Annotated in this window: 58 protein-coding genes and 1 tRNA gene (1 of these 59 running past the window's edge); 30 read left to right on the top strand and 29 right to left on the bottom strand. The window is 68.5% G+C overall.

Annotated features, from left to right (window positions below; genetic code table 11):
* The 3 genes in view from glgC to HCX50_RS13590 are tightly spaced (at most 49 nt apart) and all read left to right on the top strand, a layout consistent with a single transcriptional unit that may run on beyond the window.
* A protein-coding gene (gene glgC / locus HCX50_RS13580) for a glucose-1-phosphate adenylyltransferase (protein ID WP_091036818.1) crosses the window boundary here: on the top strand, positions 1-692 show its 3' portion. The gene continues 550 nt to the left of window position 1, outside the view; only the last 692 of its 1242 coding nucleotides appear in the window; its start codon lies off the left edge, out of view; its stop codon occupies positions 690-692.
* Positions 693-741: 49 nt separating this feature from the next.
* Positions 742-1377, top strand: coding sequence for a phosphoserine phosphatase SerB (gene serB, locus HCX50_RS13585; protein WP_167634749.1), 636 nt, complete (start codon positions 742-744; stop codon positions 1375-1377).
* A 45-nt stretch (positions 1378-1422) separates the two neighbouring features.
* Entirely contained in the window at positions 1423-2118 is a 696-nt protein-coding gene (locus HCX50_RS13590; RefSeq protein ID WP_167634750.1) for an alpha/beta fold hydrolase, read from the top strand.
* A 15-nt stretch (positions 2119-2133) separates the two neighbouring features.
* On the opposite strand, the gene HCX50_RS13595 is transcribed toward HCX50_RS13590, so the two are convergent.
* Positions 2134-2844, bottom strand: coding sequence for a beta-ketoacyl-ACP reductase (locus HCX50_RS13595; RefSeq protein ID WP_029261772.1), 711 nt, complete (start codon positions 2842-2844; stop codon positions 2134-2136).
* A 163-nt stretch (positions 2845-3007) separates the two neighbouring features.
* Between HCX50_RS13595 and HCX50_RS13600 the strand changes: the two genes are divergently transcribed.
* Genes HCX50_RS13600 through HCX50_RS13615 form a run of 4 tightly spaced genes read left to right on the top strand, consistent with a single transcriptional unit; the run spans position 3008 to position 4994 of the window.
* The gene (locus HCX50_RS13600; RefSeq protein WP_167634751.1) at positions 3008-3595 is read left to right on the top strand and encodes a DUF4190 domain-containing protein; all 588 of its coding nucleotides are present in this window, start codon (positions 3008-3010) and stop codon (positions 3593-3595) included.
* 51 nt (positions 3596-3646) lie between these two features.
* Complete coding sequence (locus tag HCX50_RS13605) at positions 3647-3994, top strand: DUF3099 domain-containing protein (protein ID WP_167634752.1); 348 nt, start codon at positions 3647-3649, stop codon at positions 3992-3994.
* Positions 3991-4185, top strand: coding sequence for a hypothetical protein (locus HCX50_RS13610; protein WP_091036832.1), 195 nt, complete (start codon positions 3991-3993; stop codon positions 4183-4185). The genes HCX50_RS13605 and HCX50_RS13610 overlap by 4 nt, the downstream gene beginning before the upstream one ends.
* Positions 4182-4994 (top strand): SURF1 family cytochrome oxidase biogenesis protein, encoded by an 813-nt coding sequence (locus HCX50_RS13615; protein ID WP_167634753.1) that lies wholly within the window; start codon positions 4182-4184, stop codon positions 4992-4994. The genes HCX50_RS13610 and HCX50_RS13615 overlap by 4 nt, the downstream gene beginning before the upstream one ends.
* A 15-nt stretch (positions 4995-5009) precedes the next feature.
* Here the strand turns inward: HCX50_RS13615 and HCX50_RS13620 are convergent, their stop codons facing one another.
* Genes HCX50_RS13620 through abc-f form a run of 3 tightly spaced genes read right to left on the bottom strand, consistent with a single transcriptional unit; the run spans position 5010 to position 7952 of the window.
* Positions 5010-5597 carry a pyridoxine/pyridoxamine 5'-phosphate oxidase gene (locus HCX50_RS13620; RefSeq protein ID WP_167634754.1) on the bottom strand — a complete coding sequence of 196 codons (588 nt, stop codon included), beginning with the start codon at positions 5595-5597 and terminating at the stop codon, positions 5010-5012.
* 44 nt (positions 5598-5641) lie between these two features.
* Positions 5642-6310 carry an HAD family hydrolase gene (locus HCX50_RS13625; protein WP_167634755.1) on the bottom strand — a complete coding sequence of 223 codons (669 nt, stop codon included), beginning with the start codon at positions 6308-6310 and terminating at the stop codon, positions 5642-5644.
* A 43-nt stretch (positions 6311-6353) separates the two neighbouring features.
* Positions 6354-7952, bottom strand: a complete 1599-nt coding sequence (gene abc-f, locus HCX50_RS13630) for a ribosomal protection-like ABC-F family protein (protein WP_091036843.1) — start codon at positions 7950-7952, stop codon at positions 6354-6356.
* A gap of 163 nt (positions 7953-8115) precedes the next feature.
* Here abc-f and HCX50_RS13635 point away from each other — a divergent pair, with 163 nt between their 5' ends.
* The 4 genes from HCX50_RS13635 to HCX50_RS13650 all read left to right on the top strand — a co-directional run bounded on the left by HCX50_RS13635 (position 8116) and on the right by HCX50_RS13650 (position 12072).
* Positions 8116-8733 carry a VTT domain-containing protein gene (locus HCX50_RS13635; protein WP_167634756.1) on the top strand — a complete coding sequence of 206 codons (618 nt, stop codon included), beginning with the start codon at positions 8116-8118 and terminating at the stop codon, positions 8731-8733.
* A gap of 5 nt (positions 8734-8738) precedes the next feature.
* Positions 8739-9995, top strand: coding sequence for a sensor histidine kinase (locus HCX50_RS13640; protein ID WP_167634757.1), 1257 nt, complete (start codon positions 8739-8741; stop codon positions 9993-9995).
* On the top strand, positions 9992-10663 hold the full coding sequence (locus HCX50_RS13645; RefSeq protein WP_091036850.1) for a response regulator: 672 nt from the start codon (positions 9992-9994) through the stop codon (positions 10661-10663). The genes HCX50_RS13640 and HCX50_RS13645 overlap by 4 nt, the downstream gene beginning before the upstream one ends.
* A gap of 98 nt (positions 10664-10761) precedes the next feature.
* Positions 10762-12072, top strand: a complete 1311-nt coding sequence (locus HCX50_RS13650) for an acyltransferase family protein (protein ID WP_167634758.1) — start codon at positions 10762-10764, stop codon at positions 12070-12072.
* Between the two features lie 8 nt (positions 12073-12080).
* Here HCX50_RS13650 and HCX50_RS13655 read toward each other — a convergent pair whose 3' ends face one another.
* Complete coding sequence (locus HCX50_RS13655) at positions 12081-12674, bottom strand: energy-coupling factor transporter transmembrane component T family protein (RefSeq protein WP_167634759.1); 594 nt, start codon at positions 12672-12674, stop codon at positions 12081-12083.
* Complete coding sequence (locus HCX50_RS13660; protein WP_167634760.1) at positions 12671-13369, bottom strand: energy-coupling factor ABC transporter ATP-binding protein; 699 nt, start codon at positions 13367-13369, stop codon at positions 12671-12673. The genes HCX50_RS13655 and HCX50_RS13660 overlap by 4 nt, the downstream gene beginning before the upstream one ends.
* A 68-nt stretch (positions 13370-13437) precedes the next feature.
* Here HCX50_RS13660 and HCX50_RS13665 point away from each other — a divergent pair, with 68 nt between their 5' ends.
* On the top strand, positions 13438-14022 hold the full coding sequence (locus HCX50_RS13665) for a TetR family transcriptional regulator (RefSeq protein ID WP_167634761.1): 585 nt from the start codon (positions 13438-13440) through the stop codon (positions 14020-14022).
* Here the strand turns inward: HCX50_RS13665 and HCX50_RS13670 are convergent.
* From HCX50_RS13670 to sufB, 7 genes are all read right to left on the bottom strand, one after another.
* Positions 13985-15355, bottom strand: coding sequence for an MFS transporter (locus HCX50_RS13670; protein ID WP_167634762.1), 1371 nt, complete (start codon positions 15353-15355; stop codon positions 13985-13987). The two genes, HCX50_RS13665 and HCX50_RS13670, sit on opposite strands and share 38 nt — an antisense overlap.
* Complete coding sequence (locus HCX50_RS13675) at positions 15352-16506, bottom strand: MalY/PatB family protein (protein ID WP_091036865.1); 1155 nt, start codon at positions 16504-16506, stop codon at positions 15352-15354. The genes HCX50_RS13670 and HCX50_RS13675 overlap by 4 nt, the downstream gene beginning before the upstream one ends.
* A gap of 95 nt (positions 16507-16601) precedes the next feature.
* A complete protein-coding gene (locus HCX50_RS13680) occupies positions 16602-16931 on the bottom strand; it encodes a metal-sulfur cluster assembly factor (protein ID WP_028501690.1) in 330 nt (109 codons plus the stop codon).
* Between the two features lie 9 nt (positions 16932-16940).
* A complete protein-coding gene (gene sufC, locus HCX50_RS13685; protein WP_091036867.1) occupies positions 16941-17711 on the bottom strand; it encodes a Fe-S cluster assembly ATPase SufC in 771 nt (256 codons plus the stop codon).
* Between the two features lie 3 nt (positions 17712-17714).
* Positions 17715-18041, bottom strand: coding sequence for a non-heme iron oxygenase ferredoxin subunit (locus HCX50_RS13690; RefSeq protein ID WP_017830403.1), 327 nt, complete (start codon positions 18039-18041; stop codon positions 17715-17717).
* The gene (sufD, locus tag HCX50_RS13695; RefSeq protein ID WP_167634763.1) at positions 18038-19243 is read right to left on the bottom strand and encodes a Fe-S cluster assembly protein SufD; all 1206 of its coding nucleotides are present in this window, start codon (positions 19241-19243) and stop codon (positions 18038-18040) included. Before sufD ends, HCX50_RS13690 begins: the two co-directional genes overlap by 4 nt.
* Complete coding sequence (gene sufB, locus HCX50_RS13700; RefSeq protein ID WP_091036873.1) at positions 19243-20661, bottom strand: Fe-S cluster assembly protein SufB; 1419 nt, start codon at positions 20659-20661, stop codon at positions 19243-19245. The genes sufD and sufB overlap by 1 nt, the downstream gene beginning before the upstream one ends.
* A 233-nt stretch (positions 20662-20894) precedes the next feature.
* On the opposite strand from sufB, the gene HCX50_RS13705 reads away from it, so the two are divergent.
* The gene (locus tag HCX50_RS13705) at positions 20895-22001 is read left to right on the top strand and encodes a COX15/CtaA family protein (RefSeq protein WP_167634764.1); all 1107 of its coding nucleotides are present in this window, start codon (positions 20895-20897) and stop codon (positions 21999-22001) included.
* A 66-nt stretch (positions 22002-22067) separates the two neighbouring features.
* Complete coding sequence (locus HCX50_RS13710) at positions 22068-22544, top strand: hypothetical protein (protein WP_167634765.1); 477 nt, start codon at positions 22068-22070, stop codon at positions 22542-22544.
* Positions 22545-22616: 72 nt separating this feature from the next.
* Here HCX50_RS13710 and HCX50_RS13715 read toward each other — a convergent pair whose 3' ends face one another.
* Positions 22617-23522 carry a heme o synthase gene (locus HCX50_RS13715; RefSeq protein ID WP_029261751.1) on the bottom strand — a complete coding sequence of 302 codons (906 nt, stop codon included), beginning with the start codon at positions 23520-23522 and terminating at the stop codon, positions 22617-22619.
* Positions 23523-23773: 251 nt separating this feature from the next.
* Here HCX50_RS13715 and tkt point away from each other — a divergent pair, with 251 nt between their 5' ends.
* The 6 genes from tkt to pgl are packed head-to-tail and all read left to right on the top strand — an operon-like array spanning position 23774 to position 31887.
* The gene (gene tkt / locus HCX50_RS13720; RefSeq protein ID WP_091037646.1) at positions 23774-25885 is read left to right on the top strand and encodes a transketolase; all 2112 of its coding nucleotides are present in this window, start codon (positions 23774-23776) and stop codon (positions 25883-25885) included.
* The gene (gene tal, locus HCX50_RS13725) at positions 25882-26994 is read left to right on the top strand and encodes a transaldolase (RefSeq protein ID WP_167634766.1); all 1113 of its coding nucleotides are present in this window, start codon (positions 25882-25884) and stop codon (positions 26992-26994) included. The genes tkt and tal overlap by 4 nt, the downstream gene beginning before the upstream one ends.
* Positions 26991-28598, top strand: coding sequence for a hypothetical protein (locus HCX50_RS13730; RefSeq protein ID WP_091036884.1), 1608 nt, complete (start codon positions 26991-26993; stop codon positions 28596-28598). The genes tal and HCX50_RS13730 overlap by 4 nt, the downstream gene beginning before the upstream one ends.
* 21 nt (positions 28599-28619) lie before the next feature.
* Positions 28620-30170 carry a glucose-6-phosphate dehydrogenase gene (gene zwf / locus HCX50_RS13735; RefSeq protein WP_029261747.1) on the top strand — a complete coding sequence of 517 codons (1551 nt, stop codon included), beginning with the start codon at positions 28620-28622 and terminating at the stop codon, positions 30168-30170.
* On the top strand, positions 30167-31102 hold the full coding sequence (locus tag HCX50_RS13740) for a glucose-6-phosphate dehydrogenase assembly protein OpcA (protein WP_029261746.1): 936 nt from the start codon (positions 30167-30169) through the stop codon (positions 31100-31102). Before zwf ends, HCX50_RS13740 begins: the two co-directional genes overlap by 4 nt.
* A 5-nt stretch (positions 31103-31107) precedes the next feature.
* Positions 31108-31887, top strand: coding sequence for a 6-phosphogluconolactonase (pgl, locus tag HCX50_RS13745; protein WP_205829151.1), 780 nt, complete (start codon positions 31108-31110; stop codon positions 31885-31887).
* Between the two features lie 33 nt (positions 31888-31920).
* Here the strand turns inward: pgl and HCX50_RS13750 are convergent, their stop codons facing one another.
* Positions 31921-33018: a DMT family transporter gene (locus HCX50_RS13750; protein ID WP_167634781.1), complete on the bottom strand. Its 1098-nt coding sequence runs from the start codon at positions 33016-33018 to the stop codon at positions 31921-31923.
* A gap of 61 nt (positions 33019-33079) precedes the next feature.
* Here HCX50_RS13750 and def point away from each other — a divergent pair, with 61 nt between their 5' ends.
* Together def and HCX50_RS13760 are read left to right on the top strand one after the other, a co-directional pair.
* Entirely contained in the window at positions 33080-33646 is a 567-nt protein-coding gene (def, locus tag HCX50_RS13755) for a peptide deformylase (RefSeq protein ID WP_091036889.1), read from the top strand.
* 51 nt (positions 33647-33697) lie between these two features.
* On the top strand, positions 33698-34186 hold the full coding sequence (locus HCX50_RS13760; RefSeq protein ID WP_167634768.1) for a hypothetical protein: 489 nt from the start codon (positions 33698-33700) through the stop codon (positions 34184-34186).
* Between the two features lie 23 nt (positions 34187-34209).
* Here HCX50_RS13760 and HCX50_RS13765 read toward each other — a convergent pair whose 3' ends face one another.
* Entirely contained in the window at positions 34210-35628 is a 1419-nt protein-coding gene (locus HCX50_RS13765) for a PucR family transcriptional regulator (RefSeq protein WP_167634769.1), read from the bottom strand.
* 116 nt (positions 35629-35744) lie between these two features.
* Between HCX50_RS13765 and HCX50_RS13770 the strand changes: the two genes are divergently transcribed.
* Both HCX50_RS13770 and HCX50_RS13775 read left to right on the top strand, forming a co-directional pair.
* Positions 35745-36842: an alcohol dehydrogenase catalytic domain-containing protein gene (locus tag HCX50_RS13770; protein ID WP_091036896.1), complete on the top strand. Its 1098-nt coding sequence runs from the start codon at positions 35745-35747 to the stop codon at positions 36840-36842.
* Positions 36843-36886: 44 nt separating this feature from the next.
* Positions 36887-38323, top strand: coding sequence for an APC family permease (locus tag HCX50_RS13775; protein ID WP_167634770.1), 1437 nt, complete (start codon positions 36887-36889; stop codon positions 38321-38323).
* A gap of 121 nt (positions 38324-38444) precedes the next feature.
* On the opposite strand, the gene HCX50_RS13780 is transcribed toward HCX50_RS13775, so the two are convergent.
* The 5 genes from HCX50_RS13780 to dusB form a co-directional block, all read right to left on the bottom strand.
* Positions 38445-38520: transfer RNA gene (locus HCX50_RS13780), tRNA-Asn, on the bottom strand.
* Positions 38521-38616: 96 nt separating this feature from the next.
* On the bottom strand, positions 38617-39390 hold the full coding sequence (locus HCX50_RS13785) for an ATP-binding cassette domain-containing protein (protein WP_091036901.1): 774 nt from the start codon (positions 39388-39390) through the stop codon (positions 38617-38619).
* A 36-nt stretch (positions 39391-39426) separates the two neighbouring features.
* Complete coding sequence (gene dnaG, locus HCX50_RS13790; protein WP_091036903.1) at positions 39427-41286, bottom strand: DNA primase; 1860 nt, start codon at positions 41284-41286, stop codon at positions 39427-39429.
* Positions 41286-42671, bottom strand: coding sequence for a deoxyguanosinetriphosphate triphosphohydrolase (locus HCX50_RS13795; RefSeq protein WP_167634771.1), 1386 nt, complete (start codon positions 42669-42671; stop codon positions 41286-41288). Before HCX50_RS13795 ends, dnaG begins: the two co-directional genes overlap by 1 nt.
* The gene (dusB, locus tag HCX50_RS13800) at positions 42661-43815 is read right to left on the bottom strand and encodes a tRNA dihydrouridine synthase DusB (protein WP_091036907.1); all 1155 of its coding nucleotides are present in this window, start codon (positions 43813-43815) and stop codon (positions 42661-42663) included. Before dusB ends, HCX50_RS13795 begins: the two co-directional genes overlap by 11 nt.
* Positions 43816-43874: 59 nt before the next feature.
* Between dusB and HCX50_RS13805 the strand changes: the two genes are divergently transcribed.
* A complete protein-coding gene (locus tag HCX50_RS13805; protein WP_091036909.1) occupies positions 43875-44369 on the top strand; it encodes a glutathione peroxidase in 495 nt (164 codons plus the stop codon).
* Positions 44370-44540: 171 nt separating this feature from the next.
* Positions 44541-45737 (top strand): metallophosphoesterase family protein, encoded by a 1197-nt coding sequence (locus HCX50_RS13810; RefSeq protein ID WP_167381657.1) that lies wholly within the window; start codon positions 44541-44543, stop codon positions 45735-45737.
* A 69-nt stretch (positions 45738-45806) separates the two neighbouring features.
* Here the strand turns inward: HCX50_RS13810 and HCX50_RS13815 are convergent, their stop codons facing one another.
* Positions 45807-46481, bottom strand: coding sequence for a DsbA family protein (locus HCX50_RS13815; RefSeq protein WP_167634772.1), 675 nt, complete (start codon positions 46479-46481; stop codon positions 45807-45809).
* Positions 46482-46551: 70 nt separating this feature from the next.
* Between HCX50_RS13815 and HCX50_RS13820 the strand changes: the two genes are divergently transcribed.
* On the top strand, positions 46552-47163 hold the full coding sequence (locus HCX50_RS13820) for an AAA family ATPase (protein WP_091036915.1): 612 nt from the start codon (positions 46552-46554) through the stop codon (positions 47161-47163).
* Here the strand turns inward: HCX50_RS13820 and HCX50_RS13825 are convergent.
* Positions 47103-47906, bottom strand: coding sequence for an isoprenyl transferase (locus HCX50_RS13825; protein ID WP_167634773.1), 804 nt, complete (start codon positions 47904-47906; stop codon positions 47103-47105). The two genes, HCX50_RS13820 and HCX50_RS13825, sit on opposite strands and share 61 nt — an antisense overlap.
* The gene (gene recO / locus HCX50_RS13830) at positions 47903-48646 is read right to left on the bottom strand and encodes a DNA repair protein RecO (RefSeq protein WP_091036917.1); all 744 of its coding nucleotides are present in this window, start codon (positions 48644-48646) and stop codon (positions 47903-47905) included. Before recO ends, HCX50_RS13825 begins: the two co-directional genes overlap by 4 nt.
* Positions 48647-48680: 34 nt before the next feature.
* Between recO and HCX50_RS13835 the strand changes: the two genes are divergently transcribed.
* Positions 48681-49379: a trimeric intracellular cation channel family protein gene (locus HCX50_RS13835; RefSeq protein WP_091036919.1), complete on the top strand. Its 699-nt coding sequence runs from the start codon at positions 48681-48683 to the stop codon at positions 49377-49379.
* 9 nt (positions 49380-49388) lie between these two features.
* Here the strand turns inward: HCX50_RS13835 and HCX50_RS13840 are convergent, their stop codons facing one another.
* Complete coding sequence (locus HCX50_RS13840; protein ID WP_167634774.1) at positions 49389-50123, bottom strand: TetR/AcrR family transcriptional regulator; 735 nt, start codon at positions 50121-50123, stop codon at positions 49389-49391.
* A gap of 67 nt (positions 50124-50190) precedes the next feature.
* Here HCX50_RS13840 and HCX50_RS13845 point away from each other — a divergent pair, with 67 nt between their 5' ends.
* Positions 50191-50565: a VOC family protein gene (locus HCX50_RS13845; protein ID WP_167634775.1), complete on the top strand. Its 375-nt coding sequence runs from the start codon at positions 50191-50193 to the stop codon at positions 50563-50565.
* Positions 50566-50623: 58 nt separating this feature from the next.
* On the opposite strand, the gene leuA is transcribed toward HCX50_RS13845, so the two are convergent.
* On the bottom strand, positions 50624-52378 hold the full coding sequence (leuA, locus tag HCX50_RS13850) for a 2-isopropylmalate synthase (protein WP_167634776.1): 1755 nt from the start codon (positions 52376-52378) through the stop codon (positions 50624-50626).
* A 193-nt stretch (positions 52379-52571) separates the two neighbouring features.
* Here leuA and HCX50_RS13855 point away from each other — a divergent pair, with 193 nt between their 5' ends.
* Positions 52572-53219 carry a hypothetical protein gene (locus tag HCX50_RS13855; protein ID WP_167634777.1) on the top strand — a complete coding sequence of 216 codons (648 nt, stop codon included), beginning with the start codon at positions 52572-52574 and terminating at the stop codon, positions 53217-53219.
* Position 53220: 1 nt separating this feature from the next.
* Here HCX50_RS13855 and HCX50_RS13860 read toward each other — a convergent pair whose 3' ends face one another.
* The 3 genes from HCX50_RS13860 to HCX50_RS13870 form a co-directional block, all read right to left on the bottom strand.
* Entirely contained in the window at positions 53221-54177 is a 957-nt protein-coding gene (locus HCX50_RS13860; RefSeq protein ID WP_167634782.1) for a quinone oxidoreductase family protein, read from the bottom strand.
* A gap of 15 nt (positions 54178-54192) precedes the next feature.
* Positions 54193-54666: a hypothetical protein gene (locus HCX50_RS13865; RefSeq protein WP_167634778.1), complete on the bottom strand. Its 474-nt coding sequence runs from the start codon at positions 54664-54666 to the stop codon at positions 54193-54195.
* The coding region (locus HCX50_RS13870) for a hypothetical protein (RefSeq protein WP_167634779.1) at positions 54663-55476 on the bottom strand (814 nt) is incomplete at its 5' end. The genes HCX50_RS13865 and HCX50_RS13870, both read right to left, overlap by 4 nt.

Consider the following 55476-nt stretch of genomic DNA (forward strand, 5'->3'; position numbering starts at 1 on the left):
ACATCGCCGGCCTCGAGGATTCGCCGCACGAGGTGCTCGCCTCGATGGGCAACTACATCTTCGACGCCGACGCCCTGATCGCCGCTGTCGAGGCGGACGGCGAGTTGCCGACATCCGGGCACGACATGGGCGGCGACATCGTTCCGTACTTCGTCGACCGCGGCGAGGCCGGCTACTACGACATGAAGCAGAACGATGTCCCCGGCTCATCGCCGCGCGATCGCTCCTACTGGCGGGATGTGGGGACGATCGATTCGTTCTTCGACGCGCACCGCGACCTGATCTCGACTCTGCCTATCTTCAACCTCTACAACATGGAGTGGCCGATCCACTCCCAGGCGGTCAACTCGCCGCCCGCCAAGTTCGTGCGGGACTCGGTCGGCCGGATCGGGAATGCGATCGATTCGATCGTCTCGCTCGGGTCGGTCCTGTCCGGGACGCATCTGGAACGCAGCGTGGTCGGCCCCTGGACCCTCGCGGGCGGCGGCTCGACCATCACCGACTCGGTGGTCTTCGACCACGTCCAGGTGGGGCAGGGCGCGCGCATCCACCGGGCAATCCTCGACAAGAACGTAGTGCTGGCGGACGGCGCGACGGTGGGCGTCGACCGCGAACGAGACCTCGCGCGGGGTTTCACCGTGACAGAGTCCGGCATCACCGTCGTCGGCAAGGGCGTGTTCATCGAGCGTTGACGTCGTCACGCGGCGTATCAGCAGGTCGGGTGATCGATAGGCTCGACGGGTGACCTCCGCGCGCTTCCTCGTCGTCCTCGATGCCGATTCCACTCTGATCCGCAACGAGGTGATCGAACTGCTCGCCGACGAGGCCGGACGCCGCGCGGAGGTGCAGGCGGCCACCGAGGCGGCCATGCGTGGCGAGGTCGACTTCGCGGAGAGCCTTCGCTCCCGCGTCGCCGCCCTTCAGGGCGTGCCGGTCTCGGCATTCGAACGCGTGCGTGCGCGGATCGAGCCGACGCCGGGAGTGCGCGAGCTCACCGCCGCCGTCCACGATCGCGGCGGTGTCGTCGGAGTCGTGTCCGGGGGCTTCCACGAGATCCTCGACCACATCGCGCCGGGACTCGGCGTCGACCGGTGGCGGGCCAATCGTCTGGAGCTCGCCGACGGCGAACTCACCGGTCGCGTCGACGGCGGGATCGTCGACGGCGCGGCCAAGGCCACCTCGCTCCAGGAATGGGCGGCGGAACTCGGCGTGCCCTCGCACGCGACGATCGCGATCGGCGACGGCGCGAACGACCTGCAGATGATGGCGGTCGCCGGACTCGGCCTCGCCTTCAACGCCAAGCCCGCTGTTCGCGAGGCCGCGAGTCTCGTCATCGGACCGCAGGACCTGTCCGAGGTCATCGCACTCCTGCCGTAGTCCGGATCTCTGGTGAATGTCCGCCCTCGCCGCTAGCGTCGGCACATGGACATCATCCTCATCCCCGGCCTCTGGCTCGACGCCTCGAGCTGGGACGACGTGATCCCCGCTCTCGAACGGGCAGGGCACCGCGTTCACGCCCTCACCATGCCGGGGCTCGGCGAGCCTGCGGCTGTCACCTCCGACATCGGCATCGCCGACTGGGTCGACGCCGCCGTCGCCGCGGTCGATGCGGTCGACGGAGATGTCGTGGTCGTCGGACACAGCGGAGGCGGCAACGTCGCCTGGGGTGTCGCCGATGCGCGCCCCGACCGCGTGAGCCGAGTGATCTTCGTCGACACCGTCCCTCCTCCGCCCGGAAACGGGATAAGCGAGTTTCCGATCGTCGACGGGGTCGTGCCGTTCCCCGGCTGGGACTTCTTCGAGGACGAAGACGTGCACGACCTCGACGAGGCCACACGCGCACGCACAACGCCGCTCACCTCCAGCGTCCCCGCACGCGTGCCGACCGACGGCATCTCCCTCACCGATCCCGCGCGCTACCGCGTGCCGGTGACGCTGCTCATGGGCGACCTGGACCAGGCGACGTTCGACGGGCTGATCGACCAGTGGGGCCCATTCGGCGAGGAGTACCGCGCGATCGAGGATGCCGAGGTCATCCGGATCGGCTCCGCCCACTGGCCCCAGTTCACCGTGCCCGATCGTCTCGCCGAACTGCTCAACGGGGCGATCACCCGCTGACGGCGCAGGGTGGGGTCAGTGCCCCATCCCGAGGCCGCCGTCGACGGGGATGACCGCACCGGAGATGTACCCGGCGTCGTCGCCCGCGAGCCAGGTCACGACACCCGCGACCTCGTCGGGAGTGGCGAACCGTCCGGCCGGGATGTTCGCCTTGTACTGCTTCTGCGTCTCCTCCGGGAGCTCCGCCGTCATGTCGGTCTCGATGAAACCAGGCGCGACGACGTTGGCGGTGATCCCGCGCGCGCCGAGTTCGCGGGTGATGGAGCGCGCGAACCCGACGAGCGCACTCTTCGACGCGGAGTAATTGACCTGACCCGCGGAACCGTAGAGCCCCACGACACTCGAGATCAGGATGATACGGCCGAAACGTGCGCGGAGCATACCCTTCGAGGCGCGCTTGACGACGCGGAACGTGCCGCCGAGGTTCGTCGCGACCACGCTGTCGAAGTCGTCTTCGCTCATGCGGAGGAGCAGCGTGTCCTTCGTGATGCCGGCGTTCGCGACAACGATCTCGACCGGGCCGAGCTGCTGCTCCACCTCGGTGAACGCCGCGTCGAGAGCCGCGGCGTCGGTCACATCCGCACGGACAGTGAGCGTCCCCTCCGGCCCTTCGCCGCTGCGGGCGGTGACGGCGACCCGGTACCCGTCGCGCACGAAGCGCTCTGCGATGGCGCGGCCGATGCCGCGATTGCCGCCGGTGACGAGGACGACGCGCTCAGCACTCATGGGGGACACTCCTGATCTGGCCGGTCGGCCCGCGATCCCGGGCCGTCATCGATCCTATCGACCATGCCGCCGCCGGCTGCTCCCTCTTGTCGGGTCGTCTGCATCATGGCGTTTGACAGACGGGGACGCTGCTGGAACCCTGATCGTGACGAAAGGCTTCATCGTGAGTGACAACCGCATCCCCTCTCCCGGTGGCGAGCCGCCGTTGACACCGCCGCCGCCGCCCGCGGCCGCGCCGGCGCTTCCCGCCGACCCGGTGCAGCCCGCTGCGCAACCGACGCAGAGCTACCCGGGAGCCGCGCCGACCTACGCGCCACCCGGATACCCGCCCTACGGCGCCCAGCCGACCGCGGCACCGCAACCGGGATACGCTCCGCCGCCCGCTCAGCCCGGCTACGCCCCGCCCGCCTCTCAGCCCGGATACGGCGCCTACCCGAGCGCCGGGTATCCCGCCGCTGCGTCCCGGCCCACCAGCCCGCTGGCGGTCGCCTCGCTCATCTGCGGCATCGCCGGGGTCGTCCTGATCTGGGCCATCATCCCGGTACTGGCTTCGATCGCCGCCGTCATCACGGGCCACATGGCGCTCGGACAGATCAAGCGCCAGCCGGGGATCGGCGGGCGAGGACTCGCCATCGCCGGTCTCATCCTCGGCTACGCGGTGGTCGCCATCGGCGCGTTCACGATCGTCAGCACCATCATCAGCTTCCTGTTCGTCGGGGCGTTCAGTCTGCCGTTCCTCTTCTCCAGCTGAGTCACCGAACGGCACGCCTCGAGGGCTGCACCGGCGTAGGCTGGAAGCATCGTGAAGAACGCGCGTCAAGTCCCGGCCGTCACCTCACTGCCGCAGTCTCCGCGGGATGAGGCTGATCATCGTGTGCGCCGTTACGCCTTGACGATGACCATTCGCATCGTGTGCTTCGGACTCATGGTGCTCGTGCAGCCGTACGGCTGGTACACCTGGGTCTTCGGGATCGCGGCCGCTGTCCTGCCCTACATCGCGGTCGTCTTCGCGAACGCCGGAAGCGACAGCACAGAGGCCACCGCCGAGTCGCCGGTGCGCGAAATCGACGCCCCCCGCCCCACTCCGATCGAGCCCGAGGTACCTGCCCCGCAGGTGTTCACGATCCACGAAGGCCCGAAAGACCGATGACAGACTTCGAGTGTTCGCGCGCCGGCTGCCGGAGCGCGGCGACCAGACAAGTGGTGTGGCGCAACCCCCGCATCCATGCCGCCGATCGCGAGAAGGTGTGGTTGGCGTGTGACGAGCACGTGGACTTCCTCCGCGACTACCTGGCTGCGCGCGACTTCCCGGTGACTGTCCGCGACGGTGTTCCCGCATGAGTCGACGTCTCACCCGGTGGGCGGTGTACGTGCTCATCGCGATCGGCTTCGCCGTCGCGTGCGTCGTCCTGTCGAACTGGCAGTTCGAGCGAAACGAGACTCGCGCCGCCCAGATCGAACTCGTCGAGCAGAACTATGACGCGGATCCCGTGCCCCTGTCCGACGTCATCGGCGCTGACGGTGCCCTCGACCCCTCCGACGAGTGGCGCCCGGTGACGCTGCAGGGCGAGTACCTGGCCGACCAGCAGCTGCTCGTGCGCAACCGACCGCACGGCGGTACGAGCGCCTTCGAGGTGCTGGTGCCGTTCCGCAACGCCGATGGTCGCGTGTTCATCGTCGATCGCGGCTGGGTGGCGCCGGGCGAGGGTGCGGAGCCCGACTCGGTGCCGTCCCCGCCGGAGGGCGAGGCCGAAGTGACGGTGCGCCTGCGGCCCGGGGAACAGCTGCCCGCATCGGGCCGCGGCGCACCGGAAGGTCAGGTGCCGACCATCCATCTGCCCTCGATCGCCACGCTGACCGACGGGGATGTGATCACCAGCGCCTATGGCCGCGTCGTGACAGAGGAGCCGGCCGGTGCCGGCGCGCTGGGTGGCTTCGACTCCCCCACGGACGACCCGGGCCCGCATCTCTCCTACGCGATCCAATGGATTCTGTTCGCCCTGATGGGCTTCATCTTCATCGGCTACATCATCCGGACCGAGATCGTGAAGCACCGTGAGGAAGTCGAGGGCGTCCCGACACCCGTGAAGACGCCACGGCGCAAGGATCACGACGCCGACGTCGAAGATGAGCTGCTCGACGTCCGCTGACCGACTCTCCCGGAGTCAGTCCATCCAGGGCGTCATCGTGCATGCCCAGCCGGTCTCCATGCGCTCGTAGACGATCCGAGTGTGGTCTCGTTCCGGCGACCCCTGCCAGAATTCGACTCGTGCGGCGATGATCCGCCAGAGGACCCACTCCCCTGGACTGACGCCCTCACGAGCGGCGGCGGAGCGCGCAGCGAGGTCTGCCGCACTTTCCTCCGCGGAGGCCTCCTGGACCCGCCCGCGAACGCGCACCGCTCGCAGGAGAGGCTGCCACCAGAAGTTCAGTGCCGCCGCAGGATGCGCTCCGATCTGCGCACCCTTTCGAGAGGAGCGCGCTCCGGCGAAGGCCCATCCGCACTCGTCGACGTCCTTGAGGATCAGTGAGCGCGCATCCGGCATGCCGTCGTCGTCGACCGTCGCCAAGGTGGCGACGTGTGGCTCGGGCACGCCTGCGGTGACGGCCTTCCCGATCCAGTCGAGGAAGAGTGACGCCGGATCGTCAGGAAGGTCGACGCGCGCGAGCGGAGGCGCCGCACCGGTGAGCGCGGGCTGAGCACGCAGCCACCGACTGACCTCTGACGAAAGGAGACCCCGCTCTGTCGACATGCTCCCGACTATGCCATGGGCGCAGGGACTGCACGTCGGAAGGCTCAGGCGAGTTCCCTCAGCTCGGGATGATGGGCGATCGGGGGCAGCACGTCGAGCAGTTCGCCGAGCGTCGCGATCCGACGCGTGTCACCGGACCAGTTCTGGTGCCCGCCATCGAAATGGACGAACTCCGCGCCGAGATCGGCCGCGATCTCCCGGTCGTGATTGGTGTCACCGATGACGAGCACAGCGCTCGGACGGAGGCCGGATCTCGACAGCCACCGCGCGATGACGTCGTGCTTCGACGCCCGATACGGGTCGTCGATCGACAGCACATCTTCGAACGCATCGACCAGATCGTGCGGGGCCATCTGCCGCGCGAGCGCATCGGGAAGGGTCGCCGAGGCGAGCACCTGACGGAGGCCGCGCTCGTGGAGCGCGGCGAGCGTCGAACGCGCATCGGGGTGGAGCTGCGCCTCTCCGACGCGCACCGCGAGCAGGTCGAGGTAGGCCGTCGCGGCGGACACGAACCTGTCGTCACCGAGCCCGACGGAGCCGTAGAAGTCTCGGATCGGGAATCGGAAGACCGATCGATACGCGTGCTCATCGACCAGCAGATCGAGCGCGTGCTCCTCGAGCACGGAGTTCATCACCTGACGGCAGATCTCCACGTCGTCGAGCAGCGTGCCGTTCCAGTCCCAGCACACGGCGCGGATGTGAGCGAGATCCATGCGGTCACGCTACAACGGGCCGCCGACATGCGACCTCCGCACATCAGGCGAGCTCGATGAGGTCCTGGTACTCCTGGCTCCAGATGTCTTCGACACCGTCAGGCAGGATGAGCACACGCTCGGGGTTGAGCGACTGCACGGCACCGGGATCGTGGGACACGAGGACCACAGCACCCTCGTAGTGCGCGAGCGCGCCGAGGATCTCCTCACGTGAGGCGGGATCGAGGTTGTTGGTCGGCTCGTCGAGCAGCAGCAGGTTCGCCGAGGAGACGACGAGAGTCGCGAGCGACAGACGCGTCTTCTCTCCACCGGAGAGGACTCCCGCCGGCTTCAGCACGTCGTCGCCGGTGAACAGGAACGAGCCCAGCACCTTGCGCGCCTCGGTCTCGGTGATGTGCGGTGCGGCCGAGACCATGTTCTCGAGCACCGAACGGTTCACGTCGAGGTTCTCGTGCTCCTGCGCGTAGTAGCCGACCTTGAGGCCGTGCCCCGGCTCTAGCTGCCCGGTATCGGGCTGGTCGACGCCCGCAAGCATCCGCAGCAGCGTGGTCTTGCCCGCACCGTTGAGTCCGAGGATGACGACCTTGGAGCCGCGATCGATCGCGAGATCGACATCGGTGAAGATCTCGAGCGACCCGTACGACTTCGAGAGCCCGCTCGCCATCATCGGAGTCTTGCCGCAGGGCGCCGGCTTCGGGAAGCGCAGCTTCGCGACCCGGTCTTCCTGGCGCACCTCGTCGAGTCCGGCGAGCAGCTTCTCTGCGCGCGCGATCATCTGGTGCGCCGCAGCGGCCTTGGACGCCTTCGCGCCAAAGCGAGCCGCCTGCAGCTGCAGGGTCGTCGCCTTCTTCTCGGCGTTGGCGCGCTCCTTCTTGCGGCGCTCCTCGTCAGCCACCCGCTGACGCAGGTAGTTCTTCCAGTTCATGTTGTACGTGTCGATGCTCTGGCGGTTCGCGTCGAGGTAGAAGACGCGGTTGACGGTCTCACCCACGAGCTCGACATCGTGGCTGATCACGATCAGTCCGCCCTTGTAGCCCTTGAGGAACTCACGCAGCCACACGACGCTGTCCGCGTCGAGGTGGTTGGTCGGCTCGTCGAGGATCATCGTCTGGGCGTCCGAGAAGAGGATGCGGGCGAGCTCGATGCGACGACGCTGACCACCGGAGAGGGTCGACAGTGGCTGGTCGAGGATGCGGTCGGGCAGCGAGAGGTTGTTGGCGATGGACGCCGCCTCGGCTTCTGCCGCATATCCGCCCTGTGCCTCGAACTGCTCGGTGAGGCGGGCATAGCGCTTCATCGCCTTGTCGGCGACGGCGGGGTCGTCCGAGCCCATCGCCAGTGCCGCTTCGGTCATCCCGAGGTTGAGCTGACCGAGGCCGCGGGCATCGAGGATGCGCGTGCGCGCCAGGTCTTCGGGGTTGCCGGAGCGAGGGTCCTGCGGCAGGTAGCCGAGCTCGCCGGAACGCGTCACACTGCCACCGGAGGGCAGGACGTCGCCCGCGAGCACCTTGGTGAGGGTGGTCTTGCCGGCCCCGTTGCGGCCGACGAGTCCGATCTTGTCTCCGTCGGCGACGCGGAACGAGACGTTCTCCATCAGCAGGCGCGCGCCAACGCGGATCTCGAGGTCGTGCACGGCAAGCACAGCGGACGTCCATTCTTTCAGGGAGGGTGTTCGGCCGATCGGCCAGCCTCCCAGTATAAGCGCCGTGGCCGGGAGCGGCGGTCAGCAAGATCAGTCCGGAGAGTGAGGCCCGCGATACCGCAGAGGGATGACCGTCCGGGTACGTGCTGCATAGCGTGCAGGAGTGGACATCCTCAACGAGCTCATCATGCAGGCCATCGCCTCGCCCTGGCTGTATCTGGTCCTGTTCGCGGTCACCGTGATCGACGGGTTCTTCCCCCCGGTGCCGAGCGAGACGGTGCTCGTCGCCGCAGCGGCCGTCGCCGCATCGACCGGCGACGGCAACCTGCTGCTCTTGGGAGCGGTCGCCGCGATCGGCGCGGCGATCGGCGACAACATCGCCTTCGTGATCGGCCGAAGTCTCGGCACCACTCGCTTCGCCTGGATGAGACGCCCCCGCGTGGCGGCGACATTCGCGTACGCGCAGCAGGCGCTCGACCGGCGCAGCGCCACCCTCATCCTCGGCGCCCGCTACATCCCGGTCGGACGCGTCGCCGTCAACATGTCCGCCGGGGCTCTCGAGTTCCCGTGGCGGCGCTTCCTGCCCTTGAGCCTGATCGCCGGTGCCAGCTGGAGCGTCTTCAGCCTGGCGATCGGCCTCCTCGCCGGAGCCTGGATCAAGGATCAGCCGCTGCTCAGCGCCGGTCTCGGAATCGTCATCGCGCTCCTGGTCGGCTTCACGATCGACCGCATCGCCGCGGCCCGGCGCCGCCGCGCACCCGTGCCGCAACTGGCAGGATGACAGTCATGGCACGCCGCCGACAGCGCATACCGCTGCGCCAACGGATCAGCCGCCGCACCTTCGCCCTCGGGGCGCTGGGTGGGGCGGTCGTGGCGTTGTACGCGATCCTCGTCCCGCTCCAGACCGTCCTCTCCGGCACCCCGCTGCCCCTGTCGTTCATCCTCGGCGCCGCGTTGTGCGTGTCGCCCGTACTCGCGATCAGCCGTCCGATCTGGGCCATCGGTCTGTTCACCGCGGGGGCGCTGACCCTGCCGCTCACGGTCGTGCCGGAACTCGCGATCCAGTCGCCGTGGCCCTGGTCCGTACCCGCCCTCCTCACCTTCGTCCTCTTCGTCGGCGTGGTCACGTTCCTCCATGGCGCACGCCTCGGCGCGTTCACACTGCTGCTCGGAGCGATCGCGTCTCTCCTGGCGCCGGTGCTCCGCCCCGACATGGTCGCGCTGCCCGAATCCTCCGCCAGCGCGACAGCCGACCTCATCGTCACGACGGCGGTGGCATCCGCGGCGTACCTCATCGCGGCACTCGTCGCCGGGAGGGTCCGGGTCGCCGCCGAGCTGACGCGCGAGAAGGAGCACAGCGCGCTCGAGGAGGCCCGGCGCGCACTCGTCGAGGAACGCACCCGGATCGCGCGGGAGCTGCACGACGTGGTCGCGCACAGCATGTCCGTGATCCAGGTGCAGGCGTCGACCGCCAAGTACCGCATCCCGGCGCTCAGCGATGCGGCGACAGCCGAGTTCGATGACATCGCTGCAACCGCCCGTGGCTCACTCACCGAGATGCGGCGCATGCTCGGGGTGCTGCGCACCGAGGATCAGACCGCTGAGCTCGCTCCGCAACAGGGCATCGACGACATCCCGGCGCTGGTCGACACCATCCGCCGCGCCGGCGTCGAGGTCGGGCTCGTGCTCGAGGGCGGGGAGGCCGCAGCCGCCGCGACCGCCTCGGTGCAGATCGCCGCGTTCCGGATCGTCCAGGAGGCGCTGAGCAACGCGGTGCGGCATGCGCCCGGTGCGCGCATCGCCGTGCGGCTGCACGCCGAGGCGCGCAGCATCCGCATCCTGGTACACAACGGCGCCCCGCCTCGCACCCCTGAGGGCCCCGGCGGCGGGTACGGCCTGCGCGGGATGCGTGAACGCGCCGAGATCCTGGGCGGCAGCCTCACCGCCGGCCCCGCATCCGACGGCGGCTGGGACGTGCAGGCCGTGCTCCCCCTGGACGCCGACGGCCCCGGCCCCGCTTCTCTCGACAAGGAGACCCCGTGACGATCAGCGTCCTCATCGCCGACGACCAGGCCATGGTCCGTGCGGGTTTCGCCGCTCTTCTCGATGCCCACGACGGTATTCGGGTGGCCGGACAGGCGGCGAACGGCGCCGAAGCCGTCGCCCTCGCGGCGCGTCTGGATCCCGACGTGATCCTCATGGACGTGCGCATGCCCGAACTGGACGGGATCGAAGCCACCCGTCGGATTCTCGGTCCGTCGTATCCCGCCGCGCATGTTCCCCGGATCCTGATGCTCACCACCTTCGACATCGACGACTACGTGTACGACGCGCTCGAGGCCGGCGCCAGCGGGTTCCTGCTGAAGGACGCGCTCCCCGAGGAGCTCGTGCACGCGGTGCGCGTCGTCGCGAACGGGGATGCGCTCCTCGCGCCGAGCGTGACACGACGCATCATCGAGCAGTTCGCCGGCCGCAGGCCCCGCGCACCTCGCTCCGCCACCGCGCTGGCCGAACTCACCGACCGCGAGCGCGAGGTGCTGGTGCTGATCGGGAAGGGCCGCTCGAACACCGAAATCGCCGCCGACCTCTTCATCGCGGAGCAGACCGTCAAGACGCACGTCGGCAAGGTGCTCGCCAAGCTGAATCTGCGCGACCGCGTGCAGGCCGTGATCCTCGCCTACGACACCGGGCTCGTCGAGCCGTCCGCCTGACTCACCCCGTCGTAGGGGGTCGTAACGGCACCCGAGGGTGATGCGTCCGCGGGTACGGCGTCCATAGTCTCCTGGGACACCGCCCCCGAGGAGGACTCATGGCCATCGTTCAGGCAACCACTGCCGGCATCAGCGCGCCTCCGCAGCGCGCGTCCCGCGACACCGGGATCGATTTCGTCCGGGCGCTGTGCGTTCTGGGCGTCGTGCTCCTGCACTCGATCATGGTCGGCGTCACCGTCGACGCGTCCGGCCCTGTGTTCGAGAACGCCAGCGACGGCACCGGCTGGATCGCGCCGCTCAGTTGGCTCCTCCAGGTGATGCCGCTGTTCTTCGTGATCGGCGGGTTCTCCGGGCTCCTCGCCTACCGCCGGATGCGGGAGCGCGGCGGGACCGCCCTCGGCTTCGTCGCCGGCCGACTGCATCGCCTGCTGCGACCCGCCGTCTTCACGATCGCCATCGTCGGCGTCGGGCTCGCGCTGCTCACGGTCTTCGGCGTACCCGCCGATCTGATCGCGACCGCGGGCTTCCGCTACGGTCAGCCGCTCTGGTTCCTCGGCGTCTTCCTCCTGTGCCAGGCGCTGCTTCCCGCACTCGCCGCCGCCCATGAGCGTGCCCCCTACCGCACGATCGGTGCCCTCGTCGTGGCATCCATCGCCGTCGACGTGCTGCGCGCCGCGACCGGGCTCGACGGACTCGGCTTCCTGAACCTCGCCTTCGTGTGGATGACGTTGCAGCAGCTGGGGTTCTTCCTCGCCGACGGACGCATCGGGCGTCTGAGTCGACGCCTCCGCGCCGCAGCAGGGGTCGCTGCGCTTCTTCTGCTCGTCGCGACCTTCCTGACCGGTGTGTACTCCCCCGACCTCATCGCCAACATCAACCCGCCGACTGCGGCCCTGCTCCTCGTCGGCGTGGCGCACACCAGCCTCCTCTCCCTGCATCGCGAACGCATCGAGCGGTTCAGCCACCGGCCGCGCGTGGCGGCGTTCACGGCGTTCGTGACCGTGCGCACCATGACGATCTACCTGTGGCACATGCCCGTCCTGCTGATGATGGCCGGCGCCAGCGCCGTGTACGCCCTCGTCACGGGCGTCGCGCTCCCGGCGCTCGACAGTGCGGACTGGTGGGCCGCCCGACCGCTCTGGCTCGCGACCGCACTCGCACTGACCGCACTCGTCGCCGTGGCCTTCACCCGGTTCGAGTCGCAGCCCGCGCCGCAGGCCACCGGTTCACTTCCGCGGATCGTCGTGGGAGCGCTGAGCGGCCTGGTCGGTGTCCTGATGCTCCTGGTGCTCGGCACATCCGTCGCGACCGCCCTGATCGCGGTCGCCCTGATCCTCGCGGCGCTCCGGCTCGCGTCTCGGACGACGCCGCTGCCGCCGATCGGAGTGCGCACGCTCGTACCCGCGTAGGGCGTAGGTCAGCCCAGGCCCCGTGCCGCCAGCGCGTCACCCACATCGTCCGCGTGTCGGAGGGTGAGGACGAGCAGCGGAACCGCGGCGCGCACGCCCAACCGCACGCCGCGGGCTCGCGCCGCATCCCGCACGCGCTCCGCGAAGCCGGCGATCACGGGGATCGTCGTGATGGTGAGGGAGATCGTGAGTGCCACCGCGGTGGGATCGAGTCCGAATCGAGGAAGCGGGCGCAAGGTCCGCTGCAGCACCTCGACGAGATCCGCCATCCGGGTCGTGAGCGTCAGCAGGCTCGCGAGCAGGAGGATCGCGACGACGCGTCCGGTGCTGATCCACGCGGCGAGAGGCGAGACGAAGATCACGAGTGCCGCGGCGAGCAGGACGATGATCCCGCGCAGACGCCAGATCTCGAGCACGGGCACACGAATCGGCATCGCCGCGATGCCGTACAGCGCGAGCACCACCCCGAGCGAGACGGCGATGCTCACGGCGTTGTGGGGATACAGCGACAGCACGAGCGCTCCGACCGCCAGCGCTGCGAGCTTGACCCCGGCGGGAGCGCGATGGAGGATGCCGGTGCCCGGACGGTAGAGCGCGATCATGCGCACGCTCGACGATAGGCCGCGATCACGGTGGACGGCTCTCCGGACGCCGTGACGCGCCCCTCGTCGAACAGCATCGCGGCGTCGCAGCGCGCAGCCAGTTCGAGGTCATGCGTCACCACCACGACCTGGGCCTCCTGCGCCAGAAGCAGGTCGCCGATGCGTCGAGAATTCCGCAGGTCGAGGAGTGTGGTCGGTTCGTCGGCGACGATGAGCTGCGGTTCGGTGATCAGCACCGAGGCCAGCGCGAGCATCTGCTTCTGACCCCCCGACAGGCTGGATGCGGGGACATCCGCGTGGTCTGCCAGCCCGTGCGCAGCGAGGGTCTCTCTCACACGGTCGGCGACCTCGGTCTTCGCCCGCCCGCGAAGGGACAGCGCGATGTCTTCGGCCGGGGTGGGCATGAGGATCTGCGCATCGGGGTTCGTGAACACGAATCCGACCCGGCGACGGAGGGCTGCGCGGTCGCGCACCGTGTCGAGGCCGTGCACCCTCACCTCACCGGAGGACGGGGTGACGAGTCCGTTCAGCAGCCGGGCGAACGTGGACTTCCCCGAGCCGTTCGCCCCGATCACCGCGATCGTCGGAGCCGTCATCGCCACGGAGACGTCGCGGAGCACGGGACGACCGTCGAGCACGACTGAGACCTCATCCAGGGCGATGGTCACGACCCCCGCCTCGCGTGTGCGTGTCATGTGGATCCCTCCGAGCGCGATGCGACCTGAACACCGTTCACCTGAACGCCGTTCACTATAATCGGAGGATGAGCCCGGAGACGAATCAGGCACGGCACGACCGCGACAGCGTCGCCCGGAGCGCACTCGCCCTCCTCGATGAGGTCGGGCTCGCCGACCTCTCGATGCGGCGCATCGCGGCCCGGCTAGACGTGCAGCCCAGCGCCCTCTATTGGCACTTCACCAGCAAGCAGGAGCTGCTCGCCGAACTCGCCGACCGGATCACGGCGTCGATCCCCCGCGGCAGCGACGGCGTGTTGGCGACCGCCCGAGGGATCCGCGACGCGCTCTTCACCCACCGCGACGGCGCTGAACTGGTCCTCAGCACCTACGCGCTGCAACTCGGTTCTTCGCATGCGCAGGCGGCGCTGACCGAAGCGCTGCAGGCCGACGGCGCACCAGACGCTGCCGACCGGGGCGCGGCCATCCTGCACTTCGTGCTCGGACACGCCACACTCGTGCAGCAGCGCATGCACGCCGACAGCCACGGGGCGCTGCCCACCGCCGGCGAGATCGACGTCACGGCCGGCCTCGACCGGATCTTCGACCTCGGGGTGACCGCTCTCGCGGGGGCGCTCAGCGCACCGGCGACTCCGCCGCGTGCCCGAGCCTGAGGCCGGGCACGACCGCGAGTACGACGAGCCCGACGCAGAAGGCGAAGACCGCACCGAACGCGCCCGCCTCACCTCCGAGGGATGCCACCGCGAGCCCGGCCAACGCGATCGCGACGGCCGATCCGGTGGCGTCCGAGATCGACAGTGCCGAGGAGTTGAACCCCTGATTCGTCTCGTCCGAGTAGGCGAGCGTCAGGACGGTCAGTCGCGGATACAGCAGGCCCATCCCGCCACCGGCGAACGCCCAGCCGAGCACCACCACGGCCGCCGACACGTCGAAGAGCGCGGCGACGAGGACGCACAGCAGTGCGACCAGGAGCGAGCCGAGACTGATCAGTGTGATGCGATGATTCCCCAACCGCTCGCCATACCGCCCCTGCAGCGCCGACGCACCGGCCCAGGCCAATGCCGCGAGCATCAGAGCGACTCCCGCCCACGTCGCACTGAAGTCGAACTTCTTCATCAGCAGGTACGGGATGTAGGCCTCGGCGGCGAAGAACGCGCCCGCCACGATGCCGCGCATCAGCACTACGCTCGGCAGCCCCTGGCCCGAGCGCAACGTGCGCCGTGGCAGCAGCGGCAGCACGACGAGTCCGATCGCGATGACGGCACCGAGCGCGACCGGCCAGCCGATCGACGGCGCCATGTCGGCAGAGAAGCCGACCACCACGGCGAGCACCGCGACGACGACGGCGAGTGCGAGGCGCACGACGAGAGTGCGTCGATCCTGCGGCTCTCCATGCCCCAGATCGACACCGCGGAGGCGCACCGCGATCATCACGAATGCCGCCCCCGTCAGCACCGCGACGCCCAGGAACGCCCATCGCCAGTCGAGGTATTCAGCGACGGCCCCGGCCAGGAACGGTCCGACCATCGACGGCACGACCCAGGCCGCAGCGAACGCGGCGAAGATCCTGCCGTGCAGATGGGGCGGGTAGAGCCTCGCCACCACCACATACAGCGCGACGGTCTGCCCGCCGGTGCCGAGCCCCTGGACGAGTCGCCCGATCAGGAACTGGTGCATCGTCACGGCGAAGCCCGAGATCAGAAGGCCGATGATGAAGAGGGTCACAGCGACGTAGAGCGCCCCGCGCGGACCGCGCGCATCCGACCACGCCCCGGTGGCGACCATGCCGATCACGCTCGTCGCAAGGGTCCCGGCGAAGGCGACGGCAAACAGTGCCTGGCCGTCGAGGGCTTCGCTGACGATGGGCATGACCGTCGTCACCGCGAGTGCCTCGATGGCGGCGAGGAAGATCAGCGCGACCGCACCGAGCGTCACCCAGATGCGTTGGCGGTCCCAGATCGTCGCGACGTCAGCCGGAGTCGTCATCGGCCCACGAGCGCCGCGATGCGCTCGACGGCCTCGGTGATGATCTCCGGGCCGGTGCCGAAGTTCAGCCGCACGTGGCCTGCGCCCTCGGCCCCGAAGGCAGGGCCGAAATGCAGGGCGACCTTCGCATCGCGAAGGATGCGCCGCGCGGGGTTGTCTCCCCAGTCGAGTGCGGAGAGGTCGATCCACGCGAGGTACCCGGCATCCGGGATGCGATAGCGCGCACCCGGCAGGTGCGCGGCCAGCAGGTCCTCGAGCAGCACCCGGTTCTCGTCGAGGGTGCGCAGCAGTCCGTCGAGCCACGGGTCGCTCTCTTCCGAGAACGCTGCCACGGCGGCGAGCAGGCCGAACTGTCCGGTGCGCCACTCCACCTCGACGGGCAGGCCGCGCACGACCTCACTCGTCGCGTCGTCGGCGGTGACCATCAGTGCGCACTTCAGACCCGCGAGGTTGAACGCCTTGCTGGCGCTGACGACGGCATAGCCGACGCGCTGGGCCGCATCGCTCACGGCGAGGAACGGCGTGAACCCGGTCCCGGGTTGCGCGAGCGGCGCATGGATCTCGTCCGAGACGACGGCCGCCCCGAACTCCTCCGCCAGGTCCGCGAGCGCGGCGAGGCTGTCGCGGTCATGCACCGTGCCGGTCGGATTGTGCGGATTGCAGAGCAGGATCGCCGTCGCGCCGCCCTCGAACGCGGCACGGATGCCGTCGAGGTCGAGTTCCCAGTGGGTTCCCGTGTCGCGCAGGGGCACGCGCTCCACCTCGGCACCGGCCTCGGCGACCAGGTCGAAGAACGGCGGATACACGGGAGGGGTGACCACGACCCGCTCCCCCGGCTGCGTGACGCGGCGGAGGATCTCGACGATCCCCATGCTCACATCGGCCGTGCTCCGCATCCGCCCGGGGTCGGGCTCCCAGCCGTAGCGTCTGCTGGCGAAGGCGGCGAACGACTCGGCGAGCGGCGTCCGCGATGCGACGTACCCGGTGTCACCGATCTCCACGGCGCGCCGCAGCGCATCCGAGATCGCCGGCGCCAGCGGGAAGTCGGTCTCGGCCACGAACAGCGGAAGCACGTCGGCCGGGTACTCGCGCCATTTCTCGCTGCTGCGCTCGCGAAGCTCTGCCAGCGGCAGTGCCTTCACCTGAAGCATTCGTTCTCCCGAGGTTCCGGGACGCGCCGCGTCGTGTCGCCAGACCCTACGCGCGCGTCGTCGCGCACCGCCGCTCGGCAGCGGTCCCGTGCGGATCAGATCGCGAAGCCGAGCGCGCGCATCATGTCGCGCCCGTCGTCCGAGATCTTCTCCGGACCCCACGGCGGCATCCAGACCCAGTTGATGCGGAATCGATCGACGACGCTGTCCAGAGCCTGAGCGGTCTGGTCCTCGAGAACATCGGTGAGCGGGCAGCCGGCGCTGGTCAACGTCATGTGGATGACGAGAGCATCGTTCTCGTCGTCCCACGCGAGGTCGTAGATGAGGCCGAGGTCGACGACATTGATCCCGAGCTCGGGGTCCATGACGTCTTTGAGAGCCTCGGTGACCGCGTCGTACTTCTCGTCCGTGAGGGTCGCTGTCATGCGATCAGCCTACGCCTCGATGGGGGCTGCAGGGTCGAGGAAACGGTCGTATCCCTCGTTCTCCAGCCGGTCTGCGAGCTCGGGGCCGCCCTCTTCGACGATCTTGCCCGCGACGACCACGTGGACGAAGTCGGGGCGGATGTAGCGGAGGATGCGGGTGTAGTGCGTGATCAGCAGCACGCCGAGTCCGGTGGACTCCTTCGCGCGGTTGACGCCCTCGGAGACGATCTTGAGCGCGTCGACATCGAGACCCGAGTCGGTCTCGTCGAGGACTGCGAACTTCGGCTTCAGCACCTCGAGCTGCAGGATCTCGTGGCGCTTCTTCTCGCCACCGGAGAAGCCCTCGTTGACGTTGCGCTGCGCGAACTTCGGGTCCATGCGCAGGTTCGCCATGGCGGCCTTGACGTCCTTGGTCCAGCCGCGGATCGCCGGTGCTTCGCCGTCGAGCGCGGTCTTCGCCGTGCGGAGGAAGTTCGTCACCGTGACGCCCGGGATCTCGACCGGGTACTGCATGGCGAGGAAGAGCCCGGCGCGGGCGCGCTCGTCGACCGTCATCTCCAGGACGTCCTGGCCGTCGAACGTGATCGAGCCGGAGGTCACCGTGTACTTCGGGTGACCGGCGATCGTGTAGGCCAGAGTCGACTTGCCCGAACCGTTGGGGCCCATGATGGCGTGGGTCTCACCGGTGTTCATGGTGAGGTTGATTCCGTTGAGGATCGGGGTGGTCCCCGCATCGGTCTCGACCGTCACATGCAGGTCGCGGATCTCGAGAACAGACATTCTTCAAACTTCCTTAATAACAGTCGGATCGATGAGCACGTCGTCGCCGTCGATCTGGACGACGTAGACCGGGACGGGCTCATATGCGGGGAGATTCTGGGGCTTGCCGGTGAGCAGCGAGAACGCGGAGCCGTGAGCCCAGCACTCCACCGTGTCACCTTCGACGAAGCCTTCGGACAGCGAGATGTCGCCGTGTGTGCAGGTGTCGCCGATGGCGTGGATGACTCCCTCGCCGTCTTTGATCACCGTGATCGGCACGCCGCCCGGATCGACACGCAACGGCATGTCCTGCTCGAGGTCGGCGACTCCGCAGACGCGTTCGGCGGTCATGCACTCACCTCGGCCAGCTCCGTCTCGATCGCCGCCAGAAGCTCGGCCTCGAGGGCGGGGATGCCGAGGCGCTGCACGATGTCGGTGAGGAAGCCGAGCACGACGAGCCGACGTGCCTCCTCCTCGCTGATACCGCGCGCCTGCAGGTAGAACAGCTGCTCGTCGTCGAAACGACCGGTCGCGCTCGCGTGTCCGGCGCCGAGGATGTCGCCGGTCTCGATCTCGAGGTTCGGGATCGAGTCGGCGCGGGCACCCTCGGTGAGGACCAGGTTGCGGTTGGCCTCGTAGGAGTCGGTGCCCGTGGCGTCGGCTCCGATCAGCACGTCGCCGATCCAGACGCTGTGCGCGCCCTGCCCCTGCAGCGCACCCTTGTAGAGGACGTCGCCCTTGGTGTGCGGTCCCTTGTGGTGCAGGTACACCTGGCTCTCCAGGTGCTGCCCGGCGTCTGCATAAGACAGGCCGTAGAGGTACCCCTCGGAGCCGGCGCCTGCGAGCTCGACGTTCGGGTTGACGCGCACGACGCCGCCGCCGAAGCTCACGACGAAGTGCTTGAGCGTCGCATCCGCGCCGACCCGCGCCTGGTGCGCAGACGCGTGCACCGCGTCATCTGCCCACTGCTGCAGGCTGATGACCGTGAGCTTCGCACCGTCGCGGACGATGATCTCGAGGTTCTGGGCATACTGGGCGGACCCGGTGTGCTGCAGGACGACCGTCGCCGAGCTGTGCTCGAGCGCCTCGATCACGATGTGCGCGTCGGCACGACGGTCGGCGCCGAGACCGGCGATGGAGACGAAGATCGGCTCTGGGACCTCTTCTTCGCGCGGGATCCGCACGTGGAGGGCCTCAGCGGATCCCTGCCAGGCCACGGCCGCGGTGACGTCTTCCGCGAGGAAGATCTCACCACGGGGGGCGGTGCCGATCGCGAGCGGGGCGGCGATGTACTGCTCCCCCTCGTTGACCGTGTAGTCGACGCCGTCGTTCTGCGGAGCCACCTCGAACAGCGAGGTGAGCTGCGCGACCGGGGTGTGCTTCCAGTTGACCTCGCGCCCGGTGGGGGCACCGAAATCAGCGGGCTCGAAGGAGTGCGGACGCTCTGAGCGGGTCTGCACCGGGACGAATCCGGCGGCGGCCACCTGGGCTGCGGGGTCGATGTGCGCGTTCGTGTGCTGCGCCTCGGCAGGCGCTGTCGTAGCGGCGGTCACTAGCCGACCGATCCTTCCATGCCCATCTCGATGAGCTTGTTCAGTTCCATCGCATATTCCATGGGCAGCTCACGTGCGATCGGCTCGATGAAGCCGCGCACGATCATCGCCATCGCCTCGTCCTCGGGCATGCCGCGGGACTGCAGGTAGAACAGCTGCTCCTCGCTGACCTTGGAGACCGTGGCCTCGTGTCCGAGCTGCACGTCGTCGACACGGATGTCGATCGCCGGGTAGGTGTCGGAGCGGGACTTGGTGTCCACCAGCAGGGCGTCGCAGCGCACGGTGTTCGCGGAGTGGTGTGCCGCGGCATCCACTCGCACCTCACCGCGGTAGCCCGCACGACCGCCACCGCGGGCGATCGACTTCGAGACGATCGACGACTGCGTGTACGGAGCCATGTGGATCATCTTGGCGCCGGCGTCCTGGTGCTGACCGGGACCGGCGAAGGCGACCGAGAGCGTCTCGCCCTTGGCGTGCTCGCCCATCAGGTAGATCGACGGGTACTTCATCGTCACCTTGGAGCCGATGTTGCCGTCGACCCACTCCATGGTCGCGCCCTCATAGGCCACGGCACGCTTGGTGACCAGGTTGTAGACGTTGTTCGACCAGTTCTGGATCGTCGTGTAGCGAACGCGGGCGTTCTTCTTCACGATGATCTCGACGACGGCCGAGTGCAGCGAGTCCGACTTGTAGATCGGAGCCGTGCAGCCCTCGATGTAGTGGATGTAGCTGTCTTCGTCGGCGATGATCAGGGTCCGCTCGAACTGGCCCATGTTCTCGGTGTTGATGCGGAAGTACGCCTGCAGCGGGATCTCGACGTGCACGCCCTTGGGGACGTAGACGAACGAGCCACCCGACCACACGGCCGTGTTCAGCGCGGCGAACTTGTTGTCGCCGGCCGGGATGACCGTGCCGAAGTACTCCTCGAAGAACTCGGGGTGCTCGCGCAGGGCCGTGTCGGTGTCCATGAAGATGACGCCCTGCGCCTCCAGGTCCTCGCGGATCTGGTGGTAGACGACCTCGGACTCGTACTGGGCGGCGACACCGGCGACGAGACGCTGGCGTTCGGCCTCGGGGATGCCGAGGCGCTCGTACGTCTCGCGGATCTCGACAGGCAGGTCCTCCCAGGACTGCGCCTGCTTCTCCGTGGAACGCACGAAGTACTTGATGTTGTCGAAGTCGATCTCGCTGAGGTCGGCGCCCCAGGTCGGCATCGGCTTCTTCCCGAAGAGCTGGTACCCCTTGAGACGGGTTTTCAGCATCCATTCGGGTTCGTTCTTGAGTGCAGAGATTCCTCGCACGACCTCTTCCGAGATCCCGCGTTTGGCGATGGCGCCGGCGGCGTCCTCATCGTGCCAGCCGAATTCGTACACCCCCAGACCGTCAAGCTCCGGGCGGTCGATCAGTACATCCGACATCCAACACTCTCCTCACAGGTCCCAAACGGTGTCATCCGCCCCGACACACCTGATCCCCGTCGAGTCTGCGGGAGCGGGTGCCGTTGGTGGGCCCTCATCACCGGCGCTTCCATCGCGCCTAAACTGTTGTCGATGCTTCAGCGCGGTCAGCGCTCATCGCAACAATCCGATTCTACAGGTTCCGCCTGACAGACGGGCCATGCCCGCAGGTTCCAGCGCGGTCCGGAGGACTAATGCCCGAGACGACGATCCCCGCCTCCACTCCGACGCAGACGGCTCCGCCCCGTTCTGCTCCGTGGGGACGAGCGCTGACGGTCTTCGCCTGGCTCTCCTTCATCAGCGAGACCATCATCATCGGCACCGGCGGCGCCGTGCGCCTCACCGGATCGGGCCTCGGATGCTCCGACTGGCCGCTGTGCACGCCGGACTCCCTGGTCCCCATCCTCGAGGTGCAGGGCATCCACGGCATCATCGAATTCGGCAACCGCCTGATGACGGGCGTGGTCGGGATCATCGCGCTGGCCGTCGTGCTGCTGGTCCTGCATCTCTTCAGCGGGAAGCGCGGCCTCGTCACCGCGCTCTGGTTCGCCGCCGGCGGCATCGTGGCAGCCGTCGCCGCGTTCGGCATCGCCGCCCCCCTGCACTTCCCGGCCTCCCCCATCGCGCTCGGGGTCCTCCTGATCGCCGTCATCGCGGCGGCGGTCCGCTCCGTCCGCACGACGCCCGCACGACGTGACCTGGTCCTGCTCGCGTGGCTCGTACTCATCGGGGTGGTGGCCCAGGCGCTCGTCGGCGGCATCACGGTGCTGACGGGTCTGAACCCCTTCATCGTGGGCTTCCACTACACGTCGTCCCTGCTGCTCGTCTGCATCACCGCGGCTTTCCTGGTGCGCCTGAAGACGGACGGCGGGCCTCGTGAACGCGCGGTTCCCGCGTGGTTCTCCGCCGTCACCCATGTGACCGGCCTCGCACTCGCCGTGACGATCGTCTTCGGCGTGCTGACGACCGGGTCCGGCCCCCACTCCGGCGATGCCGACGTGCTGCGACACGGCTTCGATGCGACCGTGCTCGCCCACGTGCATTCGTGGCCCGGCTACATCCTGGCCGCGCTCGTGCTTTTCCTCACGGTCGCCGCCTGGGTGCTGCACCTGGAGCCGCGGCGCTGGCTCCTCGTGCTGGTGCTCGCGATCCTGGTGCAGGTCGGCGTCGGGATCTGGCAGGCACGTGAGGGACTGCCTCCGCTGCTGGTCGGCATCCACATGGTCCTCGCCTCGCTCTCCGCCGCCACGTACACCGTGGTCGTGCTGCACCTGAAGCGCCCGACGCCCGTCGACGACTGAGCCCGCACAGGCGATCCACAGCTCGCACATCGCCGACTCATCAGCGCGTCCGCGATCGTGGACGACATGAACAAGTCACTCTCACGCAGCATCGGATTCTGGCTCCTCCTCGTCGTGTCCCTCGCCACGACGGCTGTCGGCGGATGGCTCATCTCCGGTCAGATCGGGACGATGACGGCCACCCTGCTCGACGGTACGGCCACGGGCGTCGAGGTCTACGTCGGCCAGTCGCTCGTCGTCGTGGGCGCAGGCGTCCTGGCCGCGGGCATCGTCGGCATCCTGCTCACCCTCGGGCTCGTCGCAGCACGCTCGCTCGTCCCCGCTCCCGCCCCGGCCGTCGTCGAGGCGATCGACTGGACCGCCGAGACGACGCAGACTCCGGTCGAGACCGCCACGTCCGAGACCATCGCGTCCCCCGAGGCAGCGCCCGCATACGACGCCGCTGCGGTCGACGTGGTCCCCGCCGCTGACGCGGACGACGCCGCTCGGGATGACGCGCCCACGACCGAGGCGAAGTCGGACGACTCGACGATCACACGCTGATCTTCTCGCGAAAACAACGACGGAGCGGCGCCGAGGAATTCGGCGCCGCTCCGTCGTTTCAGAAGCGTCGGGTCAGAACGGCAGCAGCGGGTCGATCGCGACCGCGACGAAGATCAGCGTCAGGTAGGTGATCGAGGCGTGGAACACGCGCATGGGCCGCGGCTCGGTACCGTGCACGGCACGGTTGTAGAGCCGGTGCGACTCGTAGATGAACCATCCGCCGAAGACCGTGGCGGACACGGTGTACACCAGACCCATGTTCGCGATCGGGACGAGGAGGAGCGAGCACGCCACCGTCGCCCACGCGTAGAGGATGACCTGGAGGCCGACCTGCGAGGCGTTGCGGGTGACACCCAGCATCGGCACATCGACGTCTTCGTAGTCGTCCTTGTACTTCATCGACAGCGGCCAGTAGTGCGGCGGCGTCCAGAGGAAGATCAGGAGGAAGAGGACGAACGCCGGCCAGTCGAGCGAGCCGGTGACGGCGGACCAGCCGATGAGCACGGGGAAGCACCCGGCGATGCCGCCCCAGATGATGTTCTGCTCGGTGCGGCGCTTGAGGATCATCGTGTAGATCACGACATAGAAGAAGATCGCGGTCGCGGACAGGGCTGCGGCGAGCCAGTTGGTCGTGGCGAGCAGCCAGACCGTCGAGACGATCGCGAGCGTCCAGGAGAAGATCAGCGCGCCGCGCGGGCTGATCTCGCCCGTGACCAGCGGTCGATTCTCGGTGCGGTGCATGTGCGCGTCGATGTCACGATCGAGGTACATGTTGAATGCGGCGGCGGAACCGGCGCTCAACGAGCCGCCGATGACGGTCGCCAGCACCAGCCACAGGTTGGGCAGTCCGCCCTGCGCCAGGAACATCACCGGAACGGTCGAGACGAGCAGAAGCTCGAGGACACGCGGCTTGGTGAGCGTGATGTAGGCCTTCACCGTGCGACCGATGGACGACTTCCTCACGGTCTGATCAGACATCGTCGAGATCTCGATCGCCTCCTCTGCACGTGTGACCGGACAACCTCTCCAGTGTATGACACCGGATGACGCCATCCGCGCCGTCCGCTCGCGTAGCACGACAGTCGTCTTCGCTATGCTGAGAGCACTCGCGCGCCCGGCGCTGCGCACACCCCTCCACTCGTCTCCGCGACGGTGCAGGATGCGCCAGGGAAGTTGCGGATGCGCCAGGGAATAAGGGCGCCCTCGAAACTGTCGGAAAGGGCATGAACGTGTCGGAATTGCAGTGGGATGAGATCGATCGACGCGCGGTGGATACCGCCCGAATCCTGGCGGCCGATGCCGTCGAGAAGGTCGGCAACGGTCACCCCGGCACGGCCATGAGCCTCGCGCCGGCCGCGTACCTCCTCTACCAGCGCGTGCTGCGCCACGACCCGACCGACGTCGACTGGCTGGGCCGCGACCGCTTCATCCTCTCTGCAGGGCACTCCTCGCTCACGCAATACGTGGAGCTCTACCTCGGCGGCTTCGGCCTGGAACTCGACGACCTCAAGGCGCTGCGCACCTGGGGTTCGCTGACGCCGGGTCACCCGGAGTACGGCCACACCAAGGGCGTCGAGATCACCACCGGTCCGCTCGGCCAGGGCCTCGCCTCCGCCGTCGGCTTCGCCTACGCCGCCCGCTACGAGCGCGGCCTGTTCGACCCCGAGGCGGCCGCCGGCACCAGCCCGTTCGATCACTTCGTCTACGTGGTGGCCGGCGACGGCGACCTGCAGGAGGGCGTGACCAGCGAGGCATCCTCGCTCGCGGGCCACCAGCAGCTCGGCAACCTGATCGCGATCTACGACTCCAACCAGATCTCGATCGAGGATGACACCAACGTCGCCTTCACCGAAGACGTCGCGAAGCGCTACGAGGCCTACGGCTGGCAGGTGCAGACCGTCGACTGGAAGAAGACCGGCGAGTACGTCGAAGACGTCGCCGAACTCTTCGCCGCGATCGAGGCCGCCAAGGGCGAGACTTCGAAGCCCTCGCTCATCATCCTCAAGACGATCATCGGCTGGCCGTCGCCCGGCAAGCAGAACTCCGGCAAGATCCACGGTTCCGCGCTCGGTGCCGACGAGCTGGCCGCAACCAAGAAGGTTCTCGGCTTCGACCCCGAGGAGACCTTCGCGGTCGCCGACGACGTGCTTGCGCACACCCGTGGTCTCGCCGCCCGCGCCGCCAAGGCCCGCGCCACGTGGCAGGAGTCCTTCGACGCCTGGGCCGCCGCGAACCCCGAGAAGAAGGAGCTTCTCGACCGTCTCGAGGCGCAGGAGCTCCCCGCCGACATCACGGCCGCACTCCCCGTGTTCGAATCCGGCAAGGAGGTCTCGACCCGCGCCGCATCCGGCCAGGTCATCAACGCCCTGGCCGCCGAGCTCCCGGAACTGTGGGGCGGTTCGGCCGACCTCGCCGAGTCGAACCTCACCACGATCAAGGGTGCGCCCTCGTTCATCCCGGCCGAGTGGTCGACACACGAGTGGTCGGGCAACCCGTACGGACGAGTGCTGCACTTCGGCATCCGCGAGCACGCGATGGGTGCGATCGTCAACGGCATCGTCCTGCACGGCAAGACCCGCGCATTCGGCGGCACCTTCCTCATCTTCAGCGACTACATGCGTCCCTCGGTCCGTCTCGCGGCGCTCATGAACATCCCGAGCATCTTCGTCTGGACCCACGACTCCGTCGCCCTCGGTGAGGACGGACCGACCCACCAGCCGATCGAGCAGCTGGCGACGCTGCGGGCGATCCCGAACTTCACGGTCGTCCGCCCCGCCGACGCGAATGAGACCTCTGCCACCTGGCTGGAGATCCTCCGTCGCCACGAGGGACCGGCCGGCATCGCGCTGACCCGCCAGAACATCCCGGTGTTCGAGCGCGGCGAGGGTGCAGCCTCCGGCGACACGTTCGCTTCGGCGGACAACGCGGCCAAGGGCGCCTACGTCCTCGCCGAGGCGCCGAACGGCACGCCGGACGTCATCATCGTGGCCACCGGCTCCGAAGTGCAGCTCGCCGTGAACGCCCGCGAGGCGCTGGCCGCCGAGGGCGTGAACGTCCGCGTGGTCTCCGCTCCGTCGCTGGAGTGGTTCGACGAGCAGGACGAGGCCTACCGTGAGAGCGTGCTGCCCGCATCCGTCACCGCTCGTGTCTCCGTGGAGGCGGGCTCCGTGCTCTCCTGGCGCGGAATCGTGGGCGACCGCGGCCGCTCGGTCGGCATCGACCACTTCGGCGCCTCTGCCGATTACAAGACCCTGTTCGAGAAGTTCGGCATCACGACCGAGGCCGTCATCGCGGCCGCACGCGAGACCATCGCCGCAAACAGCACCAAGGAGAACGCATGAGCACCCCCACCGCACAGCTCGCCGCCGCAGGTGTCAGCATCTGGCTCGACGACCTCTCCCGCACCCGCATCGACTCCGGCAACCTCGCCGAGCTGATCTCGTCGCGCAACGTCGTCGGCGTCACGACGAACCCGACCATCTTCGCGAACGCGATCACCGACAAGAGCAACACGTCGTACGACGCGCAGGTCACCGAGCTCGCCGCCTCCGGCGCGAGCGCCGAGGAAGCCGTCTTCGCCGCCACGACCCAGGACGTCGGCGCCGCACTCGATGTGTTCCGACCCGTCTGGGAAGCCTCGGGACATGTCGACGGCCGCGTCTCGATCGAGGTCTCCCCCGACCTCGCTCACGACACCGCAGGCACCGTCGCGCAGGCGAAGGAGCTGTGGTCCAAGATCGACCGCCCCAACCTCCTCGTCAAGATCCCGGCGACCAAGGCGGGGCTTCCGGCCATCACCGAGGCGATCGCGACCGGCATCAGCGTCAACGTCACGCTGATCTTCAGCCTGGAGCGTTACGCCGAGGTCATCGACGCCTACCTGACCGGTCTGGAGCGCGCGCACGGCGCCGACTTCGACCTGTCGAGCATCCACTCCGTCGCCTCGTTCTTCGTGTCGCGCGTCGACACCGAGACCGACAAGCGACTCTCCGCGATCGGCACGCCCGAGGCCGAGGCGCTCAAGAGCAAGGCCGGGCTCGCCAACGCGCGCCTCGCCTACGAGCTCTTCGAGCAGAAGTTCGCCGAGAAGCGCGCGCAGGACCTGATCAAGCTCGGCGCGAACCTGCAGCGTCCGCTGTGGGCCTCGACGGGCGTCAAGGACCCGGTGCTCCCGGACACCCTGTACGTGACCGAACTCGTCGCCGAGGGCGTGGTGAACACCATGCCCGAGAAGACCCTCGAGGCGACGTTCGATCACGGTGTCATCGCCGGTGACACCATCACGGGCGGCTACGCGGAGGCACACCAGGTGTTCGACGACCTCGCCGCCGTCGGCATCGACCTCACCGACGTCACGCAGGTCCTGGAGGACGAGGGCGTCTCGAAGTTCATCGATTCCTGGCACGACCTGCTGGGTCAGGTGGCCGAGGCTCTGGAGTCCCAGCGATGACCTTCTCGATCCACACGTCCGGCGCGGCGCGCGCCGCGATCGATGAGACCGTGCCCAGCCTGGTCCACGATCTCGTCGCATCGCGCATCACCGGCGGCGACGCCACCCTCTGGGGTGCGGCCGCCGAGGCCGAGGCCACCGTGCGCCTCGGCTGGGTGGAGGCCGTCTCGATCTCCCGCCCGCTCGTCGCCGAGATCGTCGCCCTGCGCGCCGATCTGAACGCCAAGGGCGTGACCCGCGTGGTCCTCGCCGGCATGGGCGGCTCCTCACTCGCTCCCGAGGTCATCGCGCAGACCGCCGGCGTACCGCTCACGATCCTCGACTCCACGGCCCCCGGCCAGGTGCTCGCCGCTCTCGACGAGGGACTCGCCGACACCGTGCTCGTCGTGTCGTCGAAGTCGGGCTCCACCGTCGAGACCGATTCGCAGCGCCGCACCTTCGAAGCCGCCTTCCGCGACCTCGGGATCGATCCGGTGGAACGCATCGTCGTCGTCACCGACCCGGGCTCCCCTCTCGACGTCTCGGCCCGCGAAGCGGGATACCGCGTCTTCAACGCGGACCCGAACGTCGGCGGCCGCTACTCGGCACTCACGGCTTTCGGTCTGGTGCCTTCGGGTCTCGCGGGCGTCGACATCGACGAGCTCCTGAACGAGGCCGAGGCTTCGTCGCTCGAGGTCGCGGTCGACTCCGCCGAGAACCCCGCGCTCCGTCTGGGCGCGGCGATCGCCGCGACGAACCCGCGGCGCGACAAGCTCGGCCTGATCACCGACGGCACGCACATCAAGGGTCTGCCGGACTGGATCGAGCAGCTCATCGCCGAATCGACCGGCAAGGACGGCACCGGCATCCTCCCGGTGGTCCTGCTCCCGGTCTCCCCCGAGCTCGACCCGGTGCCCGCCGACCTGCAGATCGTCCGCCTGGTCGACGACGCCAACGAGTTCCACCTGCATGAGCGCCACGAGGGCGAGATCCTCGTCAGCGGCACACTGGGTGCGCAGCTCATCGTCTGGGAGTACGCGACCGCGATCGCCGGCCACCTGCTCCGCATCAACCCGTTCGATCAGCCCGACGTCGAGTCGGCGAAGATCGCCGCCCGCGGCCTCCTCGACGCTCGCCCGGAGCCGACCGCTCCGGCCTTCGTCGAGAACGGCGTCGAGGTGCGCGTGTCCGATTCGGCCCTCGCCGCCTCCGGCACGGTCGAGGGCGTGCTCGACGCGCTCTGGGCGCAGCTCCCGGCCGACGGCTACGTGTCCATCCAGGCATACGTCAACCGCCTCGAAGTTCCGCAGCTCCAGGGCCTGCGCGAGCTCGTCGCAGCCGATTCGGGTCGCCCCACCACGTTCGGATGGGGCCCGCGTTTCCTGCACTCGACCGGCCAGTACCACAAGGGCGGACCGGCGCAGGGCGTGTTCCTGCAGATCTTGGAGCGCACCGAGGTCGATCTCGAGATCCCGGATCGCCCGTTCACTTTCGGGCAGCTCATCCAGGCACAGGCCGCCGGTGACGCCGCCGTGCTCGCCGAACACGGCCGCCCGGTCGTCACGCTGACGATCACCGAGTCCTCGGACGACGTGCTCGCCCTCTTCGAAGCCGCACAGAAGTAACAGCAGGAGAATCCCCCACCCATGTCTGTTCCCATCTCGCGCGGGCACAACCCGCTGCGTGACCCCGATGACCGCCGTCTCAACCGGATCGCGGGGCCCAGCGCCCTCGTGATCTTCGGCGTCACCGGAGACCTGTCGCGCAAGAAGCTGATGCCCGCGGTCTACGACCTCGCCAACCGCGGTCTGCTCCCGCCGGGGTTCGCCCTCGTCGGGTTCGCCCGCCGCGACTGGGAGGACCAGGACTTCGCCCAGGTCGTCTACGACGCGGTCAAGGAGCACGCCCGCACCCCGTTCCGCGAGGAGACGTGGACGCAGCTGCTCCAGGGCATCCGGTTCGTCTCCGGCGAGTTCGACAACCCCGACTCTTTCCGCAAGCTCCGCGAGACCATCGAGAAGCTCGACGTGGAACGCGGCACGATGGGCAACCACGCGTTCTACCTGTCGATCCCGCCGAAGGACTTCCCGCTCGTCGCGAAGCAGCTGAAGGATTCCGGTCTCGTCGGCGAGAACAGCGATGATGACGAACGCTGGCGTCGCGTCGTGATCGAGAAGCCGTTCGGGCACGACCTCGAATCCGCCCGTGCGCTCAACGCGGCGCTCGAGGTAGCGTTCCCCGCGGACTCGATCTTCCGCATCGACCACTACCTCGGCAAGGAGACGGTCCAGAACATCCTGGCGCTGCGCTTCGCGAACGAGCTGTACGAGCCGATCTGGAACCGCAACTACGTCGACCATGTGCAGATCACGATGGCCGAGGACATCGGCGTCGGCGGTCGCGCCGGGTACTACGACGGTATCGGCGCCGCGCGCGACGTGATCCAGAACCACCTGCTGCAGCTGCTCGCGCTCACCGCGATGGAGGAGCCCATCAGCCTCTCGGCGGAGCACCTGCGTGCCGAGAAGGAGAAGGTGCTCGCCGCGGTGCACGTGCCGGACGACCTCTCCCTCGCCACGGCTCGCGGCCAGTACGCGGGCGGGTGGCAGGGCGGCGACAAGGTCACCGGCTTCCTGGATGAGGAGGGCATGAACCCCGACTCCACCACCGAGACGTATGCGGCCATCAAGCTCGAGATCGACACCCGCCGATGGGCCGACGTGCCGTTCTACCTACGGACCGGCAAGCGTCTCGGACGCCGCGTGACCGAGATCGCCGTGGTCTTCAAGCGGGCTCCGCAGCACCTGTTCGGGCGTGGCAACGCCTCGGAGCTCGGGCAGAACGCGCTCGTCATCCGTGTGCAGCCCGATGAGGGTGTGACGATCCGCTTCGGATCCAAGGTGCCCGGCAGCGGGAGCAACGTGCGCGACGTCACGATGGACTTCGGCTACGGCCACGCCTTCACCGAGGCGAGCCCCGAGGCCTACGAGCGTCTGATCCTCGACGTCCTCCTGGGCGACCCGCCGCTGTTCCCGCGGCACGAGGAGGTCGAGCTCTCCTGGAAGATCCTCGACCCCGTGGAGAAGTACTGGGCGGCCGTCGGCGGTCCGGTGGAGCAGTACGCTCCGGGCTCGTGGGGTCCGGCATCCGCCGACGACCTGCTGGCCCGCGACGGACGAGTCTGGAGACGCCCGTGATCATCGACCTTCCCGACACGACCGTCAGTCAGGTCGCCAAGCAGCTCGTCAAGGTGCGCGAAGAGGGCGGCGCCGTCGCCCTCGGCCGTGTGCTCACCCTGGTCATCGCCGCCCGCAACGGTGTCGCCGAAGCGGCCATCGATGCGGCCAACGACGCATCGCGTGAACACCCCATGCGCGTCATCGTCATCACCACGGGCGACGGCGATTCCCGCCTCGATGCCCAGATCCGCGTGGGCGGCGACGCCGGAGCGAGCGAGGTCGTCGTGCTGCGTGCCTACGGAGACGCCGCGAGCAATGAGGAGAGCCTGATCACCGGTCTCCTCCTACCTGACGCTCCCGTGGTCGCCTGGTGGCCGGAGGATGCTCCGACCTCGCCGTCGACGTCACCGCTCGGCCGCATCGCCCAGCGCCGCATCACCGATGCCGCCACCTCGCCCGACGTGCGCGATCGGCTCGCGCTGCTCGGACGCACCCACGCCCCCGGAGATACCGACCTCGCCTGGACGCGGCTGACGCACTGGCGTGAGCAGCTGGCCGCTGTGCTCGATCAGCCGCCGTACGAGCCCATCACGGGTGTCGAGGTGCGCGGTGGGTCGGCTTCTCCGTCGACCGCGCTGCTCGCCGCCTGGCTGCAGATGGCTCTGGGCGTTCGCGTGCGCTGGTCGTATGAGAACCCCGAGCACTGGCAGGAGGGCATCAAGTCGGTCCGTCTGACCCGCGCCTCCGGCGACATCCTGCTCGAGCGGCCCTCGCCCGGCATCGCGATCCTCACGCAGCCGGATCAGCCGAACCACGACCTCCACCTGCCGCGCCGCACGCTCCGCGAATGCCTCGCGGAGGAGCTGCGCAGGCTCGACCCCGATGTCCTGTACGGTCGAGTCATCACCGAGGGCTGGGAGAAACTGGGTCCGCCCGAGACTGGAGAGTGACGTCGATGCCGGTATCGTCCGCAGAGAAGCGGGTCGTGGTGGAATCCACCCCCGCCGCCCTCGCCGCCCGAGTAGCAGACCGTTTCCTCACGCGTGTTCGCGCGCGCACACGGAACGGTCGAGTCGCCCACATCGCCCTCACGGGAGGTTCGATGGGTGGTGCCGTGCTCCGCGCAGCGGCGGGCGATCCGCGGTCGGCCGCGATCGACTGGTCGCTCGTGCACTTCTGGTGGGGTGACGAGAGGTTCGTGCCGCGAGACGACGCGGACAGGAACTCCCTGCAGTCGCGCCAAGCGCTCCTCGACCACATCCCGGTGCCCGCCGAGAACGTGCACGAGGTGGCGGGACCGGAGACCGGGCTCACGCTCGACGAGTCGGCCGCGGCATATGCCGCCGAACTCGCCCGTTTCGGCACCGACGAGCACCCGTGGCCGTCATTCGCCGTCTGCTTCCTGGGCGTCGGCCCGGACGGACACATCGCCTCGCTGTTCCCGGATCGCGAGGAGGTCACGGTCACCGACGCCGCTGCGCTCCCCGTCCGCGATTCTCCGAAACCCCCGCCCGAGCGCGTCACGCTCACGCGCCCGGTGCTCAACTCGTCCAAGCGGGTGTGGCTCGTGCTCACCGGCGCCGACAAGGCCTCGGCACTCGGACTCGCCCTCGCCGGTGCGAGCTACACGAGCGTGCCGGCTGCCGGCGCCAAGGGGCGCAAGCGCACCGTGTTCTTCGTGGATGAGGCCGCGGCCTCCGAGGTCTCACCCGACCTCATCGATCAGGCGTACTGACCGTCGCGTCGCTCCCGGTCCCCGTTCGGGCGGCTACGGCTGCTCGGGGGGACCGGAGCGGCCCGGCGGCAGGTCGCCGTCGTCCGGGCTCTCGGACCTCTCCGGACGTTCAGTCGCGTCGACGGCCGCCGTCCGCGAGGAGGCGGCTTCTGCGGACGCCCCCTGCCCCGTCGGCGTGCTCCCGCGCTCGATTCCCAGCTCCTGGCTGTCGCTGAGCACCTGCGGGTGGTAGCGGGCGAGGCCCACCACTCCCCACACGGCGATGGCTCCGGCGATCGCGAAGATCACCATGACCCACGGCGGTGCGGCCGCAGCCTCGCCGAGCACGACCATGCCGATCAGAACCGCGACGAGCGGATCGACGACCGTGAGGCCGGCGATCACCAGGTCGGGCGGCCCCGAACTGTACGCGGTCTGCACGAAGTAGCCGCCGACCGCAGCCGCGGCGAGGAGCGCGAGGACGCAGATCGCGGTGATCCACTCGAACTGACCGGCCTCGATGCGCTTGATGATGACCTTGGCGAGGGTGGCGACGAAGCCGTAGAGCACGCCGGCGCCGACCACGTAGAACAGCGCACGCATGCGGTGACGGAGTATCAGCCAGCAGGCTCCGAGGATGATGATGACCACCAGCAGGAGGGCGAGGATCACGAAGAGCTCGCGCTCCGTCACCTCCTGCTCGGTCGCGTAGATCGCGGCGAAGAAGACGAAGAGGAAGATGCCGCCAACACAGCAGGCTATGGCTGTGAGCGATTGTCTCGTCGGGCTGTGACCGGAGACTCTCGCGTTCAAAAGCGTCGTGATGACGAGCGCGATGGCACCGAGCGGCTGCACGACGATCAGCGGCGCCTGGACGAGGGCCGCGAGCTGACAGACCACCGCGAGGCCGAGCATGAGCGTTCCGACGAGCCAGGAGGGCCGTGTGAGCAGTCGTTTCAACTGGTCGAAACTCAGCCCCGATGCCCCATCGGCGCCGCTGAGACGCTCGACCTTCTCGACTCCCCGGTGCTGGTATTGCGCGCCGAGCGACATGAAGACCGCTCCGGCGAGGGCCAGGGGGATCCCGAGGAGGATGCCAGGGTTCTGGAAGGCTCCGACGAGCTGATCGCCGACCTGTTCGGCCCCGTTCATCCACACCCCAGCAGTCACGGTACGAGCCTACCGGGCGAGCGCCGCCGACTAGGGTTGTGACGTGGCTGTACTTCCGATTCGCATCATGGGCGACCCCGTCCTGCACTCCCCCGCATCCCCCGTCGACGAGATCACCGACGACATCCGCACGCTCGTCGCCGACATGTTCGAGACGATGGACACCGCGCCGGGCGTCGGGCTGGCCGCCCCGCAGGTCGGCGTCCCCCTGCGCATCTACACCTACGCCTACGTAGACGACGACGATCAGCCGTGGCGCGGCGTGCTCATCAACCCCGAGCTCTGGATGGTGCCGTTCGAACCGGGCGACCCCGACCCCGACCTCGAATCCGAGGGCTGCCTCTCCTTCCCCGGCGAACGATTCCCGCTGCGTCGCTCGGAGCGGGTCCACGTGACCGCGACCGATCTGGAAGGTCGACCGGTCACGATCGACGTCGACGGATGGCGCGCCCGGATCATGCAGCACGAGTTCGATCACCTCGACGGCATCCTCTATGTGGATCGTCTCTCGGACGGCGACTGGAAGACGGTGCAGAAGATCGCCCGTAAGCGCGGCTGGGGGCGTCCGGGGGCGAGCTGGATGCCCGGCGTGGACGACCTCGAGGGCTGAGCCGCAGCACAAGCGGACATCGTGTCCCCGAAGGCACGAAGGAAGACCAACATGAAGCTGTACGAACGGACCCCGCTGCTCTTCGCCGCGTGTGCCCTGACAGTCGCGGTCGCCCTGACCGGCTGCGGAACCGCCGCCCCCTCCCCGGAACGCAGCGCGACGGGCGACGGCGCCGGTGTCGCGAAGAGCGAGACTCCCGCTGTGGCTGTCGGCGACTGTCGCCTCGAAGCCACCAGCGGCCTTCCCGAAGACGCGGAAGTCGTCCCCTGCGCCGAACCCCACGACGAAGAGGTCTTCCACGAGATCGAGATGCCCGGCGGCGCCTTCTCGCAGGAAGCGATCGAAGCCGCCACCCTCGACTGCATCGGGGATCCGTTCACGGACTTCGTCGGGGTACCGAGGGAGGAATCCGCGCTCGGCGTGTATCTCATCCCCCCGACGGAGGAGACATGGGACCAGCCCGACGGGCGCGTCGTCTACTGCGTGCTGGTCGACCCAGCGGGGCAGACCGAGGGAACGCTCGAAGGCGCGGCACGCTGACCGCACAGCGTCACCGGTGGCTCTCAGCCGTCCGATGCGCGCAGCGCGAGCCACGCGGCGACACGATCATCCGGGTCCGCCAACGACAGCCCGATCAGATCCTCGATCCGTCGGATGCGTGCCGTCAGGGTCTGTCGGTGGATCCGCAGGCGGCTGGCGCTCTCGCCCCACGCACTGTTGGTTGCGAGGAAGACCCGCAGCGTCTCGATGAGTTCGGTTCCTTGATCCCCCGAACGGAGCGGATCGAGCAGTCGGCCGATCCGCTGCGCCTGCTCCGGGGCGAGCTGCTCAAGCACGAAGGAAACAGTCGGAATCGCGGCGTAGCTCACCACGCGTTCACCACTGGTACGGGCCGCCTCGCACGCCTGACGCGCCTCATCGACACTTCGCGCCAGCTCATCCGTGCCGGCTGACCGCCCGAGACCGAGGTAGAGCGTCGATGCGAAAGCACGGACCCTGTGCGCGATCTCCTCCGCGTGCTCCTCGCGCAGAAGCCCATGGATGAAGCCGCGGTGAGACGTGAAAACGTGCTCGGCACCCAGCTCGTCGAGCCAGAGCGCGAGCAGATGCTCGACATCGACGCCGCTCGTGCGCGAGGCCAGAGCGAATCCGACGAGCGTTCTTTCGTGCACGCCCCAGCGACGGAGCAGGCGCATGGCTCCGTCGCCGCCCTCGAGAACCGTTTCGAGCATCATCGATCGGCCGAGGCGCTCGAGATGACTGCTGTCGCGCGTTCTCATGAGGAGGTCGAGCAGCGCCGCGGCCTGCGAGCTGAGCTCTCTCCCTCGACCGGAGCTGTCGTTTCGCGGAGCGGTGACGAGTCGTGCGCTGATGTCCTGCCCCGGCCCCACCGGATGGACCTGCAGGGCGCGGTGACGCACACGGACCGGGCGGCCGGTCGCGACCGCCATCGCGTCGTCGATGTGCAGGCTTCCCGCTCCCGCCGTCGTGATCACCTCGCCATGCCGGTCGAGGAGCACGGCCCACCCGTCGATCCGGTGTGCGAGTTCGGCGATGACGCCCGTGATCCCGCTGCGTCGAGCCGCGAGCGTGAGAACCCGCATCGCCGAGGTGATCGCTCTCGCCTCCGCGGCCTGGTCAACGGCGAGGAGGGCCGTGAGCCGAGGCATGAGCAGTTCCTGCGATGTACGTGCACCCACGATCGCGGTGATCCGCGCTGCGGAGAGCACCTGACGCAGAGGAGGTGTGTCGGCGCTCGTGACGAGCACGACCTCCCTCAGGAGTGCGGCTCGCTCCGGATCGTCGATGAGCGCGAGGATCGGCTGCTCATCTGTCGTCACGAGTGTCGCGAAGAGTCGATCGGTCGGGACGCCGAACGAATCGATCCTGACGACCGAATTCACGTGCCGGGCGCTCGGGACCTCGCCCTGCAGCAGTTCGCCTTCGAGGTACCGCGCTACGGAGACGACATCACGAACCATGTCTCGATCATACGAAATGTCGAGTGCAGGCCACGCCTTTCACACATTTGTCGGATGCTCTGACCGGGCGCGCTCTCCTAGCATCGTGCGCATCCCCTCTCCACCCGAAGGATGTCATGAAAGCTGTTGTCTTCCGCGATCCGCAGTCTCCGATCGAGTTCGTCGACGTCGACCTCGCACCCCCGCGCGCCGGCGAGGTCCGCGTGCGAATCGCCGCCGCCGGCGTGTGCCACTCCGACCTGCACGTCAAGCGTGGTGAGTGGGACGCCGCCGCTCCCCTGGTCATGGGCCACGAAGGATCCGGCGTCGTCACCGAACTCGGCGAAGGCGTCACGACACTCGCCGTGGGCGATCACGTCGTGCTGAGCTGGGTGCCGCCGTGCGGCGAGTGTCGATACTGCCGCGCCGGGCACGAGGCTCGCTGCCAGAAGGTCGCGACCGTGGTCGCACCGCTCGGTGTGCTGTTCGACGGGACCTCGCGTCTCAGCCGCGACGGCGAGCCGCTGCACCACTATCTCGGTGTCTCCTCCTTCGCCGAGGAGGTCGTGGTCCCGGCATCCGGTGCCGTGAAGGTCCGCGACGACGCACCGCTCGACGTCGTCGCCGTCGTCGGCTGCGCTGTCGCGACGGGAGTCGGCGCCGTACTCAACACCGCCGCCGTCGAGCCTGGTGCCACCGTCGCGGTCATCGGCTGCGGCGGCGTGGGACTCAACGTGGTCCAAGGAGCACGCCTCGCCGGTGCGGAGCGCATCGTGGCGATCGACGTACGCCCCGAGAAGACCCAGCTCGCCCTGCAGTTCGGCGCGACCGACCGCATCGACGCCTCGCAGGGCGATGCCGTCGCACAGCTGCGCGAGCTGATCCCCGACGGGGTCGACTACGCCTTCGATGCGATCGGACGCACGATCACGACGGAGCAGTCGATCCAGATGCTCGGACTCGGCGGCGCCGCGGTGATCGTGGGTCTCCCGCCGACCGGGGCGCGCGCCTCCTTCGAACCCCTCGTCCTCGCCGAAGCCGATCAGCGCATCCTCGGATCGAACTACGGCTCCGTCCGGCCCTCCATCGACGTTCCCGCGCTCGTGGACCGCTACATGGATGGGCAGCTCAAGATCGACCCGCTGATCTCCGGACGGCGACCGCTCTCCGAGGCCGCAGCCGCGCTCGACGATCTCGAGACCGGTTCGGCACTTCGCACGCTCCTCATCCCCTGACCGCACACCGCATCCCCACCCTGAAACCCGAATACAGGAGAACCATGTCAGACACCGTCGTCGCCCCGCCTGGTGCCCCCAAGGATGCCGGTCTTCGCACCGGCGTCATGAGCGGGCCGGAACTCGCGGCCCAGGCCATCGCCAACATCGCCCCCAGCGCCGTCATCGCCTTCACCGCGGCGGCCATCTTCCTCGGTGCAGGCAACGGCACCATCTACGCCTTCGCCCTCGCGACCATCGTCATCCTCTGCGTCGGCTACTGCGTCGTCGTGTTCGCCCGCAAGCACGCATCTGCCGGGTCGCTGTACACGTACGTGTCGAAGGGACTCGGACCGTTCGGCGCCTTCCTCGCCGGGGTCACCCTGCTGATCGGCTGCTTCGGCATCGCGTCCGCCTCCCTCAGCGGTTCCGTCAGCTACATGGCGCAGTTCCTCCGCATGCTCGGGCTTCCCGCTCAGGGACTCGGATGGGACATCGGGCTCGCGATCATCCTCGGCGGACTGGCGACCCTGTTCACGATCCGCGGGATCCGCCTGTCCGCGCGCATCTCGCTCGTTCTCGAACTCCTCTCCGTGGGCATCATCCTCGTGCTCCTGGTCGCAGCGCTCATCTGGGCCGGACCCGCCGCGTGGGACCCCGCTCAGGTGCTCGCCACCGGATCCTCGTTCCAGGGGGTCGCGTCGGGCATGGTGCTCGGCATTCTCGGGTTCGTCGGGTTCTCCTCCGCTGACGCACTCGGTCGCGAGGCCAAGGAGCCGTACAAGGCGATCCCCCGCGCGATCATGTGGAGCGCGCTCGGCGTCGGTGTCCTCTACGTGTTCGCCGCGTACACGCAGATCACGGTGCTGGGCGACGACCTCGCCACCTCAGCCAGCCCGCTGGAGAGCATGTCGGCTCTCATCGGCATGCCGAGCTGGTTCGCCGCCGCCCTCACGATCGGGGTCTCGGCCTCGTTCTTCGCGGTCGTCGTCGCTCCGCTCAACGTGATAGGACGCATCGTGTACGTCATGGGCAAGGAGGGCGTGGTCGCCGAGCGGTTCGGTCGCACCCATGAGCAGCACCTGACCCCACACCGCGTGCTGATCATCGCCGGCGCAGCCGCGATCGCGGTCGACATCGTGCTGCTGATCTCGGGCGCGGCGACCGGCGATATCCTCGTCTGGGTGAACACCTGGGGCACCTACGGCTACATGGTCGCCTATGCCCTCGTCGCAATCGCCTGCGTCGTCTACACGCAGCGCGCGAAGATGCGCAACGGCCTCGTGAAGGTGTGCGCGACCATCGCGGTCGTGACCATGGCGTACGTGTTCTTCGCGAACGTCTGGCCGGTCCCGGCGTTCCCGTACAACGTGATCCCGTACATCTTCCTGGCCACCGTCGCCCTCGCGCTGACCCGGTACCTCTACCTGGCGCGTCGACGACCCGACGTGATCGCTCGGATCGGCAACACCGAGACGAGCGCCATGGAGGGCGTGGGCTGACGCTGTCTTCCCCGCTGACGAGAAGAGCCCCTTCGGACGAAGGGGCTCTTCTCGTCGGATCAACTGTTCGACCCCGCACCTGAACGAGAAAAGCCCCCTCCGTGGAGGGGGCTTTTCTCGTTGGCTCCCCGGCTTGGACTCGAACCAAGAACCTGCCGGTTAACAGCCGGCTGCTCTGCCAATTGAGCTACCGAGGAATGTGCCCGCTCAGCGGGCAACTCGACAAGCTTAGCAAACTCCGGACCGACTTCAGGACACCAGGGCACCCTTCGCGGATGCCGGGCGTGTCGTGCTCAGCGGCGAGAATCCGACTCCGCATTCGGCACCCACAACAGGTCCCGTCCGACGCCCCGGGCGACCACGTGACCGGCACGCAGCATGAGAGTCTCGGCGTTGAGCTCGCGGATGAAGTCCGCATCGTTGGTGACGAGCAGGGCTGCCATCCCCTGCTCCTTGCGGCGTCGGGTGATGGCGTCGAAGACCACCGGTCGCACTTCGAGGTCGAGGTTCGCGAGGATCTCGTCGGCGATCAGCACCTTCGGCTCCAGGACGAACGAACGCGCGATCGCGACACGCTGGCGCATGCCGGCGCTGAGCTCGTACGGGAACTTGGCCGCTGTGCCGAGCGGGAGGTGCAACTCGTCCAGGAGCGTCGCCACACGGATCGAGAGCGCCTTGGTGTTGACCTTGCGCTCGCGGACGAGGATCGGCTCGGCGATGACCTCGTTCACGGTCAGCCGCGGCGGCAGGTCCGCACCCGCCCCCTGCGGGACGAAGCCGGTGCGGTAGGTGAGGATGCGGTGTTTGCGTCCCGGCCGGCGCACGTCGACGCCGCACACCTGAGCGCTTCCGCCGACGACCTTCACCGAGGGGTCGGTGGAACCGGCGAGAGCGGCGACCAGAGTCGACTTCCCGGAACCCGTGGGGCCGGCGACGCAGATCAGTCCCCCGGGAGCGAGAGAAAAGGTGACGCCGTCAACGGCGCGGGTCGGCATCCCGTGGCCGATCCGGTCGATCACGAGATCGGAGCTATCGATCGCGTTCGTGGATTCTGGCCTGCGGGACATGTGTCCATCCTGCCGTCTTCGCGGTGCCGGACGGCGTTACGACTCGGCGAAGCGCTGACGCTCGGCATCGATGTCGCGAAGGCGCATCCGCAGTGCACGGCCCCCATCGGAATCCGCCGGCACGCGCTGCACGGCGCCGAGAAGCTCCTGCTTGTCGCGCTCGAGCTGGCGCAGGACGAGTCGTCGGGCGAGGTCGGCCACGGTGGCGACGGCACGTTCCTCGTCTCGAGCGGGGAAAGGCGTCATCAGCAGCTCACCCGCCAGCGAGCGGTAGGGCTCGCGGACGCTGTTGACGGCCTCCGTCACCCAGCCGGCCCTGGTGCGGTCGGGGGCCGCCGCCACGGCCTCGCGCACGGCGTCGAGACCCGGAGTGCGGAACGGCATTCCCAGCGCCCGATTCAGGAGGGCCTGATCGACCTGATGCCCGTACTGCAGAGCCCCCATCAGTGCGTCGCGTTCGACGGCGACATCGGGGCTGCGCGGAAGGCTCGCGAGAGTGACCGGAGCAACGACCGATGCCCCGGTCGCGGGATCGACCTGCGGAGCCTCGCGACGCACGTGCTGCGGCGTGGAACCACCGCGCGCCGCCCGCTCGACCTCGCTGCGCACCTCGGTGGGATCCATCCCGAGTCGCCGCGCCAGGACACGCTCGTAACCCGGGCGGAGAAGCTGGTCGCGGATCTCGGCCACGATCGGCGCGGCAGCCCTCAGCGCACCGACGCGCCCCTCGACGGTGGAGAGATCGAAGCCGCCCAGCTTACGGTCGATCGCGAACTCGAACATCGGCTGCTTGGTGTCCATCAGCCCGCGAACGGCCGCGTCACCGCGCTGGAGACGCAGATCGCACGGGTCGAGGCCGTCGGGCGCGACCGCGACGAAGGTCTGCGCATTGAACCGATCGTCTTCCGTGAAGGCGCGTAGCGCGGCCTTCTGGCCGGCCTCATCGCCGTCGAAGGTGAAGACGACCTCGCCCGACGCGTTGTCATCTCCCATGACGCGCCGCAGCACCTTGATGTGGTCGGTGCCGAAGGCCGTGCCACACGTCGCGATGGCCGTGGTGAGACCGGCGAGGTGACAGGCCATCACATCGGTGTACCCCTCGACCACCACGACGCGGCGGGGGTCGCCGCGCGCGATGTCGCGCTTGGCGAGGTCGAGCCCGTAGAGGACCTGGGCCTTCTTGTAGATCGGGGTCTCGGGCGTGTTCAGGTACTTCGGACCGTTGTCGTCGTCGAAGAGCTTGCGCGCGCCGAACCCGATCGTCTGACCCGAGACATCGCGGATCGGCCACACCAGGCGCCCGCGGAACCGGTCGTAGACGCCGCGCTGCCCGGTGGAGACCAGTCCGGCGTTGCTGAGCTCTTCACGCGTGAAGCCCTGCGCGGTGAGCGCCTTGAGCATGCCGTCCCAGCCGCGCGGCGCGAAGCCGACGCCGAAATGCGCCGCGGCTCCGGCGTCGAAGCCGCGCTCCCCGAGGAAGCGGCGGCCGGCCTCCGCATCCGGTGTGAGGAGCTGGGCACGGAAGAACTCCGCGGCCGCGGTGTTGGCCGCGTAGAGGCGGCTGCGGCCGCTCGTCTCCGGAGCCGCTCCCCCGTCCTCATAGTGCAGCGTGTACCCGATGCGGCCGGCGAGACGCTCGACGGCCTCGGTGAAGCTGACGTGGTCCATCTCGCGCAGGAACGAGTAGACGTCGCCCGACTCGCCGCAGCCGAAGCAGTGGTAGTAGCCCACCTGCTGGCGCACATGGAAGCTCGGACTCTTCTCGTCGTGGAAGGGACACAGCCCCTTGAGTGAACCCACGCCCGCCGACTTGAGAGCAACGCGCTCACCGACGATGTCGGCGATGTTCGTGCGCGCCTTGACCTCGTCCACATCGGCCTGCCGGATCCGCGGCATCAGCGCGCCCCTTCGGCGATGGGCCGCCTCTCGGCGTGCGCGCGAGCGCCGGGTCGGGCGTGACGAGGAGTCCAGATGCCCACCTCGGCCGGATCGATCTCTCCCACGAGCCGGTTGTGCCAGTCGATCGCACTCTGGTCGGTGAGGCTCGCGATCTGATCCACGACGACTCTGGCACGCTCGGCGTCGTTCTCCGCATCGATGAAGTCCGCAGCGAACGCCGGCTCGAGCACGTCGGATCCGGCGGACCACAGGGCGTCGGTCGACCAGAGCGCCTCGGCGAGTCGCGTCAGAACGCGACGCTGCTCCTTGTAGACCCCCTTGCGGGCCTCGATCGTGACGATGGCCTGACCCATGATGCCCTTGAGCACGGCGATCTCGACCTCGATCACCCGCGGCACGATCACGTGGGCGTTGTAACGGACCAGTGCGGTGCTGCCGTACGCCTCTTTGGTGGCCGCCACTGCGGCCTTGGCGAAGCGGCCGATCAGGTCGCTCGTGAGGTTCTTGAGACGGGCGAGCGCCTGCCGGGAGCGGTCGAACGACGCCAGCCACATCGGCTGAGACGACAGGCGGTACAGCGCATCCGCCAGCTCGTCGCGCGTGAAGTCGTATCCCACCCACTGCTGGATGCGGCCGAGGAGCGCGTCGTGCGCACGCGGGTCGGCCAGTTGAGCGACATCGACGTAGCCATTGACGATCGCATCCTCGAAGTCGTGCACCGAGTACGCGATGTCGTCGGAGAGATCCATGATCTCGGCCTCGATGCACCGCAGGCGACCGGGCGCTCCCTCGCGCATCCAGCGGAACACGGCCTCGTCTTCGGGGTACACGCCGAACTTGAGCCGCCCACCGGGGTCGGGCACCGGGCTGTCGACCGTCCACGGGTACTTGCACGTCGCGTCCAGGCTGGCGCGGGTCAGGTTCAGGCCGACCGAACGGTCATCGTCGTCGAGCACCTTGGCCTCGAGCCGGGAGAGGATCCGCAGCGACTGGGCGTTGCCCTCGAACCCGCCGATCGGCTCCGCCCACTCGTTGAGCGCCCGCTCGCCGTTGTGTCCGAACGGCGGGTGGCCCAGGTCGTGGCTCAGGCAGGCGGTGTCGACCACATCGGCTGAGACGCCGAGGGCGACCGCGAGCTCCCGCCCGACCTGCGCCACCTCGAGCGAATGCGTCAGGCGGTTGCGGGCGAAGTCGGCCGTGCTGGCCGGGCTCAGCACCTGTGTCTTCGCCGCGAGCCGGCGCAGCGCGGCAGAGTGCAGCACGCGTGCGCGGTCTCGAGCGAAGTCATTGCGCTCGGATCGATGGGTCTCGGCGAAGAAGCGCTCGGCGTCGCGCGCGTCGTAGCCGTCGGCGCGCAGGCCGACCTGAGGGTCAACCGCCACTGTTCTCGATCTCCGCTCCACGCATCATCTCCGAGGCCGACGAGGCGAGCTCTCGCGACTCCAGCCATTTGTCCGGCAGTGCCGTCCGCTTCGGGTGTCCGGAACGTCCGCGCTGCCCCTCGGCATCCGCACCGGGATACGGAGCGGTGTGATCGAGTCGCCCGAGGAAGTCGTCGATCTCCGCGAGGCTGGATGCGGTGGCGAGCCCGGTGCGGATGTCACCACCGACCGGGTATCCCTTGAAGTACCAGGAGACGTGCTTGCGGATGTCGCGGCACCCGCGATCTTCGTCCTCGAAGAACTCGACCAGCAGCTCGGCATGCCGACGGAAGGCGTTCGCGACGAACCCGAGCGTGGCGTCGACCGTCTTGCCCTCGCCACCGAATGCGGTGGCGAGCTCGCCGAACAGCCAGGGGCGTCCGAGGCACCCGCGTCCGACCACGACACCGTCGCAGTCGGTCTGCGCCATCATGCGCACCGCATCGTCGGCGGACCAGATGTCGCCGTTGCCCAGCACGGGGATGCTCGTGACGGCCTGCTTCAGTTCACCGATCGCGTTCCAGTCGGCGAATCCGGAGTAGAACTCGCCCGCGGTGCGTGCGTGCAGGGCCACCGCAGCTGCCCCGGCGTCCTCCGCCGCGCGCCCGGCGTCGAGGAACGTCAGGTGGTCCTTGTCGATGCCCTTGCGCATCTTGACCGTCAGCGGCACGTCACCGGCGGCCTTGACCGCCTGGTCGACGATGTCGGCGAACAGCTTCGACTTCCACGGGAGTGCTGCTCCCCCACCGCGGCGGGTGACCTTGGGCACCGGGCATCCGAAGTTGAGGTCGATGTGGTCGGCGTGGTCTTCCGCGACAATGATGCGCACGGCCTCGGCGATCGTCTTCGGGTCGACACCGTAGAGCTGAATGGATCGCGGCGTCTCGGACTCGTGGTGCCGGATCAGACGCATGGTCGTCTCGTTGCGCTCGACCAGCGCACGCGAGGTGATCATCTCGCTCACGTAGAGCCCGGCGCCGTACTCGCGGCACAGGCGCCGGAAGGCGGTGTTGGTGATACCCGCCATGGGTGCGAGGACGACCGGCACGTCGAGGTCGATCGGGCCGATGCGAAGGGGGCGGGCGGGGGCGGTGGCGAGAGTCATGTCCTGTCCATTCTCCCAGACGCGGAGCCAGGAGGGATGCTGCGACCTAAGCTGTGAATATGACCGATTCCGCGCTCCGTTCGATCCCGTTCACCGACGCCAAGGGCGAGGAGAAGACGCTCGACGATCTCGGCGCCGACGTGGTGCTGGTGGTCAACGTGGCGTCCAAGTGCGGACTCACCCCGCAGTACGAGCAGCTCGAGGAGCTGCAGCGCCTGTACGGCGACCGCGGCTTCACCGTCGTCGGCTTCCCCTGCAACCAGTTCTTCGGCCAGGAGCCGGGTTCCGTCGACGACATCCTCGAGTTCTGCTCGACGACCTACGGCGTCACCTTCCCCGTCAACGACAAGGTCAAGGTGAACGGCAAGAACGCCTCGGAGCTCTACAAGGCGCTCAAGGAGACCCCGGACCAGGGCGGCAAGGCCGGGCGGGTCGAGTGGAACTTCGAGAAGTTCCTCGTGCTGCCCGACGGTGACGTCGTGCGCTTCCGCCCGAAGCAGAAGCCGGACGCACCGGAGATCGTCAGCGCGATCGAGGCGGCACTGACCCGCTAGACGCGACCGGATCGAACGCAGCGGCCCGCGCCGTTCACCTCCGCGTCAGCTGCGCCCCGCGCTGATCCGCGCTCGAACACGGGTCTCGTTCACCTCCTCGTCAGTCCGACGCCATCTGGCCTCCCTAGTCTCACCGCGGCGATCATCGCCCGAAGACGAAGGAGACCACATATGCCCGACCGTCTGCCGATCAGCCGGCGCACCGTCCTCACCGCTGGAGCGCTCGGCGCTCTCGGAACCGCCCTGCCGGTCGGCACCGCCGCAGCGGCTGCTGCCACGGACATCGCCCCGGCAGGCGCCGGGCCAGGCCGCGGTCTGCGGTTCCGTGCCGACGGGACCTTCAAGGTGGTGCAGTTCAACGACACGCAGGACGATGAGCTCACCGACCGTCGCACGGTCGAGCTGATGGAGAAGGTGCTCGACCAGGAGAAGCCCGATTTCGTCGTGATCAACGGCGACGTGATCACCGGCGGATGCGAGACCCGGCTCGCGGTGAAACAGGCGATCAACAACGTCGTCACGCCGATGGAATCCCGGCGCATCCCCTGGGCGGTCACGTACGGCAACCACGACGAGGACTCGCTCCCGCAGTCGGGCGTGGACGAGGCGGGGATGCTGAAGATCTACCGCTCGTACGAGTACAACGTGAATGCCGAGAGCACGCGGGGCGTGACGGGCACGAGCAACACGATCGTGTCGATCGGCTCGGCCGCCCGGAAGAACCGCGAGGCGTTCGCGCTGTGGCTGATGGACTCGGGGCGCTACGCCCCCGGCACGATCGATGGCCAGGACTTCGCCGGATACCCGACCTGGGACTGGCTGCGGATGGACCAGGTGGCCTGGTACCGCGAGCAGTCGCAGCGTCTCGAACAGCGTCGCGGGCGCACGGTGCCGGGGCTGATGTTCCTGCACATCGCGTTGTGGGAGCACCGCTTCATGTGGTGGGGCGGCGTGGACACCCGCACGGAGGCCGATGCCGCGCGCGGCAGGGCCCGGCACGCCATCGTCGGTGAGCGCAACGAAGATGAGTGCCCCGGTCCGTTCAACTCGGGGATGTTCAACGCGATCCTCGAGCGCGGCGACGTGAAGGGCGTGTTCGTCGGCCATGACCACATCAACGACTACGTGGGCGACTACTACGGCGTCATGCTCGGCTATGCCCCCGGCACCGGTTTCGGCGCATACGGTCTCGACGGCGCGGAGCGCAACCGCATGCGCGGCGGTCGGGTGTTCGAGCTCAAGGAGGCGGGTGACGAGGTGACGATCGCCACCCGCGTCGTCTACGCGCGCGAGCTCGGCATCGACCTCACGGCGAATGACCAGCCCATGGAGCCGCTGCCTCTCGCCCCGCGGCAGCAGCGCGTCTGACGCACACACAAGGCGACGCCGGGGACCCGTTCGGGTCCCCGGCGTCGTGTGTGGAGCGTGCCGTGGCTCTCAGGCTTCGACGGGTTCGTCCCGCTTGGCCCACAGGTCGCGGATCACGTTCTCGAACGCGGCCGGCGGCTGTGCACCGCTGATGCCGTACTGGCCGTCGACGACGAAGAAGGGCACTCCCTGGATGCCGTAGGCGCGTGCCTGCGCCTGATCCTGACGCACGGCCGGGAGGTACTGCTCGGTCTCGAGCGCGGTGCGGGCACGGTCGGCGTCGAGTCCCACCTCGGCCGCGAGTGCCACGAGGTCATCGATGCGCCCGACGTGCTTGCCCTCGGTGAAGTAGGCGGACATGAGCCGCTCCTCCATCTCGTGCTGCAGCCCCTCGGCCTTCGCGAAGTGCAGCAGCTCGTGCGCCTTCACGGTGTTGGTGTGCTGCAGGATGTCGAAGCGGTACTCGAGCCCCGCGTTCGCGGCGACACCGGTCACGTTCGACAGCATCTGCTCGACCTGCTCGCGCGGCATGCCCTTGTGCCCGGCGAGGAAGTCGATCTCGTCGCCGTCGAAGTCGACCGGGGTGTCGGGCGACAGCTCGAACGAGTGGAAGGTGATGTTGACCTGCGGCGCGTCCTCATCGGCAGCGACCGCTTCGAGACCCTTCTCGAGGTTGCGCTTGCCGATGTAGCACCAGGGGCAGGCGATGTCGGACCAGATGTCGATGGAGATGGGTTCAGTCACACTTTCATCCAACCGCATGCGCCCCCGAGCTATTCCGAGGCTGCGGAGGCGACATCGGTAGGATTCTCGGATGCTCACCGCCGCCGACCCGCTTCCCTTCCGGCCCGAGCGGGTCCTGGTCGCCGGTGTCACGGGTTCCGGCAAGACCACTCTCGCGCGCCGCGTCGCCGGCGTGTGGGGACTGCGCCAGATCGAGATCGACGGCCTGTTCCACGGGCCGAACTGGGCTCCGCGGCCCGAGTTCCTCGACGATGTGCGCTCCTTCGCGGCCGAGGACCGCTGGGTCACCGAGTGGCAGTACACGAGCAAGGGCACCGACGAGATCCTCACGCCGCGCGCCGACCTCGCGATCTGGCTGGACTATCCGTACCGCGTGGTGCGGTCACGCCTGCTGCGTCGAACGCTTCGCCGCAGCATCCTGCGCACGCGGATGTGGAACGACAACGTCGAGAAACCGATCTGGCAGATGTTCCGCAGCGATCCCGACGAGAACATCCTCGCCTGGCAGACCAAGACCCTGGGGCATTGGACCGAGCGGATGCCGGACTACACCCTGCGCTTCCCGCAGCTCACGATCGTCCGGCTCCGGACTCCGAACGAGACCGAGCAGTGGCTCCGGGCTCAGGCGGGTGAGTCAGGGGTGTCGATCGCGCCGCCGAAGCGACGGTCCCGCGACAGGTAGATGCCGATCGCCCGCCAGAGTTCTTCCCGCGAGAAGTCCGGCCAGAGCGTGTCGAGGAACACCATCTCGGCGTAGGCCGACTCCCACAGCAGGAAGTTCGAGGTGCGCTGCTCCCCCGAGCTCCGGAGGAAGAGATCGACGTCGGGCATGTCGGGCACGTACAGGTTCCGGCGGATCATCTTCTCGGTGATGGCCTTGGGCTTCACGCGCCCGGCGGCGACGTCTTCCGCGATCGCCCGCATCGCGTCGACGAGCTCGACCCGTCCGCCGTAATTGACGCACATCGTGAGGGTGAGCACGTCGTTGCCGCGGGTGAGCTTTTCGGCGTGCTGCAGCTCCTTGATGACGCTGCCCCAGAGCCGCGGCTTGCGGCCCGCCCAGCGGATGCGCACCCCCCACTCGTTGAGCTGGTCACGGCGGCGGTGCAGCACGTCGCGGTTGTAGCCCATGAGGAAGCGCACCTCCTCGGGAGAGCGCGCCCAGTTCTCGGTCGAGAACGCGTACACGGACAGATGCTTCACCCCGGCCTGGATGGCGCCGGCGACGACGTCGAGCAGCACCTCCTCGCCCGCTTTGTGGCCTTCGATGCGGTTGAGACCTCGGCGGTTGGCCCAGCGGCCGTTGCCGTCCATGACGATCGCGACGTGCTCGGGCACGGCCCGGAACGCCGGCGGGTGCACACCGGTCCAATCCAGCGGACGATAGGGCACCGCGTCTTTGTGCGTGTAGGGCTTCGGGCTCATCGTGGTCCTTCCGACGAGATGTCCGACACATGGGCGAGCGAGCGGATGCCGCGCTCCAGGTGCCACTGGGCGTAGGCGGAGACGAGTCCGGACGCGGCTGCGGTGTCGGCGTGCGCGGACGCATCGATGACGTCCCACTCCCCCGAGATCAAGGCGCGGAGCAGGGTCAGCGTCTTCTCCCCGACGCGAGGGCTTCCGGCCGGGGCGCAGTTCGTGCACACCAGGCCGCCCAGCTGCGCGACGAATCGTGCGTGCGGCCCCGGGGTCCCGCAGCGCGCGCACTCGTCGAGCGACGGCGCCCACCCGGAGAGCGACATGACCCGCAGGAGGTAGGAGTCCAGGATGCTGCGCGCGACGTGCTCTCCGCGCGACAGCGCCCTCAGCCCGCCCACGAGGAGCAGATACTGATCGGGGGTGGCCTCGGCGTCGCTCAGGCGGTCGGCCGTCTCCACCATCGCGTTCGCCGCGGTGAACCGGTCGTAATGCGCCGCGATGTCCGTGCCGTACGAGCCGAGTGATTCCGCCTGCTGCACGATGTCGAGCGAGCGCCCCTGGTAGAGCTGCACGTCGGCGACCATGAACGGCTCGAGCCGGGCGCCGAACTTCGACGACGTGCGACGCACTCCCTTCGCGACCGCGCGGACCTTGCCGTGACGCCGCGAGAGCATGGTGACGATGCGATCCGCCTCACCGAGCTTGTGAGTGCGCAGGATCACCGCTTCGTCTCGGTAGGTGGGCACCCCTCGATTATCCTCCGTACAGGAGAATGGACGGGTGACCGAACCGCTCTTCACCATTCCGCTATGGGCGGACCTGCTCGGCGTCGGCCTCGGCGGCGTCCAGGGCGCGATGTTCGCGTCGGGGTTCCAGGGTCAGCGACGCCTCGACTGGCTCGGCGTCGCGATCATCGGCATCATGATCGGGATGGGCGGCGGTCTCATCCGCGACATCCTGCTCGGGCAGACGCCGGCCACCCTGCAGAACCAGTGGTATCTCGTCACGGCGGCGGGGGCCGCGCTCCTCGGCATGCTTCTCGCGGGCCTGTTCACCCGCTTGAACACGGCGATCGTGGTGCTCGACGCGGTGGTCATCGGGATGTTCGGCGCATTCGGGACGAGCAAAGCTCTCGCCTTCGGCATCCCCGAGGTGCCGGCTGTGTTCATCGGCGTGTGCGCGGCCGTGGGCGGCAGCGTGCTGCGCGACATGCTCATGGGGCTGCCGACCGCGATCATGCACGTCGGCTCGCTCTACGCCGTCGCGGCCGGCGCCGGATGCACGTTCATCGTCATCGCCGTGGCGCTCGGCATGCCCATCACGATCGCTGCCATCGCCGGCATCGCCGTGACCACCGTCATCCGCATCCTCGCCGTCACGTTCGACGTCTCCCTGCCGGAGCAGCGCCGCATCTACCGCCGCAAGGTGGCCGCGGAGACGGGCGCCATCGCGATCGTCAAGCCCAGCGCCGACATCTGAGCCTCGATCTCAGGATCCCGGGCGCTCGCCGATGATCGCACGGAGGCCGTCGACCACCCTCGCCAGACCGAACTCCCACGCGACATCGGCGTCGTAGGCCGCGCCCATGGATTCGCCCGCTGCCTGGCCGACGGATCGCGCGAGCGGGTAGTCCTCCCCGACGTGGGTCGACAGGCGGGGGCCCGCCTCCGCCCAGAATGCGCCGAACTGCTCCTTCTCGGCGCTCTCCCGCATCCTGGTCGCCGCAGCTCGCACGAAGTCCAGGAGGAAGGACAGTGCCGCGTCGCGTTCGACGTCGCCCAGCCCCGTGTCATCGAACGCATGCAGCTCACGGTCGTACTTGGCGATCGTGCCGGGCCCGAGCGCGGCACGCTGGTCCGCGATGTCGAGCACCCAGGGATGCCCTCGCAGCAGGTCGAGGTTGTCCTCGGCAACCGCGCGCACTCGCGCGGGCCAGCCGACTTCCTCGACCGAGCGAACCCGCATCCGGGAGTGCATCACGTCGACCATCAGGACGAGCAGGTCTGCACGGCTGTTCACGTGCGTGTAGATCGACATCGGCGGCAGCTCGAGTGACTGCGCGAGGGCGCGGATCGTCACGGCGTCCAGGTCGGTGTGATCGGCGAGCTCGATCGCCCGCGAGATAACCTCCGCCGTCGAACGTCGGGCCCGAGGTCCACGACGACCGCCCGCGGCCGCCGACGATTCGTCCCGCCAGAGGAGATCCACCAGATTCTTGGCCATGTCGGAATAATCCTCTCACGCGATCTCTTAACCATGTACGTTGTACGTAGTTTAGACAGGAGACACCGTGAACATCACTCAGACCGCCATCTCTCTCAACGTCGACGACGTCGCCGCGTCGGCCGCTTTCGCGAAGACCCACTTCGGATTCGAGGAGGCGATGTCCGCCGAGGGATTCGTCTCGCTGCAGCACCCGGACGCACCGAACCTCATCTTCCTGGAGACCGGCCTGGGAAGCTTCCGACCCCAGGAGATCGCCGGCTCCGCGGGTCAGGGCACCCTGCTCGTGTTCGTCGTGGAGGACATCGATGCGGAGTTCGCCCGCATCGACGCGGCGGGTGCGCGCGTCATCACTCCCCCGGAGACCGAGCCGTGGGGCGAGCGCTACTGCCAGTTCGCCGATCCGAACGGGATCATCTGGCAGCTCGTCCAGTGGGTCTGAACAGGGAATGACGAACGCCCCCTCGGTCGTCACCGAGGGGGCGTTCCTGCGCGGACTGTCAGACCGCCGCGAGCTCCTGCTGCCGCGTGCGGATCGAGCGGTTGACACCCGAGACGATCGCCTTGAGGGATGCCGTCGAGATGTCGCCGTCGATGCCGACGCCCCACAGGCGCTGGTCGCCGACCTGCAGCTCGACGTAGGCCGCGGCCTGTGCGTCGCCTCCGGCGCTGAGGGCGTGCTCCACGTAGTCGTACACGGTGATGTCGAAGCCCTGACCACGCAGCACCTCGACGAACGCCGCCACCGGGCCGTTGCCGTTTCCCGACACCGAGACCTGCTCGTCGTCGTCGCGCAGCACCACATCGAGCACCACATCACCGGACATGTCGCTGCGGGTCTGCGTCGCAAGCAGCTCGAACCGGCCCCACTTGGCCGCCGAGTCGTCGGCGGGCAGGTACTCGTCGTTGAAGATCGACCAGATCTGGTCGGACGTGACCTCGCCGCCCTCGGCATCCGTCTTGGCCTGCACGACCCCGGAGAACTCGATCTGGAGTTTGCGCGGCAGGTCGATCGCGTGATCCGACTTCAGCAGGTACGCGACGCCGCCCTTGCCCGACTGCGAGTTGACCCGGATGACGGCCTCGTACGAGCGGCCCAGGTCCTTCGGGTCGACGGGCAGGTACGGCACCGCCCACTCGATCTCGTCGACCGTGACGCCCTCGGCGCTCGCCCGGGCCTCCATCGCCTCGAAGCCCTTCTTGATCGCATCCTGGTGCGAGCCGCTGAACGCGGTGAAGACCAGGTCGCCGGCCCAGGGGCTGCGCTCGGGCACGGGCAGCTGGTTGCAGTACTCGACCGTGCGCTTCACCTGATCGATGTCGCTGAAGTCGATCTGCGGGTCGATGCCCTGCGTGAACAGGTTGATGCCCAGCGCGACGATGTCGACGTTGCCCGTGCGCTCCCCGTTGCCGAACAGACATCCTTCGATGCGGTCCGCGCCGGCCATGTAGCCGAGCTCGGCGGCGGCGATGGCCGTGCCGCGGTCGTTGTGCGGGTGCAGCGACAGGATGACGTTCTCGCGGTGGTTGAGGTTCCGGCTCATCCACTCGATCGAATCGGCGTAGACGTTCGGGGAAGCCATCTCGACGGTGGCGGGCAGGTTGATGATCACCTTGCGGTCGGGAGTCGGCTCGAAGACCTCGATCACCTGGTTGCAGATGTCGACGGCGAACTCGAGCTCGGTGCCGGTGTAGCTCTCGGGCGAGTACTCGTAGTAGACCCGCGTGTCCGGGATCGTCTTCTCGAACTTGCGGCACAGACGCGCGCCCTCGAGGGCGATGTCGATGATGCCCTGCTTGTCGGTGCGGAACACGACCTCGCGCTGCAGCACACTCGTGGAGTTGTACAGATGCACGATGGCCTGCTTGGCGCCCGCGATCGATTCGTAGGTGCGCTCGATCAGGTGCTCGCGCGCCTGGGTCAGCACCTGGATGGTGACGTCGTCGGGGATCAGGTTCTCTTCGATGAGCTGTCGCACGAAGTCGAAGTCGGTCTGACTCGCCGACGGGAAGCCGACCTCGATCTCCTTGTAGCCCATGCTGACGAGCAGCTCGAACATGACGCGCTTGCGCTCGGGCGACATCGGGTCGATGAGTGCCTGGTTGCCGTCGCGGAGGTCGACGGCGCACCAGCGCGGCGCCTCGGTGATGCGGGCGTCGGGCCAGGTGCGATCAGGCAGGTGGACGTCGATCTGCTCGTGAAACGGCCGGTACTTGTGGATCGGCATCGCGGACGGGCGCTGAGTGTTCTGCATGATGGGGCTTCTTCTCTTCGTCAAGATGAACGGGCCAACACAAGCGCCGCGACGAGGAAGGCCCTAGCTTTAGGACTCGTCGCGGCAGCTAAGAAGAAGCAGACCGCCGAAAGGCATGTGGTCATGCTAGCAGGGATGGTGTGGCGGTTTCGACGCGTGTGAGACGATCCGGCGGCCGGTGACACTCCCCGTTATGAGCACATCGCAGCGTCGCCTGATCCTCGCCCTGGCATCCGCCGTCGGACTCCTCGCGTTGACCGCCTGCACCGCAGGACCCGGCAGCTCCGCGGCTCCGACGAGCACGACTGTCCCGTCGGATCAGCGCGTCGAGAACGCACATCCCGAGCCGCCGGAGGGACGCGTGATCGGGGTGGGTACCGTGCTGGAAGACGCGGGCGGCGTGGCGTTGTGCATGGGCGCGATCATGGAGTCCTACCCGCCGCAGTGCAGCGGGGTACCGCTGGACGACTGGACCTGGGACGGGGTCGACGGCAGCGAGACCAGCGGGGAGACGACCTGGGGCGCGTATGCCGTGTACGCCACGTACGACGGTGAGCGGCTCACCCGGACCGACCCGCCGATCATGCTCGCGCTGTACGACGCGGTCGCGCCAGAGGACCCGACCGGCGGCATCGAGGGCTCGACGGCGGCCGATGAGCTGACCCGGGTGCAGGACGACATCTCCGCGCGTCTCGGGGCCGATGCGCTCACGGTCGGGCCGGAGCGTGGGTACGTCTGGCTGCAGGTCGTGTGGGATGACGGCGCGATCCAGGATGCGGTGGATGCCGAGTACGGCGACGACGTGGTGGTCGTGACCTCCGCCCTGCGCGAGATCGACTGACCTACGGGATCAGGGCGAGCTTCCCGCCCGGGTGACCGGTCGCCAACACACGGTGGGCCTGACGCGCCTCGTCGAGCGGGAAGGTCCGGGCGACGGGCACCACGAGGTCACCGTTCTGTGCGAGGGCGATCAGCTCGCTGCGCACCTCATCGCGGAACCGGGCGCTTTCGGGCATGGATCCGGCGATCGCCCGGATGCCGTCGGCCCCGGCGCGCCCCAGCGCGGCGATCGTGACGATACGACGGCGATCGGCGACGAGCTCGAGTGACACGTCGACGGCCTCGTCGGTGCCGACGGCATCGAGCGCGGCGACCACCGGTCCGTCTGCCGTTTCACGGACCCGGTCGGAGAGCCCCTGGCCGTATCGGACGGGCTCTCCCCCGAATCGGCGCACCTCGTCGAACCGGTCGGCGCTCGCGGTGCCGATCACGCGGATGCCGCGGAGCCGAGCCTGCTGAAGGACGCTCACACCGACCGCCCCCGAGGCACCGTGGAGCAGTACGGTCTCCCCCGGCGCAGCCCCGGTGACCGCGAGCATCTCCGCCGCCGTGGTGCCGACGAGAAGCAGATTCGCCGCCTCCGGATGCGTGAGCGTGGACGGCTTCGCGAACACCTTGTCCGCCGGGACCGTCACCTCTGTCGCGTAGCCGCCGCGCACCCGGAACGCGATGACCTCGTCGCCCATCACCGCGGAGCCGGAGCCGATCCGGGTGTCCGGACCGACCGCGCTGAGCGCACCGGACACCTCGTACCCGATCGGAACGGGGAACTCCAGGCTGGGCCGGCCGGACGCGACATGCTTCGCGTCGGCGGGGTTCACGCCGGCCGCGTGCACCCGGATGGTGACCTCACCATGCCCGGGTGCCGACAGGCGCTCCTCGACGAACTCCCATGACTCCGGTCCACCGGGCGCAGTCGCCACCCAGTGCTGCGCCAGCGGCAGCTCCCCGGATGACATCGACTGCGACACGGTTCAGACGAGGCAGCGGAGGTTGGTGACCGTGCCGGAGACATTGCTCCAGCCGCCGGCGGCCACGGTCTTCAGGACGGTCGACCCGTTGCGCACCTGGACGGAGCCGGAGCCCCGGGCGTTGGCGACGGACTTGACCGCGAAGCTCGACGGGATCGTGTGCACGGCACAGGTGCCGAACGTCAGGGATGCTCCGCCGAGCGAAGTGCTGCTGTAGGCGCAGATCCTGCCGGTCGTGCAGCTCCCGACCGACCACGATGTCAAGCCCGAGGCTGCGGGCACGGTGAGCTCCATGTCGAGCTTGGGCCACACCGCGTGCCGCCCGTCGATGATGACACCGCCCGGCACCTCATCGAGCACCGCCGCGACCAGGGGGTCGACCTCACGGTCGTCTTCGGCGGCGGCCATGGCAGGGGCTGCCCCCAGTGTCATGACGAGCACGAGCAGGGCAGCGGCCAGAAGGGTGGTGCGTTTCATCGCACGGTCTCCTCATCGAGATCCCACATCTGATACGAGATGATCGCGCCCGCGGGGAACACGTCATCGGCTTTCAGGACCGTGCGCTCGACGCCCACGATCCGTCCGGTATCGCGCGACACCAGGAGCAGGTCGCTCACGGTACCGTCCGGGGACTGGACGCGCACACCGGTCACGGGGCGCCCCAGGCGATCGGTCGTGTTCCCCAGCGCTTCGCCAGCACCGGCCTCCTCGAGCAGGAGCAGCAGTTGCGCGTGCTGCGCGTCGGTCAGCGTCCACTGGTCGAGAACCGAGGTGAGCGCCATCTCGACGTCGAACGCCGTGGGGTCTGCCGGCATGCCGAATGCCTCGAGCACCGCCACCATGTCGTCACGGGTCTCGCCGGGCACCGTCGTCCAGGGAGTGTCGAAATCCCCCGGCTCCATCACCAGATCGGTGACGACCTCTCCGCTGCTCGAGACCTCGGCGGCATTGCTGGCGACCGCGTCGGAAGGGTCGTACGGCACACCGGCGATGATGGTCATCCGCCCGGAGCCGTCCGGTTCCCACACGAGCGTGGAGAGCTGCGGCACGACCGTCGTGGTCTTCGTGTCGACATCGACCTGGAAGCCCCAGGAGGCCGTCCTGACCGTTCGCATCGGAGCCGTCGGCCCCGGGGTTTCGGCGAGTGCCGTCTCCGCGTCGTCGACGAGCTGCGCGATCGTGTTCGATCCGCTGAATTCTAGGGGTGCGGGCGTGCCGGCGACGGCCGCGCCCTGCGGCGAGAGCACCCCGATCACCAACGCGGTGGAGGCGGCGACGGCCGTGAGC

It is taken from the genome of Microbacterium sp. B19(2022) (assembly GCF_012030385.1).
Taxonomy (GTDB): Bacteria; Actinomycetota; Actinomycetes; order Actinomycetales; family Microbacteriaceae; genus Microbacterium; species Microbacterium oxydans_B.

Coding starts and splice junctions, on each gene's coding strand:
- HCX50_RS13590 (WP_167634750.1), top strand. CDS start 1,423: ATGGACATCATCCTCATCCCCGGCCTCTGGCTCGACGCCTCGAGCTGG.
- HCX50_RS13595 (WP_029261772.1), bottom strand. CDS start 2,844: ATGAGTGCTGAGCGCGTCGTCCTCGTCACCGGCGGCAATCGCGGCATC.
- HCX50_RS13610 (WP_091036832.1), top strand. CDS start 3,991: ATGACAGACTTCGAGTGTTCGCGCGCCGGCTGCCGGAGCGCGGCGACC.
- HCX50_RS13615 (WP_167634753.1), top strand. CDS start 4,182: ATGAGTCGACGTCTCACCCGGTGGGCGGTGTACGTGCTCATCGCGATC.
- HCX50_RS13620 (WP_167634754.1), bottom strand. CDS start 5,597: ATGTCGACAGAGCGGGGTCTCCTTTCGTCAGAGGTCAGTCGGTGGCTG.
- HCX50_RS13625 (WP_167634755.1), bottom strand. CDS start 6,310: ATGGATCTCGCTCACATCCGCGCCGTGTGCTGGGACTGGAACGGCACG.
- HCX50_RS13640 (WP_167634757.1), top strand. CDS start 8,739: ATGGCACGCCGCCGACAGCGCATACCGCTGCGCCAACGGATCAGCCGC.
- HCX50_RS13650 (WP_167634758.1), top strand. CDS start 10,762: ATGGCCATCGTTCAGGCAACCACTGCCGGCATCAGCGCGCCTCCGCAG.
- HCX50_RS13655 (WP_167634759.1), bottom strand. CDS start 12,674: ATGATCGCGCTCTACCGTCCGGGCACCGGCATCCTCCATCGCGCTCCC.
- HCX50_RS13660 (WP_167634760.1), bottom strand. CDS start 13,369: ATGACACGCACACGCGAGGCGGGGGTCGTGACCATCGCCCTGGATGAG.
- HCX50_RS13665 (WP_167634761.1), top strand. CDS start 13,438: ATGAGCCCGGAGACGAATCAGGCACGGCACGACCGCGACAGCGTCGCC.
- HCX50_RS13670 (WP_167634762.1), bottom strand. CDS start 15,355: ATGACGACTCCGGCTGACGTCGCGACGATCTGGGACCGCCAACGCATC.
- HCX50_RS13675 (WP_091036865.1), bottom strand. CDS start 16,506: ATGCTTCAGGTGAAGGCACTGCCGCTGGCAGAGCTTCGCGAGCGCAGC.
- HCX50_RS13680 (WP_028501690.1), bottom strand. CDS start 16,931: ATGACAGCGACCCTCACGGACGAGAAGTACGACGCGGTCACCGAGGCT.
- sufC (WP_091036867.1), bottom strand. CDS start 17,711: ATGTCTGTTCTCGAGATCCGCGACCTGCATGTGACGGTCGAGACCGAT.
- HCX50_RS13690 (WP_017830403.1), bottom strand. CDS start 18,041: ATGACCGCCGAACGCGTCTGCGGAGTCGCCGACCTCGAGCAGGACATG.
- sufB (WP_091036873.1), bottom strand. CDS start 20,661: ATGTCGGATGTACTGATCGACCGCCCGGAGCTTGACGGTCTGGGGGTG.
- HCX50_RS13705 (WP_167634764.1), top strand. CDS start 20,895: ATGCCCGAGACGACGATCCCCGCCTCCACTCCGACGCAGACGGCTCCG.
- HCX50_RS13710 (WP_167634765.1), top strand. CDS start 22,068: ATGAACAAGTCACTCTCACGCAGCATCGGATTCTGGCTCCTCCTCGTC.
- HCX50_RS13715 (WP_029261751.1), bottom strand. CDS start 23,522: ATGTCTGATCAGACCGTGAGGAAGTCGTCCATCGGTCGCACGGTGAAG.
- tal (WP_167634766.1), top strand. CDS start 25,882: ATGAGCACCCCCACCGCACAGCTCGCCGCCGCAGGTGTCAGCATCTGG.
- HCX50_RS13730 (WP_091036884.1), top strand. CDS start 26,991: ATGACCTTCTCGATCCACACGTCCGGCGCGGCGCGCGCCGCGATCGAT.
- zwf (WP_029261747.1), top strand. CDS start 28,620: ATGTCTGTTCCCATCTCGCGCGGGCACAACCCGCTGCGTGACCCCGAT.
- pgl (WP_205829151.1), top strand. CDS start 31,108: ATGCCGGTATCGTCCGCAGAGAAGCGGGTCGTGGTGGAATCCACCCCC.
- HCX50_RS13750 (WP_167634781.1), bottom strand. CDS start 33,018: ATGAACGGGGCCGAACAGGTCGGCGATCAGCTCGTCGGAGCCTTCCAG.
- HCX50_RS13760 (WP_167634768.1), top strand. CDS start 33,698: ATGAAGCTGTACGAACGGACCCCGCTGCTCTTCGCCGCGTGTGCCCTG.
- HCX50_RS13765 (WP_167634769.1), bottom strand. CDS start 35,628: ATGGTTCGTGATGTCGTCTCCGTAGCGCGGTACCTCGAAGGCGAACTG.
- HCX50_RS13770 (WP_091036896.1), top strand. CDS start 35,745: ATGAAAGCTGTTGTCTTCCGCGATCCGCAGTCTCCGATCGAGTTCGTC.
- HCX50_RS13775 (WP_167634770.1), top strand. CDS start 36,887: ATGTCAGACACCGTCGTCGCCCCGCCTGGTGCCCCCAAGGATGCCGGT.
- HCX50_RS13785 (WP_091036901.1), bottom strand. CDS start 39,390: ATGTCCCGCAGGCCAGAATCCACGAACGCGATCGATAGCTCCGATCTC.
- dnaG (WP_091036903.1), bottom strand. CDS start 41,286: ATGCCGCGGATCCGGCAGGCCGATGTGGACGAGGTCAAGGCGCGCACG.
- dusB (WP_091036907.1), bottom strand. CDS start 43,815: ATGACTCTCGCCACCGCCCCCGCCCGCCCCCTTCGCATCGGCCCGATC.
- HCX50_RS13805 (WP_091036909.1), top strand. CDS start 43,875: ATGACCGATTCCGCGCTCCGTTCGATCCCGTTCACCGACGCCAAGGGC.
- HCX50_RS13810 (WP_167381657.1), top strand. CDS start 44,541: ATGCCCGACCGTCTGCCGATCAGCCGGCGCACCGTCCTCACCGCTGGA.
- HCX50_RS13820 (WP_091036915.1), top strand. CDS start 46,552: ATGCTCACCGCCGCCGACCCGCTTCCCTTCCGGCCCGAGCGGGTCCTG.
- HCX50_RS13825 (WP_167634773.1), bottom strand. CDS start 47,906: ATGAGCCCGAAGCCCTACACGCACAAAGACGCGGTGCCCTATCGTCCG.
- HCX50_RS13840 (WP_167634774.1), bottom strand. CDS start 50,123: ATGGCCAAGAATCTGGTGGATCTCCTCTGGCGGGACGAATCGTCGGCG.
- leuA (WP_167634776.1), bottom strand. CDS start 52,378: ATGCAGAACACTCAGCGCCCGTCCGCGATGCCGATCCACAAGTACCGG.
- HCX50_RS13855 (WP_167634777.1), top strand. CDS start 52,572: ATGAGCACATCGCAGCGTCGCCTGATCCTCGCCCTGGCATCCGCCGTC.
- HCX50_RS13860 (WP_167634782.1), bottom strand. CDS start 54,177: ATGTCATCCGGGGAGCTGCCGCTGGCGCAGCACTGGGTGGCGACTGCG.
- HCX50_RS13865 (WP_167634778.1), bottom strand. CDS start 54,666: ATGAAACGCACCACCCTTCTGGCCGCTGCCCTGCTCGTGCTCGTCATG.